A 57,671-nucleotide genomic window follows, 5' to 3' on the forward strand; every position below is an offset into this window, starting at 1 on the left:
CGTCGCTTCCGAGACCGCTGCCGTGGCGCCGCTGCCGTCGTTCCATGGGGCCGAGGGCTTCGACTGCGGCGTGTTACTCGGCCGGGAGGCGGCAGTCGGGCTGGTCCACCATGGGCGGGAAGCGTGCGCGTCCGCGCGGCCGGTGGAGACGATCAAGGCCGTCCGCGCGTTGCCGGTACGGCACAGCTAATCGGGCGAGGAGTGGCGTGAGCGACAACCTTCAGCAGGTGGCCAAGGCCCGCGTGGCATCCGTGATCGGGCTGGCCCAGGAGCTGATCCGGCGCCCCAGTCGGGCCGGGATCGACGGCTACGGGCCAGTTCTGGGCGTGCTGGAGGACTGGCTCGCCGTCCGCAATTTGCCGCACCGTCGCCTGCGCGACCCGGCGGGTGAGCTGGTTGGGCTGTTGGTGGAGATCCCCGGCGGCCGACCGGGAAAGTGGTGGACGCTTGACGCGTGTGTCGATACCGCCCCCTATGGCGACGAGGCCGCCTGGTCGTTCCCGCCGGCCGCGGGTGACGTGGTGGACGGCTGGCTGCGGGGCCGGGGTGCGGCGGACTCCAAGCTGGCCGCCGCGGTGTTCTGCCACATTGCCGCCGACCTCGCCCCCCGGGCCGCCGAGTTCAGCGGCGGGCTTGCCGTGCTCCTGGACGTCGACGAGCACACCGGTGTTTTCGGCGGTGCGCGCGCCTATCTCGCCGACGAGGCCGCGCATCGTCCAGCCGGGGTGATGATCGGCTACCCGGGCCTGGAGGAGGTCGTGGTCGGTGGCCGGGGCCTGTGGCGGGCCACGGTGACCGTGTACGCGCCCTCCGGGCACTCGGGTTCCAGCAGGACCGTGGTCGGCGCGATCTCGCGGGCGGCGCATCTCGTGCAGCTCCTGGACGCGGCCGATCTGCCCGGTGTGGCTGGCGGCGGCGGGTTCCCGCTGCCTCCGAAGGTTTCGGTCACCGCGTTTCACGGCGGCGAGGGCTTCTCCGTCATTCCGGACCGGGTCGACCTCAACGTCGATGTGCGCACCACCCCGGGTTTCGACGCGCATGACGCGGAGACCCTCGTCCGCAAGACTGTCGCCGAACTTGACGCGGAGCTGCCCGCCCCGGCTCCCACCGAGGTCGCCCCCGTCGCTGTGTGGCCGCCTTTCCGCCTGGCTGAGGACGAGCAGCCCGCCGGAGCCCTGCTGAACGCTGCTGCGGCTGCCGGGCTGACGGTGCGGGCGAAGACCGCGGGCCCGTCGAACATCGGCAACCTGCTGGCCGGGGAGGGCATCCCGGCGACCGCCGGCTTCGGGGTGCCGTATGAAGGGCTGCACGGCATCGACGAACGTGCCCACCTCGACGAACTCCCCTCGGTGTATGCCGTCTACCACCAGAGCGTCCTTGACCTTCTCCAGGCGGGCTGACATCCCAAGCGCGTCCCAGGTTTCTCCCAGATCCACTCCCAGCAAGTCCCCATCTCCGTCTCTGGGAACGTGCCCTCGTCCGCGGTGACATAGAGGCAGCACCACCTCTACATCCACCGAGACAAGGGAGGCCGGTCATGGCCGAGCAGACCCCCGTCACCGCCAAGCCCAAGCCCGCTGCCAAGGGCACCCCCGTGACGCCGCCGAGGAGCACTGGCGGCTTCGCGCCGCAGGTCAGCACCTACCCGGTGCCGGCCCTCACCCTGGGCCGGCAGACGTTCAACGACTCGGACAAGGACAACTACTTCGAGGGCTGACGCCCAGGACAGCACCGGGCAGCCCCGGGGGCCGGTCGCTACGGCGGGCGGCCCCCGGGCGCGTCTGAAGGGGAGGCGAGCAGATGGAACGGGAGTGGATGACCGGCGGCACCGCCGCCGTGAGCGGAACGGGAATCGAGGGGCTCGAAGGTGTGCGCCGCCCGCCGGCTGCGCGTGTGCGTTCGGCCGGGGAAGGGCAGGCCGTGGTCGCGGTCGTCGGCGACTGCCCGGTCGCCGAGCAGGACCTCCGCAGCGCCCTTCCGGCCGTGCGGGCGGGCCGGTGGGCCGAACTGAGCCGGTGGCCCGGCTCGTACTGGGTGCTCGCCGCCTGCGGGCGGCAGCGGTTCGTGTGCGGTGACCTCGCCGGAATCCGGACCCTCTACTACACGCCGCACCGGGAGGGGACGGCGTGGGCGACCGCGCCCGGCCTTCTCCCCGCATCGCTCGTGCCGGACCTGCCGCACTTGGCGGCACGGCTGGCGGCGGGCGAGCACCACTGGCCGCACCGCAGCCTGTACGAGCGGGTCCGGCAGGTACCCGGCGGATCCGGGATGCTCCTCACCCCCGGTGTGCCCCCGCAGCTCGTCGACGTTCGTCGCGCCGAGTCCGTCGCGGAACTCGGTCAGGGCGCCGAGCGGTTCGGCCGCGCGCTCACTGATGCCGTGGGGTACCGGGTCCGCGCGGCCGGCTCGGTGGTGGGGGCGGATCTGTCCGGCGGGCTCGACTCCTCCGCGGCCGTCGTCCTCGCCGCCGAGGTCGGCGACGTGCACGCGGTGACATACACCGACGGCTACACCAGCGCCGAAGACGCCTCGTACGCCGCCCGCGTCGCCGAGCACACCGGCGTCACGCACACCATCGCTGCGGGCGGTCTGCCGCAGCTGCCCTTCGGCTTCGGCTCGGGGCAGCCCACCGGTGGCGAGCCGGTGCTGGGGGCGGCCATGTACGCCATGGACAGCGCGTACCTTCAGCCGGTGCGGGGGCTGCCGCTGCACCTGACCGGGCACGGCGGGGACATCGTGCTGGACGCCTCCAGTGCTTGCTGGGTGCGGCTGGTGCAGGACGGCGGGTGGCGTGAGGCCCGCCGTCAGGTCGTGGCGTTCGCCCGGCTGCGCAATACCGCCCCGGGCCCTTACTGGAAGGCACTCAAACAGGCCGCTGAACTGGGACGTGCCGGCTCGCTGGGACGTGCCGCCGACGCCCTGGAACGCGGGCCCGTGACTGCGGATCCGGCTGTGGCGGGCTGGTCATGGTGTCGTCTGGGAGCCGGGGCGTCGTGGCTGACCGGGGAGGGCCGGCAGCAGGTCGCCGTGCAGTTGCGGCAGGCCGCCGGTGAACGGCAGCCGGAGATGGCGGACGAATTCGAGCAGTGGAGCGCCCTGCGGTCGGTCGGCGCCTCCGCCCGTGGCTGGACCCCGTACGCCGAAGCCCTCGGTGTGACACTGGCGTACCCGTACCTGGACAACGAGGTAGTGCGGGCCGCGTTCGCCATCCCGGCGCTCGCCCGCCGCGGGGTGGTCACGTACAAGCCGCTGCTACGCGCCGCGTTACCGCAGTTGCCCCAGTGGCTGACCGAGCGGCGCTCGAAGGGCTCCTTCACCGCCCAGCGCATCGCCGGACTCGCCCGCCACCGGGAGCGCCTCGACGAGTTGATCGCGGCCAGTCCGTTCGTCGGCGCGGGGCTCATCGACCATGCGGCGGTGAGCGCGGCGCTCGCGCAGGCCGCCCGCGGTCAGAACGCCACGGTCATCGCCGACCTGCACCGGCTCCTCGTCACGTGCTGGTGGCTCTCCGGCGAGCAGGCTGGCCGGAAGGTGGCGGCATGCTGACCCTCGCGTCACACGTCCATCACGCCACCGGCCCGGACGGTACGGCGGTGCTCGACACCCGGCGCGGCTCATGGCTCATGCTCGACCCGGACGCCTCGCAGGTCTGGCGCGCGATCACCGTTCGCGGCGGCACCGATGGGCTCGCGGACGAGATCGCCGTCCCCACCGGCCAGGACCCGCAGGTCGTCGCCGAGCACATCACCACGTTCGTCGCCGAGCTGGTGGCCGCCGGGGTACTCGTCGACACCGCACAACCGGCCCCGCAGAAGAAAAGGAGGTGGTGGCGGTGACGGTCATGGTCCCCGGCGCCCGGCCCACCACGACCCGATACGACCGCATCGTCGCAGCCGCGGCCCTCGCGCTCTCTCTGGCGCTGGGCCGGCTGCCGCTGCGCCGGCAGATCGCCGCCGTACGTCTGCTGCGCGGCCTGCCCCACGCGGGCCTGGCCCGCCTCGAAGCCCTGAACGCCGCGGTCCTCGCGGTGGCCCCGGTGTGGTGGCGGGGCCGTATCGCCTGCATGGAGGTCAGCCGCGCCACGGTTATCGCTGCCGCGCTGACCGGCCGTCAGGCGCACTGGGTGCTTGGCGCTCGGTTCCTGCCCGACGGTGCGCACGCCTGGGCCGAAGTCCCCGAAGGCGCGGTCGGCCGGGACACGGGCGACGCCGTCGACCGGCCCTGGATGCCCGCCCTCACCGTGCCGTAGTAGGCGTCACCGCGGCCGTGGCCCGGTGTGACTGAGGATTCCAGTCCGCAGGTTGACAGTTCAGGCGGCTGAACCCACTGCCCTGGCTGCGCGAAGGTGCTGTGACCTGCACAGACCACGTGGGTACCGTACTGTCGTGGCCCGCGGCGGTGCCGAACCACGCCGGAGCCAATCCGCTACGATCTGCTGATGCCCTGTGTCTTCTGCGGCGGTTCTCCCGTCACCAAGGAACACGTTTTCCCTCAGTGGCTGAACCAGTATCTTCCGCCAGGGCCACAACGGACCGAACAGGCCCGCTACGGGGCGGGCGCCTTCGACGTGACCAGGCAGAGCGTGGGCCTGGACTTCACGGTCAGGAAGGTGTGTGCCCCGTGCAACAGCGGCTGGATGTCGGAGCTTGAAGGCTCCTCTAAGGAGGCTCTCGAACCACGGATCATCCGGCAGGACCTCGATCTCATATCCCTCCGGCAACAACGCAAGATCGCGCTCTGGGCCACAAAGACAGCGATGATGGCCGACCAGGTTCAACTGGAGCCCCTCCTGCCGTCCCATCAGCTCCGGAGAATGCGGACTCACCAAGCGATTCCTGGTGGAACGCGCGTCTGGCTCGGGTCCTGCCCCGAACGCAACCCCACCGTCACCAGTCAGACCGTGAGGATTGACCTCTCAGGCGTATCCCGCGAACGTCGTGATACAGCACGCACCTGAGTTCCGCGCCTCCGTCGCCCGGATCTGGCCCCCCGTTCCAGCGATCTACCTTTTCCGCCACCTGTCCAGCCACGAGACGGCGAAGCCTTCGAATTACTCGCCGACGCGTTTCGCGAGAGTCTCTACCTCCACACACCCGAGCAGGCGGCCGAGCATGGGCTCAAGGAATCCTAAGATCGAACTGCACAGCCGCGCCCTGGGTCAGGGAGCCTCCCGCCCAGACGAACCACCCGAACGAGTGAAAAGCAAACTGTGAGGGCTGACGGCTGGCCGGGTGACCGGGGGCGATTCGGAACACCCCGAACAATTCCGTTGCCCGGCTTGATACGTGGCCCCTTGATGGGGGCGTGAATTCTTTCGCATCTATACCACCGGCCGCCGGCGCGGGCCAGCCGCCCGTGATGCGCTTGGCCTCCGATCGTCACCTGAAGGCGAGCGTCACCCTGTCCACGTGGGCGATAGCGCGCCGCCTGCCCCGTACCCTCGCCGCGGCGGCGCGCCTCGCATGGCGCACCGACCGCCGCGCCGCCCTGGCGCTGCTCGGCTGCCAGATCGGTGCCGCCGCCCTGACTGCGACCGCCCTCGCAGCCACCACCCGCGTGCTGGCCGCGGTGTTCACCGGCGACGACATCGCCGCCGGGCTGCGCGAGAACCTGACCGCCGTGCTGGTCCTCGCCCTTGCCGGCTGCGGCCGCTATCTCCTCGACGGGGGCGCCCGCGCCGCCGCGGCCCAGCTCGCCCCTGCAGCCGTACGCGAAGCCGACCTCCAGGTCATCACCGCAGCGACGGGTGCCGAGTTGGTCGCGTACGAGGACCCCGACTTCGAGGACGCTCTCGCCGCCGCCTCGGACGGAGCGGAGATGACCGGCGCCCTCATCGTCGACTCCCAGGTGCTGACCTCCGCCGCAGCCCAACTGGCCGCCGCCGCCACGGTTGTCACCTTCTTGCACCCGGTGCTCCTGCCGCTGCTGGTCCTGGCCGTCGTCCCGTGCGCCTGGGGCGCCGTACGGGGTGCACGGATCGAACACGCCGCGCACCATCGCAACCTGGGGGACTCCCGTCTGCGCAGCGTGTTCCGCTCCTACACCACCGAGCGGAAAACCGCCGACGAGGTCCGCGCCGGCACCATGGCCGGCTTCCTGACCCGGCAGTACCGCATCGTCTCCGGACGCCTGGAGGCCGAACAGCTCGCGGCCACCCGGCAGGCCCTGGTCGCGCAGGGCATCGGTGACGCTCTCACGGCCGCCGGAATGCTCGCGACCTGGGGGGCGCTCGTGCTCCTGGTGACGGCCGGCCGCATGGAACTCGCAGCCGCGGGAACCGCCGCCCTGGCGGTGCGGGCCTCCGGCGCGGCCCTCACTACCACGGTCAGGGCCGGGGCCCGGCTGTTCCGCACGTCGCTGTCCTTGGACGACTGGACGCGGTTTTTGACCGTGGCCCAGGCGTGGACCGCCCGACGAGGCAGCACCGCCGTCGCCGACGACGGCCCGAACGTGATCACCGCCCACGGCGTTTCCTTCACCTACCCCGGCGCCACCCGGCCGGCCCTCGACGGCATCGACCTGGACCTCAAGCGCGGCGAAGTCATCGCCCTCGTGGGCGAGAACGGCGCCGGCAAGAGCACCCTCGCCCGCATCCTCACCGGCCTGTTCCTCCCCACCACCGGCACCGTGCGCTGGGACGGCCTGGACCTGGCAGACGCCGAACCCGCTGCTGTGCTGTCCAAGGTCGCGCTCGTCCCGCAGGACTACACCCGCTGGCCCCTGGCCGCCCGGGAGAACATCACCCTCGGCCAGCCCCGCCCCGACGGCGACGCCGCCGTGCACGCCGCCGCCGAAGCCGCCGGCGCCGACACCGTCATCGCCGACCTGCCGAACGGCCTGAACACGTCCCTGGCGCGCTCCTGGTGGGGAGGACACGACCTCTCCGGCGGACAGTGGCAGCGCATCGCCGTCGCCCGAGCCTTCCACCGCAACGCACCCGTCCTGGTGATGGACGAACCGACTGCCGCGCTCGACGCGCGCGCAGAGCACCGCATCTACACCCGGCTCAAGGCGCTGGCCGCCGGCCGGACCACTGTGTTCATTACCCACCGGCTTGCCAACGTGCGTCTCGCCGACCGCATCATCGTCCTCGACCACGGCCGCATCGCCGAGACGGGCACTTTCGACGAACTCGTAAGCCAGGGAGGCACGTCGATCTTCTTCGAGCTGCTCAAGCTCCAGGAAGATCGATGACCCCGCACTCCGTTGCTCTCCAGCGAGTACCGCTGGCACACCGGCCCGGCGCACCCTGGCCGGCCACCAGGAGCAGTGCGCCGTACGCGACTTCCGTAAACGCCTCGCTACGACCCTGACCGATCCGGTCTGGACGAGATTGGTCAGTTACGAAGGCTTCCCGTCGCGGCTCAACGAGATCACGCTCCCCCGCTGGGTTTGGGCAGGCGCAGGTTGGCGCAGAGGAAGTCCAGCCGGGCGGCGGCGGAGTCGGGGGGAACGAACACCGGTTCGTAGCCGGCGTCGTAGTAGCCCTGCACGATCAGCTCGTGGACACGGCGGATCTCGCGGTCCTTGGCCCAGACGATGTCGTCGGGATCCTCGAAGGTGTCGAGCGGGTCGAGCACGAAGACCGCGTCGTATCGGTAGCGTCGCGTGGCGTCTTCCAACTGCGGGGTCGGCCGCAACCCGAAGAACCCCTCCCAGCCGTAGCCGTCCGGGATTCCCCGGTTGTAGAAGCGAATCCCGTGTTCGTGCGCGGTGTACTCGGCGATGAAGGCGTCGAGGACTTCCAGGGAGTAGGCCCGGCGGTCCTCTTTGAGCAGGTGACGGCCGAGCTTTTCCCGGTGCCTGCGGTAGATCTCCCGACCGGGTTCTTCGGTCATGCAGGGGACTCCGGCGACGTGGACCGCCTCAAGAAGGTCGTCCTTGCCGGACGACGGGCCGCCGGTGATGACGTAGCGGCGTGGCTGGCCGCTAGCCGCCGCGCGGAGGGCGGCGGCGAGGGCCGGGTTGGTGGTGGTCAAGGCTGTAGTCCGTTCTCTTCGTCGGGGGTGGCTTCGGACGGCTCGGGGCGGGTGAGGAGCCCGTCGAACCAGGCGTCTGCCAGCGCGGTCTCGCTGTGCAGGACGGCGACGAACTGTTCGCGGCCCCCTCCGCTGGCGGCGGCCTCGGTCAGCCGGGACTCCTGTGCCTCGGTCAGGGCAGGGGTCCAACCGGCCAGCGCGACCAGTTCGTCCACGGAGGACTCCGGACCTGGGGCGAACGCGGTGCTGTAGCTGATCGCTTCGGCGCGGGCCGCGGCCCACCGCCACGCGGCGGTCGTCGTCGTGTGCAAGAGGGTCGCCCGGTCGGCCCGGAGACTGATCAGCCGCTCGACGGCGAGCAGTTCGGCGCGGGCAGCGTAGATCGCCGACCAGAGTCTGCTGAGTTGCTCCTCCTGCTCTGCCACTTCCCAGGCGAACGGGTCGGCCTGCACCGGCTGCCGCCCGGCGGTGGGGGCGAGTCGGGGCGCGATCATCGGGGAACGGACGAACCGGTCGGCGTCGGCCAGCAACTCCCAGGCGATCTTCTCGATCAGTTTGGGCTCGACGCGCTTGCGGAAGTGGTGGACCTCGTGCCCGGCCTCCTTTGCCGCCAGTTCGCGGCGAACGGTCAGGCTCTGGCCCGGTTCGGCCGGGGGTAGCGCGAACAGTGCCCGTGCCGCCGCGGCGTAGCGGGCGTCGGGGAACCGCGCGAGCAGGCCGCGCAGGGCCCCGTCGAGGGCCGTGGTGCGACTGGCCTCGTCGGCGGGGTCGACGGCCCTGGCGACGATCCCGCGCAGGCCGAGCAGAGTCGCGTCCACGGTGGCGGGGGTGACCGGCAACCCGCGCCGCAGCAGTCGCCCGACCGCGGTGACCACCTCGTTCTCCGCTGGGCTTTTTCTGGGCATGTACCGAGTGAAGCATGATGCCCAGAAAAAGCCCAATACCGGCGCCGGTGGCGGAGGGGGTGGTTCGGTCGTAGCGTCGGATGGGGGACTACGGCATCGGAGGAGTACGAAGATGCTGGAGAACAAGGCGAGCAACAAGCGCTACGTCGTCGGAGCCGTCCTCGTGGTGATCGGCGCGGTGGCCGTGGTCTGGAGTCTCTGGTTGCCCTGGTACAACGGCCGGGACGGGCGGCACTACGCGTTCGGGAGCATCTTCGACGGGATCTCGGAGACCCGGGCGCAGCTCTTCGGGTCGATCTTCTCGCCGATCGCGATCGGCGCGTTGCTGGCCCTCTACGGGGCGAGAACGCGCTCGCGCGGCTTCGTCATCCTGGCCGCGCTGCTGGTGCTGGCCGTCACCGGGCTGTGGATGTTCCGGCAGAACCAGGCGGTCGAGGCGGTCGGCGGTCTGGACGTCAACACCGACGGCACCGGTCTGGACGTCGGGAGTGCCCTCGTCGTCTTCGGGGCGGCGTTGATGCTGATCGGTGTGGGCGTCTGGGGCAGGCAGCGCCGCCGGCCCCTCACCCGCCCCGCGGAGGACGCCCCGTCCGAGCCCAACCTCCGTACGGTCTTCGCCAATGGCGGCTCGCGGAAGGACGAGGAGGGTGCCACCCCGGATCACCCCTCCGACCGGCCCGAGGAGCCGCCCCGCGCCGCCTAGGGAGCGGGTGGTTTCGGCGCGGTGTGTACGAGAAGACCGCCGCCTCCTGGGAAGCGGCGGTCTTCCTCGTACCGTTCGGTTGGGCTCTACTCCGCCCTGCCCCCCGGCTGGAAGTGGACGCGTTCCCTCACGACCGGGTATCCGGCCTTGGCGAAGTTCGCGGCCATCGGGAAGTTGCCCCGGTCCGTCGCGCCGCTGATGAACTCCGCGCCGTGGCCGGCGAGGACGTGCGTGCATTCGGCGAGAAGGTCGTAGGCGTAGCCGTGGCCGCGGTGTTCGGGGACGACTCCGATGAAGCCGACCGTCGGGCCGGAGGGGTTGTGGGCGGGGATGTGGATGCCCGCCAGGTCGCCGTCCGGGGTGTGCGCGGTCTGCCACCACTCCCGCGGGGAGGGGCACCAGTGGAAGAAGTCGAGCTCCTCCTGCGCGGCCTGGTCGAGGCCGCCCTCCTTGATGGCCCTGAGCGCGTGGGCGTCCAGGGTGGCGGAGTGGATGCGGCGCAGGGCGTCGAAGAACACCGCGTCGTCGGGTTCGGGGGAGAACCGCAGGCGGCCGGGGCGTTCGGGGAGGCCGTCGGCCGGGGTCCAGCGGTAGATGAAGCGTTCGACGAGGAGTTCGTACCCGGCGGCGCGCGCGGCGGCGAAGCGGGTGTCGGCGGCGGCGCGCAGCGCGGGGTCGTCGCGCCAGTCGCCGGGCAGGTTGACCTCGAGTTCGACCTGCCAGGGCGCGGTGCGCAGGAGCAGGGCCCCCGCCTCCTCCTCGCCCTCGGCCACGTCGAACCAGTTGACGTTGATCGGCTCCGCGTCGTCGGGGCCGCCCCACCATGCGCCGCGGGCGACGACCTCGCCGTCGCGCAGGGCGACGCGCTTCCATTCCGTACGGAAACGGGTGTGCCGGTGGCTTTCGCGGGCGTGGAGGGGGTCGGGCAGTGCGTCGAAGAGCTGGGCGTCGCTCGCGGAGAGCGCGCGGATGACCGGATCGGTCATGGATTCCTCCGGGTTACGGCTGCTTGGCGCGCTCCCCGGTCAGAATCTACGAACCACGCCGGGGCTGCGGACGAGGAGAGCGCTCGAAAGGTGTGAACTGCACGGCACTCGCCTCCTTCCGTCCGTCTCAGGGCGTGACGTCACACGGTAAGTGATCACCCGCCGATCTGTCGACGGGTTTTCCCGGCCGTCCCGCACGTGGCCTCCCCGGCGGCTGCCGGCGGGCAGGTCACGTGCCGGACACGCAGCCCGGTCAGGCGACGGCGGTGGCTTCGAGTTCGACCAGCAGGGGCGGGACGGCCAGGCGGGTCACGCCGAGCATCGTCGTCGCCGGGGCCGCCTGCGCGGCGGCCAGGCGGGCGGCCAGCGCGCCGTAGTGCTGGAAGAGGAGGTCGACGTCGGTGGTGCAGACGTTGAGCCGTACGAGGTTCGCCAGGGACATGTCCGCGGCGGCGAGGACCGCTTCCAGGTTGTCGAGGCTGAGCGCGAGCTGTGCGGCCATGTCGCCGTCGTGCCGGGGGCGGCCGTCGGGGCCCATGGCGGCCTGGCCGGAGACGAAGAGGGTGCGGGTGTGGCCGGAGACGAGTTCGCCCTGGTTGAAGCCCATCTCCGTCGACCAGGTGACCGGGTTTATCGCTGTGCGTTCCATGGGCGGCAGCCTCGCAGCGAATGACGACATCCTGTGTCGTATATCCTGCTAGATTTTTTCGCATGCGCGCCGATCGTCTGGTCTCGCTGGTCCTGCTGCTGCGCCAGCGCGGCCGGCTGTCCGCGGCCACGCTCGCCCGCGAGCTGGAGGTCTCCACCCGCACCGTGCTGCGCGACATCGACGCGCTGTCCGCAGCCGGCGTGCCGGTCCACTCCGAGCGCGGCCGGCACGGCGGGTTCGCGCTGCTGCCCGGGTTCCGTACGGAGCTGACCGGGCTGAACCACGACGAGGCCCTCGCCCTGCTGATCGCCGGATCGCGGCGCGGCGCGCAGGCGTTCGGGCTCGGCTCCGCGCTCGCGTCGGCGATGCTCAAGGTGGTCGACGCGCTGCCGCCCGGCTACCGCGACACCGCCGCCGGCGTGGCCGAACGGCTCCTCGTCGACCCCGAGACCGACCTCCTCGCGCGCCCGCTCACCGCCGAGGACGTACCCGACGACGTGCTGGCCGCCCTCCGCGGCGCCGTGTTCGCCGGGCGGAAGCTTCGGATCCGCTACGCGCCCGAAGGGCGGGCCGCGGCGTGGCGCACGGTGGACCCGATCGGCCTGGTGACCGTACGGGACAAGGGTTACCTGCTCGCCACCCGGGCCGGCGCCGACCGCACCTACCGCCTCTCGCGGGTACGCGCCGCGGAGGAACTCCCCGAACCGGCGCAGCGCCCCGAGCGCGTCGACCTCGACCGGGCCTGGCAGGAGCGCAGCGCCCGGTTCCGCACCGGCGGCGAGCAGGTCGCCGCGGTGGTACGGGTCACGCCGCGGCGCCGCGAGGAGCTGGTGGGCACCGCGCTCGCCGTACTCGCCGAGGAGGTGGAGCCCGACGGCCGGCTGCGGCTGGAGGCGGCGTTCCAGGACGCGCGGCACGCCGAGTGGGCGGTGTGGCAACTCGCCACGGACGCGGAGGCGGTGGCGCCGGAGTGGCTGCGCACGGCCCTGCGCGACCGCGCCGCGGCCCTCGCCGCCCGCTACTCCGGCGGGTCGGCTACGGCGGCGGCGGGGTCAGGCTGATCCGGAACTCCCGGTCCGCGGCGTCGGAGCAGGGCGCCTGCACGATCTCGGCGCCGGCCGCGGTCTCTTCGTCGCGCAGCCCCAGGCACTCGCCCGTGCCCAGGCGGATGCGGAAGTGCGTCGCGCCCCGCCGGCCGCCCGCCTCGACGTGGAAGCGCTGGGCCGGATCGTCGTCGGCGCACGCCTCGCGAGGCTCGACCAAGCCGCGTCCGCGCCCCTCGCGCATGGCGGTCAGACACCCGATGCCGTGCTTCGGGTGGTGCCACTGGATCTGCACCGCGCCGTCACCGACGGGTTCGAGGTAGACCCGGGGCTGGACGGACTGCGCGCACGGCTGCTGGGCCGCCACCGCGCTGCGGTAGCGGCCCGAGCGGTCCGTGCCCTCCGTGACGCAGAGGCTCGGCGTACGGGCCGGATGGATCTGCGCCCAACTGCCCACCGCCTTGATGTCCAGCCCCGGCACCGGGTCGCCGCCGATCGTCGTGCGCGGCGGGTCGGGTTCCGCGTCGTCCGGCAGCAGCGCCTGGACGCCCAGCGTGCCGCCGGCGCCGATCCCGGCCGCCGCCAGCAGCCCGGCCGCCCACCGCCATCGCCACCGCCACCGCGAGGCGGTCGCGGGAGGCGGCGCGGCGCGGTCGCCGTTCCCGGACGGGGCCGGGTGCGGGCCCGGGGACGGGGCCGGCTGCGGGTGCGACCGCGGTTGCGGCGCCGCGGGCGCCGGCTCGGCGGCGGGGGCCGCGTGTTCGTGGGTGGCGATACGGCGGCGGGCCTCCAGCCACGCGGCGACGTCCTGCTCGGCGAGGCCGCAGGCGCGGGTGAAGGCGTCGACGAAGCGTTCCCGCGGCAGCGTGGCGCGGCCGAGGGTGGTGGCGATCGTGCTGGCCGGGAGGGAGTCGGCGTGCGTGGTGGCCTTGGCCTCCAGCTCGCGGTACGTCAGCCCGGACCACGTACGCAACGCCCGCAGCGCCGCGACGTACTCGGCCCGCGTACGAAGCTCTGCCGGCTGCGGCGCCGGCGACTGCGACGATCCCGGTAAGCCGCCGTCCCTGTCGCTCATGACCCCAGCATGGCGGCACCGGCGGCTGCCCGGCGACCTTGAAACCGGCCTTGTTCGCGCGCGTTCGGAACAGGTGAGCACCGTTCCGAACGCACCCGAACGCCCGGGTGCCTTGTCAACGTCGCGGTGCGGCGCACATTCTCGGTTCAGTGCGAGCGGCTGGTCGCAGGCACACCGGCGGCGCGTGCGACAGGGGGGATGCGGTCCGGGACCCCGGACGGGGGTCGGGGTCCCGGACCGACGGGTCGTGGCACGCCTCGGGGGACGGCTCGCTGAACGGCTCGCGGAACGGGAGGATCAGCCCGGTGTGCGACCGTGCGTCCAGCGGGCCCGCTCCGCACCGCCGTGCGCGGCCGGCACGCCGGCGGCTCCCGCGCCCGCGGTTCCCGCGCCGACTGCTCCCGCGCCGACTGCTCCCGCGCCGACTGCTCCCGCGCCGGCGACGCGCTCGCGGCCCCATGCGGCCAGCGGCCCCAGCGCGGCGTTCAGCCGCGTGCCGGAATCCGTCAGCGAGTACTCGACGCGGGGCGGCACCTCCTCGTACGCCGTCCGCCGGACGATCCCGTCCGCCTCCATCTCGCGCAGGTGCGACGCGAGGACCTTCTCCGTGATCCCCGGCAGCAGCCGGCGCAACTCGCCGAAGCGGCGGTCCTGCCGGTCGTCCAGCGCCCAGAGGATCAGCACCTTCCACTTGCCGCCGATGATCTCCATCGCGGCGTCGATGCCGCAGACGTGGCCGTCCGGTGCACCGGGCCGGTTCAGCGTGGTCATGCGTACCCCTCCCACTCCCGCACCCCGCCGAGGTGCTCGCTCACCTCAGGGTAACCACCCACTCCGAAGTGCGTACTTGATCGTCTACGGGCCTGTGACCAGCATGGTCGCCATGACACCGCACACCGAGCACACCAAAGACACAGCCCCCGTGACCCTCCTCGGCCTCGGCGCCATGGGCACCGCGCTGGCCCGCGCCTGGCTCGCCGCCGGCCACCCGACGACCGTCTGGAACCGCACGCCCGCCCGCGCCGAGGCCCTGGCCGCCGAGGGCGCCCGTACGGCGGACACCGCCGCCGCGGCGGTCGCGGCGGGCGGCCCGGTCGTCGTCTGCCTGCTGGACGACGCGTCGGTCGGGGAGGTCCTGGGCGGCACGGACCTCGCCGGCAGGGACGTGGTCAACCTGACGACGTGCACGCCGGAGCAGGCCCGCGCCCGCGCCGCGTGGGCGGGCGAGCGCGGCGCCCGCTACCTGGACGGCGGGATCATGGCCGTACCGCCGATGATCGGCGTCCCGGAGAGCGGCGCCTACGTGTTCTACAGCGGCCCGCGCGCGCTGTTCGACCGCCACCGGGAGGTGCTCGCGGTCCCGGCCGGCACCACCTACGCCGGCGAGGACCCGGGCTACGCGGCGCTTCAGGACATGGCTCTGCTCAGCGCCATGTACGGCATGTTCGCCGGCGTCACGCACGCCTTCGCGCTGGTACGCAAGGAGGACGTGGACCCGGCGGCGTTCGCCGGGCTGCTGGCCGGCTGGCTCACCGCGATGGCCCCCGCGGCGCACGGGATCGCCGCCGAACTCACCGGAGGTGCGGACCCGCAGGAGGAGGTCTCCGCCCTGGCCATGCAGGTGGCGGGCATCCCCACGTTCCTCGACACCGCCCGCCAGCAGGGCGTCAGCGCCGAGCTGCTGACCCCGTACTTCGAGCTGATGCGCCGCTGCCTGGCGGAGCAGCGCGCGGCGCGGGACCCGAAGGGCATGGTCGACCTCCTGCGGCGCTGACGGCACGGGCGCGCGGGAGCCGCGCGGGTGGTCAGCGGCGGGCGGTGCCCTTCTCGGCGTCCAGGGCGTAGACGCAGCGGTCCTTGCTGCAGGCGTAGACGACGCCGCCCGCGACGACCGGGGAGCCGGTGATCTCGCCGTCCGTGGCGAGTTTCCAGCGGAGCTGGCCGCCGACCGCGTCGACCGCGTAGATGCAGTGGTCCGCGGAGCCGAAGTGGACGCGGCCGTCCGCGGCGACCGGGGCGCCGATCAGGTCGCCCCGGGTGGCGAAGCGCCACATCGGGGTGCCGGCGACGGCGTCGAGGGTGTAGAGGGCGGAGCCACTGCCGACGTGCACGTGGCCGTCCGCGACGAGGACGGGCTCGATGGACTGGCGGGCCTCCGTGGCGATGCGCCAGCGCTCGCGGCCGTCGGCGGCGTCGAGGGCGTAGACCGTGCCCAGGTGGTCGGCGACGAAGACGCCGCCGCCGGTGAGGGCCGCGCCGGGGGCGAACGCGGGCGGGCTCAGGATCACCGCCGGGGCCTCGAACGTCCAGCGCAGCGTGCCGTACGCCGCGTCCAGCGCCAGGACCCGCTTGCCCGCCGCGGCGAACACCGTGGGGCCCGCCGCCACGTCGTCGGCCGGGAGCAGCCGCACCGGGACGCCGCCGCAGGCGGCGGCGTCGCCGATCGGGTACGACCAGCGCTCTGCGCCGGATCTGATGTCCAGGGCGCGCAGCCGGCCCTCACCCCAGACGTAGACCGTGCCGTGGTGGGCCACCGGCCCGGCCTCCTGCGTCTCGAACTCCGTCTGCGCGCCGCTCAGCTCCCACAGCGGCTCGCCGGTCGCCGCCTGCCGGGCCCGCATGCCGCCGCCGCTGGTGCCGGTGACGACGGTGCCGGCGGCGACCTGAAGCGAGTACACGAAGCCCCCGGCGGCCTGGCGCCAGCGCTCGCGGCCGTCCGCGGCGTCGAGCGCGTACAGGCTCGGGCCGTCCGAGGCGTGGATGAGGCCCTCGGACAGGGCCATGGACCAGGCGACCTCGCGGGTCTTGAACTGCCGCCGGCCGCTGGTCACGTCCAGGGCGTGGACCTCGAAGGAGGTGACGTAGAGCAGGTTTCCGGAGACGACGGGCTTGCCCCAGACGTCGTTGGACATCCGGAACCGCCAGGGCCGCCACCGCGCCGGCTCCTGCCCCGCGGCCTCCGCGGGAGCGGCGGGGCGGTGGCCGGAGTGCGGGTCGTGCGCCGGCTGCGCGCCGTGCGCCGCGCCGCCGCGGGGGCGGGCCCAGCCCAGGTCGAGCCCGCCGTCCGCGGCGGCGCGGGCGCGCGCGGCGCGGGCGTCGACGACGCGGGGGCCGGGGCCGATGGGCACGGGGGCGCCGGCCAGTTGGACCTCGGCGCCGGCGTGCGCCGGCGCGGCGGGGGCGGCGGCGGCCGGCTGGGCGGGCACGTGCTCCGGTGCCGCCGCGGAGTGCGGCGCCGGGGCGCCACCGGGCGCGGCATGGGCGGGCCCCGCACCGCCGCCGTGGCGTGCGCCGGACCCGGGCGGCCCGGCGTGCCGCCCGGGGGCGGAGTGCGGTGCGGACTGCGGTACGGAACGGGGCGCCGGGTGCGGCGGGGACTGCGGTACGGCCCCCGCCCCGGGACCCGCGGACGGCGCCTCCGGCGGCGGCCCCGGCGGGTGCGGGGGCCGCGGCGGCATCGACCGGCGCGACGCGGAGGACCCCCGCGACCCCCCGACCCGCCCCGACCCGCCGTGCCCGGGTCCGCCCAGCGTGGCCGCGGCACCGCGGCGCGCCTCGATCATCCGGATCGCCGTACGCGGCAGCCACGCCGAGGCCGTACCGCTGTCGTCGCCCGCGGCGCCGAACAGGTGCGGCGCCAGGTCGGACTGGAGCGCCTCCGGCGTGGGCCGGTGGTCGGCCGTCATCTGCATGCACGCCTCGATGAGCGGGCGCAGCTCACCCGGCAGCCCCTCCAGGTCGGGCCCCTCGCGCAGCAGCATGAACACGGTCTCGACGGGGTTCGCGCCGTGGAACGGCGCGTGCCCGGTGGCCGCGAAGACGAGGGTGGAGCCGAGCGAGAAGACGTCGCTGGCGCCCGTCACGCTGCGCGAGTCGCGGGCCTGCTCCGGCGACATGTAGGCGGGCGTGCCGACGGCGACGTTGGTCATGGTCAGCCGGGTGTTGGAGACGCCGGACGCGATGCCGAAGTCGATCACGCGCGGCCCGTCCTCCAGGACCAGGACGTTGGACGGCTTGAGGTCGCGGTGGACGAGCCCGGCGCCGTGGATGGACTGCAGCGCCTCCGCGACCCCCGCGGCCACCCACCGCACGGCCTGCGGCGGCAGCGGCCCGCAGTCGTTGACGATCTCCTCCAGCGAGGGCGCGGGCATGTACGCGGTGGCGAGCCACGGCACCGCGGCCCGCGGGTCGGCGTCGACGACGGGGGCGGTGTAGAAGCCGCTGACGGCCCGGGCGGCCTCGACCTCGCGGGTGAAGCGCACGCGGAAGAGCTGGTCCTCGGCCAGTTCGGTGCGGACAGTCTTGATCGCTACGCGGCGGCCGGAGGCCGACCGCGCGAGGTAGACGAGCCCCATCCCGCCGGCGCCCAGCCTGCCGAGCACCTCGAAAGGACCGATCCGCCTCGGGTCGTGCTGCGCAAGCTGCTCGACCACGTAACCATCCACCTCCCCGTCGGGGGCTCCCGGAACCGGGCCCCCCTGCAGCCTCTCACCGCAGGCGTACGGCCGTCAGTCCCGAAAGTACGCCTGCCGATTCTCCACTCCGGAACGCGCCGGGGCTAACCCGGGGGGCGGCTCCGGGCACCGCCGCCCCTGGAACCGCCGGGTCCGGCGGGGCGCCGCGGGCCGCGCGGCCCGCGGGGCGGGGGAGAGCACCGGGTCAGGTCCCGTCGGCGCTGGTGGCGGGGGTGTCCGCGGCTGCGGCACCGCCCGCGTCGCCGGGCTCGTCAGCCTCGCCGGATTCACCGTCCATCACCGCGAACGCCGCCCCCTGGTTGTCCGCGACCACCGCGAACGTCGCCCCCGGGATCTCCTGCCGGTCCACCAGTACCCGCCCGCCCCCGCGCCGCACCGTCCCGAGCGCGTCGCCGACGTCCCCGACCCGGAAGTAGACGAGGAAGTGCGGCGGCATCTCCGCCGGCAGCATGTCGCCGACCAGCGCCCGCCCCGCCACCTCCCGGCCGGAGCCCGGCAGCGCCCACGCCTTGAAGTCGCCCGCGTCGAACGGGGGATCGGCCAGCTCGTAGCCGAAGACGGCCGGATAGAAGGCGTCGGCCGCGTCGGCGTTCCGCACGTAGACCTCGGTCCAGCAGAAGGCGCCCGGCACGTCGGTCGCGCCGAAGCCCCGCCGCGTACCGCCCTGCCAGAGTGCGAACACCGCGCCGTCCGGGTCCGCGGCGACCGCCTTGCGGCCGGCCCCCGAGGCCGCCTCCGGCTCGGTGAGCACGGTGCCGCCGGCCCGCCGGATCTTCTCCACGGTGCCGGCGAGGTCGGGGGTGGCCAGGTGGACGCCCCATGCCGTGGGCATCCGGCCGTCCTGCTTCGCGACGAGCGCGGCGACCGGCCTGCCGTCGAGGAGCGCCCGGGAGTGCCGGGGGAAGCCGGGGCCGGTGTCCGTACCCGCGCCGCCCTCCGTGAACGTCCAGCCGAAGAGCTGACCGTAGAAGCGCTCACCGGCGCGCAGGTCGGGCAGGGTGGCGTCGGCCCAGCAGGGTGAGCCCTCGGCGAATGCGTCCATGGCCGTCGTCGTCCTTCCATGGGACGTTGGTGGGGGCTGGCGTGACGGGGGACAGGCGTGACGGGGACGGTGCGATGGCTCGCATCGCCAACGTAATCGGAACGTGCGTCGGGTGGTGCGAAAGTACCCTGAACATCGGGTCAATTCTGTTCGAGAGTGGCAATTCGCGCACTTCCGACGGTCTGGCCTCCCCGTTTGCCCTCGTCAGATCGCGGTTCGATCACGCGTCGGTAAGCTGACGACATGACAGGTCAAGTTCGGACGGTCGACGGCCGTGTCGCCGGCCGGCGCGGCCAGGCGACCCGCACCAAGTTGCTCGCATGCCTCGGAGAGATGCTCGACTCCTCACCGTACCGGGATGTGAAAGTGATCGACGTCGCCCGCAGGGCGGGCACGTCACCCGCGACCTTCTACCAGTATTTCCCGGACGTCGAGGGTGCAGTCCTGGAGCTCGCGGAGGAGACGGCCAGGGAGGGCGCCGGCCTGACCGAGCTGGTGGCCGGCCGCTCGTGGGCCGGCAAGTCCGGGGCCCTGGCCGCGGAGGAGCTGGTCGACGGGTTCCTCGGGTACTGGCGGCGGAACGACGCGATCCTGCGGGTCGTCGACCTCGGTGCCGCGGAGGGCGACAAGCGGTTCTACAAGCTCCGGATGAAGATCCTCAACTCCGTCACCCGGTCCCTCACCCAGTCGATCAGGGAGCTGCAGGAGAAGGGCAAGGTCGACGAGACCGTGCACCCGGCGGCGGTCGCCGGGTCGCTGGTGGTGATGCTCGCCGGGGTGGCGGCGCACCAGAAGGCGTTCCAGACGTGGGGCGTGAAGCAGGCGGACCTGAAGCCGTCACTGGCGCTGCTCGTGCACCTCGGGGTGACGGGGCGGAAGCCGCCGAAGCAGGTGTGAGCGCGCAGCGTAGCCGCTGCTGAATCGTTAGTGCAGCGAGCCGTGCAAGCCGCCGGACGGCGGCCCCCGCCGCACTACGCTCACCCGCATGTCTCATGACCGTGTCCATGCAGAACCCGGCCGGCCGGACGGCCGGGACGACCGCCCGGTGCTCGTCGTCGGCGGCGGCCCCGCCGGGCTCGCGACCGCTGCGGCTCTGCGCGCGGCCGGGATCCGGGCGGTGGTCCTGGAGCGCGGCGCCCGGGTCGGCGACTCGTGGCGCCGGCACTACGACGCGCTGCGGCTGCACACGCCGCGGGGGATGTCGGGGCTGCCGGGCGCGCCGATCCCGCGCCGCTACGGGCGGTGGGTGGGGCGCGACCAGTTCGCGCGCCACCTGGAGGAGTTCGCGGAGAGCCACGAGCTGGAGATCGTGCACAACGTGGAGGTGGCGCGGATCGACCGCGCGGCCGGCTCGTCGTCCGGCGGGTCGTCCGGGCCGTCCTCCGGCGCGGGCCCGGGCTGGCAGGTGGCCGCGACCGGCGGCCGGGTCCTCGACGCCCGCCGCGTCGTCGTCGCCACCGGCTACTGCCGCACGCCGTACGTGCCGGACTGGGCGGGGCGCGACTCGTACCGCGGCGAACTGCTGCACGCCGCGTACTACCGCAACCCCGCCCCGTACGAGGGCAAGGACGTCCTTGTCGTGGGCGCGGGCAACACGGGCGCGGAGATAGCCGTGGACCTGGCGGACGGCGGCGCGAAGCGCGTGCGGCTGGCGGTGCGGACGCTGCCGCACCTCGTACGCAGGCCGGCGGCGGGCTGGTGCGCGGTGACGGCCCGGCGCCTGAGCGGCGTCCTGCCGGCCCGCGCGGTGGACCGGCTGGCCGGCCGGGTGAGCCGCATCGGGGTCCCGGACCTCGGCGCGTACGGCCTGCCCCGCCCGGCGAGCGGCCTCTGCACCCGGCTGCGGGAGGGAGCGGTCCCGGTCGTGGACACGGGCCTGGTCGCGGCCGTCCGCGACCGCCGGGTCCTGCCGGTGCCGGCGGTGGCGGCGCTGGACGCCGCGGGCGTGATCCTGGCGGACGGCGACCGCGCGGAACCGGACGCGGTGATCGCGGCGACGGGCTGGCGGCGCGGCCTGGAGGAACTGGTCGGCCACCTCGACGTCCTGGACGGCCGGGGCCTGCCGCGCACCCGGGGGTGGCGGTCGCCGGCGGGGGCGCAGGGTCTGCACTTCGTGGGGTACGCGCCGCCGTTGAGCGGAAGCCTGCGGGAAATCGGCCTGGAGGCCGGAAAGTTGGCGAAGGAAGTGGCGAGAACCGGAGGCTGAGCCGTCCGGGAGCGGCGCGGCGTGGGAAAAGGAGGACGGTGCCCGTCCGACGACTTCCCCTGAAGGTCATCGGCCGGGCACCGTATGGGCCGCTCACCTGACCGGTGTAGATAGCGGCCGACCGCTCGGCCCGGCAGTTCCCCCTGCTGCGGGCCTGATACGAGGATGGCAGGGGCGGGTCAACGTTTGATTAACGCCCACGTCAAGGTTTCGTTCAGCGCGCCCCGGGGGTGCCGGCCCCTGGTCAAGGGCCGTGCGGGGCGGGACGGATGGGGCGTACGGGACGCTGCCGCAAGGGCGCCGCGGGCATAGTGGCGAGTCATCGCCAGCATTGCGCGGGGACGCCCGGATTCCTTGACCCGCGTCCGGCCGCCGGAATACTTTCGCGGCTGCCGTGACACTGCGAAACGGGGGGCTGGGAGGGCTGACTGTCGTGGGCCAAGGGAAGGCGAGCCCGTGTGAGGCCGCCGCGGAAGGGCGGTTACGGGCGCCGGGAGATCCCGGCGGAATCCCGCTGCTGACCGATCGCGAGCGGCAGACGCTCTATCTCGTCGGTACGGGCGCGGGGAACCGCCTCATCGCCCGCCGGCTCGGAATATCGGAACGGACGGTGCGCGCGCATCTCAGCAACGCCGTACGGAAGATCGAGGTCCGCTCGCGCTCGGAGGCCGCGGTCTTCGCGTTCGCCTATCTGGACCTCGTCGACATCCCGGCCCCGCGGGAGCCCCGGGAACCGCCGCGACCGCGCACCGCGGGCGGCACCCGGTCACCGGCGAACTCCGGCCGCCGGTGACCGGGCCGCGGGGACTGCCCCGTACGCCCCGTACGCCGCCCGCCGCCCGCCCGCGGTGAGGGGGCGCCGTCCGATGGCCTCGAAACCGCTGCGCCCGCCGCCGGACCACCCGGGGCTGACGCTCACCGTCTACCACGTCACGCGGTCCGGCCGCCGCGGCCCCGCGCGCCGTACCCGCTACCTGCCCTCGGACCCGGAACCGGTGCCGCTGCCCCGGCGCTGGCCGCCGTGCCGCTGCCCGCGCTGCCGGGGCACGGCCCGTACCTGAGAGGGGACTCGGGGCGCAGATCCCGGGGCTTCGCGGATCAGCCGCCCTCCGCCGTACCGGCGAGGCAGGCCCCCACCAGCCACCCCCGCCGCACCGCCTGCGCCCCGCCCTGGAACCGGCTCTGCGCGCCGAGGCACTCCAGCAGTTCCGCCACCCGCCTGCTGTACGTCCGCGGGGACATGTGCAGGTTGCGGCAGGCGACCGTGTCGGGCGTGCCGCGCGACAACTCGGCGAGCACCGGCACCAGGTGCGGCGGCGGTGGTGCGGGGAGCCGCCGCGCGGGCCGGGGGGCGAACAGCTCGTCCGGGAACGCGTCGACGAGGCGGAGACCGTGTGCCTGCGAATCTTTCCGGGGAGTCGAGTCGCTCATGCCGTACAGCGAAACGGACGGCCATGGACACGCCGTTGACGGTGCGTCGAGGGTCGTCAATCCGCTGGTGACCGCGCCCGCCCGGCTGTCGCGAAAGGGCCGGTGGCGGGGGATGTCGCGGGTGCGGCAGACTGGGTGCGCGGGACGGGACAGGGGGTGGCGATGTCCGACGGTGAGCGCGCCGGGTTATCCGGCGACGGCCCGGCGGAGGGCGCGCCGGTGCGCTTCGCCCTGCTGGGACCGGTGCGGGTCACCCGCGCAGGACAGCCCCTGGGCATGGGCTCACCGCAGCAGCGGGCCGTGCTCGCCGTGCTGTTGCTGCGGGGCGGCCGGCACGTGGCCGTGGAAGAGCTGGTCGACGCGGTGTGGGGCGAGGACCCGCCGCGCGACGCGACGGGCACGATACGCACCTACGTCTCCCGCCTGCGCCGCGCCCTCGGCCCCGACGCCGACCTGCTGCGCGGCGAGGCGGGGGGCTACGCCGTACACCTGCACCCGGGCGCCGAACTGGACGTCCAGACGGCCACCCGCCTCGCGGCCGAGGCGGACGCCGCCCACACGGCGGGCGACCCCGAGCGGGCCGGGGAGCTGCGCCGCGGCGCGCTGGACCTGTGGGACGGCGAACCGCTCGCCGGCCTGCCCGGCCCGTACGCCGAGAGGCAGCGCACGCGGCTGGCCGAGTGGCGGCTGTCGCTGCTGGAGGCGCAGTTGGCGCTGGACGTCGAGGTGGGCCGGCGCGCGGAGGCGATCTCGGAGCTGACGGCGCTGACGGCGGCGCACCCGCTGCGGGAGCGGTTCCGGGAGCTGCTGATGCTGGCGCTCTACCGGAGCGGCCGGCAGGCGGAGGCGCTCGCCGTCTACACCGACACGCGGCGCCAGCTCACCGACGAACTGGGCGTCGAACCGGGCCCGGAGCTGGCGGCGCTCCAGCAGCGGATCCTGCGCGGCACGGACCAGCCGGCCCCCGCATCGGTCACGGCCTCGGTGGCCCCGGCCCAACTGCCCGCCACGCTGCCGGACTTCACCGGCCGCGGCCACGTGGTGGAGGAGCTGGGCAAACAACTCGTGCAGGCGCCGCACATGGTGATGGCGGTCTCGTCGGTCTCGGGCATCGGCGGCGTGGGCAAGACGACGCTGGCCGTACACGTCGCGCACGCGGCCCGGGAGTCCTTCCCGGACGGCCAGTTGTACGTCGACCTGCAGGGCTGGGGCCCGTCACCGGCCGATCCGGCGGGCGTCCTCGGCTCGTTCCTGCGCGCCCTCAACGTCCCGGACGCCGACATCCCCGAAACCCTCACGGAACGCGCCGCGCTGTACCGCTCGGTCCTGGCGGGCCGCCGCGTCCTGGCCCTGCTCGACAACGCCCGCGACGCCGCCCAGGTACGCCCCCTGCTTCCGGGGACGGAGGGCTGCGCGGCGCTGATCACTTCCCGCGCCCGCATGGCCCACCTCGTCGGCGCCCACCACGTCGACCTGGACGTGATGAACCCGGACGAGGCCCTGCTGCTCTTCACCCGCATCGTCGGCGCCGACCGGGTGGAGCCCCACCGCGGCGCGGCCATGGACGTGGTCGCGGCCTGCGGCTTCCTCCCCCTGGCGATCCGCATCGCCGCCTCGCGGCTGGCGGCCCGGCGGACATGGACGGTCGCGGTGCTGGCGCGGAAGCTGTCGGACGAACACCGGCGTCTGGACGAGCTCCAGGTCGGGGATCTGGCGGTGAAGGCGACGTTCGAGCTGGGCTACGGCCAGTTGGAACCGGAACAGGCGCGTGCCTTCCGGCTGCTGGGACTGGTCGACGGCCCGGACGTGTCGCTGAGCGCGGCGGCGGCGGTCCTGGACCGTACGGAGGACGACGCCGAGGAACTCCTGGAAGACCTGGTGGACACCAGCCTCCTGGAATCCGCAGCCCCGGGCCGCTACCGCTACCACGACCTGTTGCGCCTGTTCGCGCGCACGTGTGCGGAGCGGGAGGAACCGCCGGGGGAGCGGGGAGCGGCACAGTCCCGCCTGCTGGACTTCTACCTGGCGACGGCGGCACGGGTCTACGAACTGGACCGCCCAGGTGACAACCTCACCTCGCACCTCGCCCCCGTGGAGTACCGGGGCCTGAGCTTCGCCGACCGGCACACCGCGCAGGACTGGCGCCTGGGGGAGGCGGACTGCCTGCTGGCCACCGCGCGCCAGCTCGCCAGCGAACGCACTCTCGCCCGGGCCGTCGACCTGCTGATGGTGACCGCCGACCTGGCCGAGTCGGGCACGTACTCGCACCAGTTCGCGCGGGTCGCCGGGCACCTGCTGACGGCCGCCCAGCGCTCGGGCGACCCCCGCAGCGAGGGCCGGGCGCACGACGTGCTCTCCGCCTCGCACATCTACTCCGGCCGCTTCGAACAGGCCGACAAGCACGCCGCGGAGGCCATGCGGCTGGCGCACGCCAGCGGAGACCCGGTCATCTGCGGCCACGCCGCCTCCGACCGTGGCATCATCGCCGACCTCCAGGGCCGCTCCGCCGACGCCGCGACCCACCTGGAGGACGCGCTCGTCGCCTACCGCACCGACGGGAACCTGTCGGGCGAGGCGACCGCGCTGAGCAACCTCTCACGGATGCACGGCGATGCCGGGCGGTCGACACTCGCCCTCGACCTCGCGAAGCAGGCACTTGCCATTCACCACAAACTGGGCCCTAGCTTCCGGATGGCCAACTGCCTGTACGCACTCGGCATCGCCCTCACCGTGGCCGGGCGAGCGGACGACGCGCTCACGGAACTCGACGCGGCGCGGAAGCTCTTCCTCGAGAACCGGATGCACCTCTGGTACGGCATGACCCACTTCCGGATGGCCGAGGCACACCTGACCGTAGAGCGGCCCGCCGAAGCCGCCAGGTACGCCGAGCAGGCGCTCTCCCAGCTCCGCGGCATGGGCGGGGACTGGCACCGGGGCAGCGTGCTGACCGTGCTCGGCCGGGCCCTGGACGAACTCGGGCAGGCGGACCGGGCGCGGGCGTGCCTGGCCGAGGCCCGTGACCTTCAGAAATCGGGCTCGACGCAGGCCCCGCAGGGCTGAGGCTTCGGGCCTCCCAGTCAGTCCGCCTGACAGACTGCGGCGCTCTGCGCGGTGGCGCTGCCTCGACGGCCGCCGGTGTCGCTCCCACCCTCGTGCGCTGCTGGCAGCGGCGGGACCTCATGCCTGTTGAGCCTGTGTCGATCCGGACTCACGCAGAGCACGGGCCTCGGACAGACACGCCTGTGCCCGGTCGGGTTGTCCGAGTTCGCCGAGGGCCCGGCCGAGCACCGTGAGCGCACTGCCGCGGTGCCAGTCGCCGCCGATGCCCCGGAACCGAGACAGGGCCTTCTCGGCGTACGCGGCGGACTCGGCCGGTGCGCGCACAGCGAGGTGGACCTGCGCGATCCGGAAGTAGGCCAGGCCCTCCCAGAGCTCCATGCGGTTCTCGCGGAAGAGCATCGCGGCCGCGTCCAGTTGGGTGAGTGCTTCGAGATGTCTGTCCGCTGTGTTGAGCACGACGCCCAGGGAGTACCTGCTACTCGCCAGGCGGAGCGGAGCCTTGGCCTGGTCGTCGAGCCTCACGGTCTGCTCCGCCAGCTCGATCGCTCTGGTCGTCGAGCCCGTTTCGCCGTGGATGCGGGCGAGGTTGCGCAGTGCGCAGGACTCCCCGTCCAGGTTCCGGTCCTCCCGGTAGGCGACGAGGGCCTGTTCGAGGCAGTCTGTTGCTTCCTCCTGACGTCCCAGGAGGGAAGCGGTGACACCGCGGTCGTTCGCGGCCTCGCCGGTCACCCAGATGTCACCGCAGGCATCGGCGAGGCGATGGGCGTCGGTGGCGTGCTCGTACGACAGCTCGAACCGCCCCGTGAACTGGCGGGCCGACGACAGGACGACGTGGGCACGGGCCTGGCTGCGAACGTCACCCGACTGCTCCGCCGCCTGGAGCACAGCGGTGGCCAGGGGGACGAACCGTGGCGAGTAGAGGCCGGACTCCGCGAGGTCCTTGGCGGTGAGCAACAGGTCTACGGTGCGAGGGAGCGAGTCGCCGTGGGCGAACTGACGGACGGCGGCGAGTAGGCACTCCGCCTCACTGAAGAGCCAGTTCTGTGCCGCCTCGCGGCTCTCGAAGTCCAGGCCGGCGCGGGTTACGGGACTCAGGTGCCGGATCAGGGTGTCGCCGGGGCGGCCGAGTTCGTAGACGCGGGCGGCCGTGGCCAGGTAGAAGTCCAGCAGGCGGGACTGTGCCGCGTCGCGGTCCGCCGACGGTTCTTCGCGGTCGGCGCAGGTGCGGGCGAAGAGGCGCAGGAGGTCGTGGTAGCGGTAGCGGCCGGGGGCTGCGGATTCGAGGAGGCTGGTGTCCACCAGGTCTTCGAGGAGTTCCTCCGTGTCGTCTTCCGTGCGGTCCAGGACCGCCGCCGCCGCGCTCAGAGACACGTCCGGGCCGTCGATCAGGCCCAGGAGGCGGAAGGCGCGGGCCTGTTCCGGTTCCAACTGGCCGTAGCCCAGCTCGAAGGTGGCCTTGACCGCCAGGTCCCCGACGCGGAGTTCATCGAGGCGCCGGTGTTCGTCGGACAGCTTCCGCGCCAGCACCGCGACCGTCCAGGTCCGCCGGGCCGCCAGCCGCGAGGCGGCGATGCGTATGGCCAGGGGCAGGAAGCCGCAGGCGGCGACCACGTCCATGGCCGCGTCGCGTTCCGGGGTGACGCGGTGGGCGCCGACGATGCGGGTGAAGAGCAGCAGTGCCTCGTCCGGGGCCATGACGTCCAGGTCGACGTGGTGGGCTCCGGCCAGGTCCGTCATGCGGGCGCGGGAGGTGATCACCGCGGCGCAGCCTTCGGTGCCGGGGAGCAGGGGGCGTACCTGGGCGGCGTCGCGGGCGTTGTCGAGTAAGGCCAGGACGCGGCGGCCGGCGAGCATCGACCGGAAGAGGGCGGCGCGTTCCTCCAGCGGCTCGGGGATCTCCGCGTCCGGGGTGCCCAGGGAGCGCAGGAACGAGCCGAGGACGGCAGCGGGCTCGGCCGGGGACGCACCCGCGCCCTGCAGGTCCGCGTAGAGCTGGCCGTCGGGGAACGACTCCCGTACGGCGTGCCCGACGTGCACGGCAAGGGTGGTCTTGCCGACGCCGCCGATCCCGGAGACCGAGGACACCGCCATCACCATGCCGGACGTCTGCTCCAACTGCTTGCCCAGCTCGTCGACGAACGCGTCCCGCCCGGTGAAGTCCGCCAACCTCGCCGGCAACTGAGCAGGCGACAGCCGCGGGGTCGTGGTGGCCACCGGTGCCACGGGCTGTTCACCTCCCCGGAGGATCCGCTGCTGCAGGTCCGCCAACTTCGGGCCGGGCTCGACGCCCAGCTCATCGATCAGAAGACGCCGGCTGTCCGTGTAGACCGCCAGTGCCTCCGCCTGCCGGCCGCTGCGGGACAACGAGAGCATCAGCAGCTCCCGGAACCGCTCCCGCAGCGGATACGCCGCCGTCAACGCCGTCAGCTCCGAGATCGCGTCGGCGTAGTCGTGCGCCTCGATGTCGAGCGCCAGCCGGCGCTCCAGCAGCGACAGCCGCCACTCGGTGAGCCGCGCGCGCTCGGTCTCCGCGAACGCCCCGGGCAGCCCGGCGAGCGGTTCGCCGTCCCAGAGGGCAAGGGCCTCGCGGAGCAGCGCACGGGTGCTTGCGGCGTCCCCGCGCTGGGTCGCCGAGTCGGCGTGGGCGACGGCCTGTTCGGCGACCGCCGCGTCCGATACGGCGCCGGCTCCCGGCCGCAGGACGTAGCCGCCTGCCTGGCCGGTGATGAGGTCCGCGTCCGGCCCGAGGGCTTTGCGCAGCCGCGAGACGTAGGTCCGTACCGTCCCCACGGCGTCGCGCGGAGGGTCCTCGCCCCAGATCGCGTCGACCAACTCGTGCGTGGTGGCGTGGTGACCGGAGCCGATCAGCAGCGCGGCAAGGACGGTGCGCTGCTGGGGCGGTCCGACGTTGATCGGCGTGGCGCCGCGCCAGGCGGCCAACGGTCCGAGCAGGCCGAAGTACAGTAACTCGCCGCCCCCGTCGCGCGTCGCCATCACCTCCCGACGCCCGGCCATACCTCACCCCCTCCGGTACACCCCGCCTCGATCGACAGTCTGTCGTGGAGTACGGCGCTGTGTCAGCAGCGCCGGGGTGTACGTCCTGATGTCGACGGACGGTGTGGCTGGGAGAAGGCAAGTCGGGCTCCGAGTCAGAGGAAGGCCCGGCCGCAGCAGTCCCCATCTTGCTGCCGCGACCGGGCCGTTTCGGCCCCCCCTCGGGCCGTTCAGTGATGTCAATCAGGGCCTGTGCTTGTCGAGAGGCTTGAAGATGTCCTCGTCGTCATCCTTCGACGGGTCATCCGGCAGCGTCGGCTCATCGACGTCGATCGGCTCGATCTTGCGCGGCGGAAGGGTCTTGCGCCTTTCCCGCTCCACCTCGGACTCTGTCGACTTCTTCTCCGGCATGGTGCTCCCCCAGTCTCTGCTTTGGGCGTTCCGCAGCCGCCCGCCCGGCGACTCCCCCGCGGATCGCCGGACGGGCCTTGCGTGGCCCCTCCGCCGGATCGTGCCGGTGAGTGACCTCGCGTGACCCGCCATTCCCCCGACGTGACGAGCCACTGACAAAGAGCATGACGGCTGGCGATAAACGTTCGATGAATGACTTCGTAGAGGAGACGTTCAGGCAGTCGTGGCGGGTTCCAGGAGAGCACGTACGTCTGCGGCTTCCGGCGAGTTCGTCTTCTCGTGCAGCACCGCCGCCTCGCTCCAGCACGCTTGCGCTCGTCCCTGCTGTCCGATCTGCTGAAGGCTTCGGCCGAGGGCAGTGAGCACCTGGGCGCGGTGCCAGTCGCCGCCGATGCCGTGAAGCCTCGTGAGCGCCTGCTCGGCGAGGGTCGCCGCCTGGGTGGGCTGCTCGGCCGCGAGGTGTGCTTCAGCCATACGGAACTGGGTCATGCCGTACCAGAGGTGCATCCTGTTCTCGCGGAAGAGCTTCAGGGCCGCGTCCAGTTGAGCGAGCGCGTGGTCCGGTCGGCCCGCGCCGGTGAGGATGATGCCCAGCGCGTACATGCAGTTGGCCATGCGGAAGCTGGGGCCCAGCTTGTGGTGGATGGCGAGAGCCTGCTCCGCGAGGTCGACGGCGAGTGCCGGCCGCCCGGCGTCGCTGTGCATGCGCGACAGATTGCTGAGTGCGCTTGCTTCGCCCGACAGGTTCCCGTCGGCGCGGTACGCGGCGAGGGCGTCCTCTAGGTAGACGGCGGCGTCGGCGGAGCGCCCCTGGAGGTCGGCGATGATGCCCCGGTCGGAGGCCGCATGGCCGCAGATGACCGGATCCCCACTTGCGCGTGCCAGGCCCATCGCCGCGGCCGCGTGCTTGTCCGCCTGTTCGAACCGGCCGGAGTCGATGTGCGAGGCAGCCAGCACATCGTGTGCCCGGCCTTCGCTGCGGGAATCGCCCAAGTGCCGGGCAGCCACGAGGAGGTGACCGGCGATCTGCGCGAACTGGTACGAATACGTTCCCGACTCGGCCAGGTCGACAGTGACCATCAGCAGGTCGACGGCGCGTGCGAGGGTGCCCTCGCCGGAAAGCTGCCGGGCGGTGGCCATTAGGCAGTCCGCCTCGGCCAGGCGCCAGTCCTGCGCACTATGCCGGTCGGCAAAGTGCAGGCCCTGATACGCCACCGGCGCCAGGTGCGAGGTGAGGGTGTCACCGGGGCGGTCCAGTTCGTACACCCGCGCCGCCGTCGCCAGGTAGAAGTCCAGCAACCGCGACAGCGCCGCCTCGCGCTCGCTCGCCGGCTCCTCGCGCTCCGCGCAGTCGCGGGCGAACAGCCTGACCAGATCATGGAAGCGGTAGCGGCCCGGGGCCGCGGACTCCACGAGGCTGGCGTCGACCAGGTCTTCCAGAAGCGCTTCCGCCTTCTCCGCCGTGCGGTCGACGATTGCCGCAGCGGAGGTGACCGAGATGTCCGGGCCGTCGGCCAGGCCCAGGAGGCGGAAGGCGCGGGCCTGTTCCGGTTCCAACTGGCCGTAGCCCAGCTCGAACGTGGCCTTCACCGCCAGGTCGCCCACGCGCAGCTCGTCCAGGCGGCGGTGTTCGTCCGACAGCTTCCGCGCCAGCACCGACACCGTCCACGTCCGGCGGGCCGCGAGCCGGGAGGCCGCGATGCGGATGGCCAGGGGGAGGAAGCCGCAGGCGGCGACCACGTCCATGGCCGCGTCGCGTTCCGGGGTCACGCGTTCTGCGCCGACGATGCGGGTGAAGAGCAGCAGCGCCTCGTCCGGGGCCATCACGTCCAGGTCGACGTGGTGGGCGCCCGCCAGGTCCGTCATCCGCGTGCGGGACGTGATCAGGGCCGCGCAGCCCTCCGTGCCGGGGAGGAGGGGGCGGATCTGGGCGGCGTCGCGGGCGTTGTCGAGGAGGGTCAGTATGCGGCGGCCGGCGAGGACCGAGCGGTACAGGGCCGCGCGTTCGTCGACCGGTTCCGGGATGTCCGCGTCCGGGGTGCCGAGGGCGCGGAGGAACGCGCCGAGGACCGCGGCCGGTTCCGCCGGGGACGGGCCCGAGCCCTGGAGGTCCGCGTAGAGCTGGCCGTCGGGGAACGACTCGCGGGCGGCGTGTGCGACGTGCACCGCGAGCGTCGTCTTGCCGACCCCGCCGATGCCCGACACCGACGACACCGCCATCACCGTGTCCGGCGCGTTCGCCAGCTCCTTGCCCAGCTCCTCCACGACCCCCACGCGCCCCGTGAAGTCCGAGACGGTTGCGGGCAGTTGCGCCGGGCGTACGACCCGGAACGGGGCGTCGCCCGCCAGGGGTTCCGCCTTCGGCGCGGCCAGTTCCTCGTCGGCCTGGAGGATGCGCTGCTGGAGGTCGGAGAGCTCCGGGCGCGGGTCGACGCCCAGCTCGTCCTGGAGGAGGCGGCGGGTGTCCGCGTACACGGCCAACGCCTCGGCCTGCCGGCCGCTGCGGTACAGCGCGAGCATCAGCAGCTCGCGGAACCGTTCCCGCAGCGGGTGGCCCGCGGTCAGCGCCGTCAGTTCCGAGACGGCCTCCGCGTGCTTGGCGGCGTCGAGGTCCAGCTCGATGCGGTGTTCCAGCAGGCTCAGGCGCAGCTCTTCGAGGCGGTCGCGGTGCCAGTCGGCGTACGGGCCGGGCACGCCGGCCAGCGGTTCGCCGGTGAACTGCGCGACCGCGCCCGCGTACAGCTCGCGGGCCTGCGCGAAGTCACCCGCCGTGGCGGCGGATTCCGCGGAGCTGGCCAGCTTCTCCGCGGTGGCGACGTCGACCTCGGTGCCGTGGGCCCGGATCGCGTAGCCGCCGGCCTCGCTGACGAGCGCGTCGGCGCCGAGGGTGCGGCGCAGCCGGGACGCGTACGTCCGCAGCGCGGACACCGCGCGCGGCGGGGGCTCCTCGCCCCAGATGCCGTCGACCAGTTCCTGGGCCGTGGCGGTACGGCCGCCGCGCAGCAGCAGCGCCGCGAGCATCGCCCGCTGCTGCGGCGTGCCGACCGGGAGGGACTCCTCGCCGCGCCACGCACGAACGGGACCGAGCACGGCGAAGCGCAGCGCACTCGTCTCGTCAGTGTGGGCCATGGCCGCCCCCTCCCCGGTCCCGGTGATTCCAGATAGCCAAGTCTGCCCTGCCGGGGGTGTTTTAGTCAGCAGCGACAGCGCTGTGGCCGGGCCAATGGCCCAGTAAGTGGACGTTTTTCGGCCTTCAGGAGCACACCCCGCGCAGCAGCGCATCGTGTGATCCTCGCCGTGCGCCCCCGTCCACGTACGGCGGGTGAGCTGACGCCTCGTCAGGAGGGTGGTGCGGTCGGTCCGCGCCGACCACCTTGGCGAAGACGATCACGGTGGACGACCACATAGGCCAAACCTGTCGTGTACGGCAGTTCGGCTGGATTCTATATGCCCGGAAGAGGCGTTGCCCGTGCGGGCACGTCCGGAACAGGGGTGTCCGAAACCCGGGGGCGTGGCGGGGGCCCTGTAGTAGGGCCCACCGCCCTGTGCCCGGGTGCCGGAGCACCTTCTGCCAAGCGCCCCGGCTCCCCGCGTCAACACCCCGTCTCAGCCCTCGTGTCAGCCCTTGTCTCAGCCCTCCGCCTCAGCGCCCCAGCCAGATCGGGTTCGTCATCGCCACCATCGCCCCCGGCAGGCCGCTCGCCCCGCCGTCCGCCGCCGGGTGGCGGACCTCCGCGCGGACGAACGCCGCGTACGACGGCGTCGTCGGAGCCGGGGAGTGCTCACACCGGCCGGTTCTGTTGCTCGGTGTACTGCCTGACCACGGAGAGCGGGGTGCCACCCACCGTCCCGGCGAAGTAGGACCGACCATAGTTTACTGGCCCGCCAGTAGTGGCGGGCCAGGTCGGGGAACTCCTGGCGCAGGCGGCGCGAGGGGACGCCCTTGAGGGAGTTCACGAGCTTGGTGACGGTGACCTTGGGCGGGAAGTTCACCAGGAGGTGTACGTGGTTGTCCTCGCCGTTGAACTCCACCAGCTCGCACTCGAAGTCCGCGCACACCGACCGCATGATCTTCTCCATGTGTACCAGATAAATATCCGTGAACACCTTGTGTCGGAACTTGGTCACAAAGACCAAGTGGACATCATCACGAAAGCACAGTGCCGACCAGCTCTGATCTTCTGCGACTCTCCCGTAACCCAAATATGTATCGTGACCGTCATGCAGCTTCGGTACAGCTTCCGCCTGTACCCGGACACCGGCCAACGCGTCGCATTGGCGAGGGCGTTCGGGTGCGCCCGTGTCGTCTTCAACGACGCGGTGCGCGCTCGCGAGGACGCCCGTGCGGCGGGGGGAGCCTTCCCGAAGGCGGGTGAGCTCTCGAAGAAGCTGATCACTGCCGCGAAGCAGAGCCCGGCACGGTCTTGGCTGGGCGAGGTCTCCTCGGTCGTCCTCCAGCAGTCCTTGCGGGACGCCGAGACGGCCTACCGCAACTTCTTCGCCTCCCTCAAGGGCACCCGCAAGGGCCCGAAGCTGGGCCCGCCCCGCTTCAAGTCCCGCAAGGATAAGCGGCAGTCGATCCGGTTCACCGCGAACGCCCGCTGGTCCCTCACCGACCGTCGTCAGCTGAGTCTGCCCAAGATCGGGGCGGTGAAGGTCAAGTGGTCGCGCACCCTGCCGACCACTCCCGCCACCGTCACCGTGATCAAGGACGCGGCGGGCAGGTACTTCGCCTCCTTCGTCATCGACACCGACCCCGCCGCCGACGCTGCCCGCATGCCCGACACGGACCACACCATCGGCATCGACCTGGGCCTGACCCATTTCGCGGTCCTGTCCACCGGCGAGAAGATCGACTCTCCCAGGTTCCTGCGCCGGGCGGAGAAGAAGCTCAAAAGGGCCCAGCGGGAGTTGTCCCGCAAGAAGAAGGGAAGCAAGAACCGGGACAAGGCCCGCCTGAAGGTCGCCCGCGCCCACGCGAAAGTGACCGACGCCCGCCACGAGTTCCACCATCAGCTCTCCACCCGCCTGATCCGCGAGAACCAAGCAATCGGCGTGGAAGACCTGGCGGTCACCGCCCTGGCGCGCACCAAAATGGCCAAGTCCGTCCACGACGCGGGCTGGTCGAAGTTCATCAGCATGCTCGAATACAAAGCGGCCCGGTACGGCCGCACCCTAATCAAGATCGGCCGGTTCGAACCGACCTCCCAGACCTGCTCGGCCTGCGGACACCGAGACGGACCCAAACCACTCCACGTCCGGGAATGGACCTGCTCGGCCTGCGGCACGGTCCACGACCGGGACGTCAACGCGGCGACCAACGTGAAGAAGGCCGCCGGACTCGGCGGTGACAGCCTGCGGAGCGTAGATAAGACCGGACCTGATCCGGCACCACGTGAAGAAACAGGAAGCCACGGATTCCCGACCGAACCCCGTGCCGCGTAGCGGCACTGCAACGATCGAGAAGGCCAGAATCCCCGCCCTCGAGGGCAGGGTTGCAAGTCAAACGGGTCCTATACGCGCGCGGAAAGGGAACACTGCGGGACGCGTGGGTCGTGGGGCTACGGGCGGGACGGCCCGTACGGCCGGGACCCGCCGTCAGCGCCCGCGCACCCGCCCGCCGCGGCGCACGGCGCCCGCCGCGGCGCCGACCAGGCGCAGCACGTGGCCGCCCAAGGCGTAGACCAGGACCAGGGCGCCGACGAGGAGCAACGGCCGTCCCCAGCCGACGTCGCCGTCCCCGTCCGTGGTCCCGGAGCCGCCGGACGTGGTGGTGCTCCCCGTGCCCGCCGAGAACCCGCCCGAGAACGTCCCCGTCCCCACGGTCGCGCCCATCGTCGACCCCGCGTTCATGCCGGGGTCGACGTAGCGCCCGGCCGCGCTGCTCGCGCTGCCGATGCCGCCGCCCGACGTCTGCGCCACCGCGGTCCCGGGCAGCAGGAACACGCACGACGCGAGGGCGCACCCCGTCCCTGACGCGAGCATCCTCAGCCGATGCCGTCGAACGCGCATGACGAACCTCCCGGATCAGGGCGGGGGAATCGCTGCCGTGGGTTCTTTCCAGCGTACGGCTCCCGCCGGATACTGCGCGAATGCGTATCTCCATGACGATCTTCCTCACCGACGAGACCGTCCGTCCCCCGGCCCTCGCGCGTGCGCTGGAGGAACGCGGCTTCCACGGGCTCTACCTGCCCGAGCACACGCACATCCCCGTCAGCCGCGACACCCCCTATCCGGCGGGTGAACCGCTGCCCCGCGAGTACGGGCGCACCCTCGACCCCTTCGTCGCCCTCGGCCAGGCCGCCGCCGTCACCGAGCGGCTGGCGCTCGGCACCGGCATCACGCTCGTGGCCCAGCACGACCCGATCGTGCTGGCGAAGCAGGTCGCGACGCTCGACTTCCTCTCCGGCGGCCGGTTCACCCTGGGCGTCGGCTTCGGCTGGAACGTCGAGGAGGCCGACGACCACGGCGTCGACTGGCGCGGCCGGCGGGAGCTGGGGCGGCGGCGGATGGGGCTGATGAACGCCCTCTGGGCGCCGGAGCCCACGGCGTACGACGCGGCGGAGGACCCGGCCGGCGCGGGTGACACGGCCGCCACGGCCGGCGGCGGCGGCGCGGTCCGTACCGCCGTACGGGCCTCCGAGGCGCACCCGAAGCCCGTCCAGGCACCCCGCGCGCGCAAGGGCGCGCCCCCGCTCCACGGGCCGCGCACCCTCCTCGGCGGCCGGCCGGGGCCGAACCTCTTCGCGCACGTCGCCGAGTACGCCGACGGCTGGATGCCCATCGGCGGCGGCGGGCTCGCCGACAGCGTCCCGCGGCTGCGGCAGGTGTGGGAGGACGCCGGGCGGGACCCGGCGGCGCTGGAGGTGGTGCCGTACGCCGTGCGGCCGAGCGAGGGCAAGCTCGCGTACTTCGCCGAGCAGGGCGTACGGGAGACCGTCGTCCAACTCCCGCCCGCCGGTGAGACGGAGGTGCTGCGCCAGCTCGACGCATACGCCCGCTTCCTCTGATCCGGCCGCAACCCCGCCCGCCGCGCCCGCCACCGCGGCCCCACCGCGGCCCACCCGCGACCACCGTCGCCGCCCCGCGGTCGGCCACGGTGTCCGACCTGCCTCGTATGCTCGAATGATGAAGCCGCCGCCCGTCCCCGCCCCCACCGCCAACGCCATGCGCCGCGCGCTCAGGCGCGCCCGCGACGGCGTCGCCCTCGACGTGTCCGAGGTCGCCGTGCTGCTCCAGGCCCGCGGCGACGACCTGACCGACCTCTCCGCCTCCGCCGCCCGGGTGCGGGACGCGGGACTGGCGGCGGCCGGCCGGCCCGGCGTCATCACGTACTCGCGCAGCGTCTTCCTGCCGCTGACCCGGCTGTGCCGCGACCGCTGTCACTACTGCACGTTCGTCACCGTTCCCGGCCGGCTCCGGCGCGACGGCCACGGGATGTTCATGTCCCCCGACGAGGTGCTGGACGTCGCCCGCCGCGGCGCCGCGCTCGGCTGCAAGGAGGCGCTGTTCACGCTCGGGGACCGGCCCGAGGACCGCTGGCCCGAGGCGCGCGAGTGGCTGGAGGCGCACGGGTACGACGACACGCAGGCGTACGTCCGCGCGATGGCCGTCCGCGTGCTGGAGGAGACCGGTCTCCTGCCCCACCTCAACCCGGGCGTCGTCACCTGGGCGGGCTTCCAGCGGCTCAAGCCGGTGGCCGCGTCCATGGGGATGATGCTGGAGACCACCGCCGAGCGGCTGTGGAGCGAGCCCGGCGGGCCGCATTTCGGCTCGCCCGACAAGGAGCCCGCCGTCCGCCTGCGGGTGCTTCAGGACGCGGGGCGCTCCTCCGTGCCGTTCACCAGCGGGCTGCTCATCGGCATCGGCGAGACGCCGGCCGAGCGCGCCGAGTCGCTGTTCGCGCTGCGCCGGGTGCAGCGGGCGTACCAGGGGCTGCAGGAGGTCATCGTGCAGAACTTCCGCGCCAAGCCGGACACGGCGATGCGCGGCATGCCGGACGCCGAGCTGGACGACCTCGCCGCCACCGTCGCCGTCACCCGGCTCATCCTGGGCCCGGCGATCGGGGTGCAGGCGCCGCCGAACCTCGTGGACGCGGAGTACGGCAAGCTCATCGCGGCCGGCATCGACGACTGGGGCGGGGTCTCGCCGCTGACGCCGGACCACGTCAACCCGGAGCGGCCCTGGCCGCGGCTGGACGAGCTGGCGGAGCGGTCGGCGGCGGCCGGGTTCGAGCTGAGGGAACGGCTCGCGGTCTACCCGGAGTTCGTGCGGCGCGGCGAGCCGTGGCTCGACCCGCGGATCCTGCCGCACGTCACCGCCCTGGCCGACCCGGAGACGGGCCTCGCGCGGGACGTACGCCCGCGGGGGCTGCCGTGGCAGGAGCCGGACGGCGGCCTCGCCGCCGGCGGCCGTACGGACCTGCACCGCACCATCGACACCGAGGGCCGCACGGGCGACCGGCGCGCCGACTTCGACGCGGTGTACGGCGACTGGGAGGCCCTGCGCGAGACGGCCCGGGAGCTGGCGCCCGACACCGCGCCCGACACCGCGCCGGACGCCGCGCCGGCCGCCGCGACCGCCCCCGACCGCCTCGACCCCGACGTACGCGCCGCCCTCGCCCGCGCCGCCGACGACCCCACCCGGCTCACCGACGCCCAGGCCATGGCCCTGCTGCACGCCGACGGCCCCGCCCTCGACGCCCTCTGCGGCATCGCCGACGACCTCCGCCGCGCCACGGTCGGCGACGACGTCACGTACATCGTCACGCGGAACATCAACTTCACCAATGTCTGCTACACCGGCTGCCGCTTCTGCGCCTTCGCCCAGCGCCGCACCGACGCCGACGCCTACACCCTCTCCCTCGACCAGGTCGCCGACCGCGCGGAACAGGCTTGGGACGTGGGCGCCGTCGAGGTCTGCATGCAGGGCGGCATCCACCCCGACCTGCCGGGCACGGCGTACTTCGACATCGCCCGCGCGGTCAGGGAGCGCGTGCCCGGCATCCACGTGCACGCGTTCTCGCCCATGGAGGTCATGAACGGCGCCGCCCGCACCGGCATGTCCGTGCGCGACTGGCTGACCGCCGCCAAGGAGGCCGGCCTCGGCTCGATCCCGGGCACGGCCGCCGAGATCCTCGACGACGAGGTGCGCTGGATCCTCACCAAGGGCAAGCTGCCCGCGGCCGACTGGATCGAGGTCGTCACCACGGCGCACGACCTGGGGCTCAGGTCGTCGTCCACGATGATGTACGGGCACGTGGACCAGCCCCGCCACTGGCTGGGCCACCTGCGGCTGCTCGCGGAGCTGCAGCAGCGCACGGGCGGCTTCACGGAGTTCGTCACGCTGCCGTTCATCCACACCAACGCCCCGGTGTACCTGGCGGGCATCGCCCGGCCGGGGCCCACGATGCGCGACAACCGCGCGGTCACCGCCATGGCCCGGCTGCTGCTCCACCCGCACATTACGAACATCCAGACGAGCTGGGTCAAGCTCGGTGCGGACGGCGCGGCGCAGATGCTCCGCTCCGGCGCCAACGACCTCGGCGGCACGCTGATGGAGGAGACGATCTCGCGGATGGCGGGCTCGTCCTACGGGTCGTACCGCTCGGTGAAGGACCTCGTCGCCATCGCCGCCGCCGCGGGCCGCCCGGCCCGGCCGCGGACGACGACGTACGGGGAGGTGCCGGCGGAGCGGCGGCGGGCGGCGGAGGCGGCGGACGGCCGGCTGCCGGAACTGCTGCCGGTGCTGGGGCAGTAGCGGGCGGTACGGACCGGGGGCGCCCGGCGCGTACGGAAGGGGGCGTCCGGCCCCGTACGGAACGGGCCGCCCGGCCCGTACGGAACCCGGTGGCGGGCCTGCCCCGCCGCTCCCGAGGCTCTAAGCTCGCCCCGGGGGAGGTGGCGCCGTGCCCGAAGTGCGTCCGTCCATGCAGGACTTGATCCGCGACCGCCGCAGGACCGGCTTCGTCGGCCGGCAGCGTGAGATCGCCGCGTACCGGGACAACTTCCGCTGTCCCCCGGAGGATCCCGCGCACCGCTTCCTCTTCCACTTCCACGGCGTCGCCGGCGTCGGCAAGACGTCGCTGCTGCGCCGGCTGCTGCAACTCGCGGGGGAGCAGGGGGCGCTGACCGCGCAGGTCGACGAGGCGGCGGGCAGCGTGCCCGAGGCGATGGAGGCGATCAGCACCCAACTCGCCCGCCAGGGACACCCGCTGAAGGGCTTCGACCGGCTCTTGCAGCGCTACCGCCAGCGGCGCCACGAGGCGGACTCCGTCGTCGCCACCTTCGACGGCGCCCAGGGCCCGCCCGGCGCGGTCGGCGGCCTCGGCGCGGTGGCCCCCGGCCTGCCGGGCCCGGCAGGCCCGGTGGATGCGGCAGGACCCGTCCCCGTGGCCCAGGCGCCCGCGGCCGCCTCGCCCGCCGCCGCGTCGACCGCCGCCGGCATCGCCGCCACGGCGGGGCTGGCCGGCCTCGGCCTCGTCCCCGGACTCGGCGCCGTCGCGGGCGCGATGGACCCGCAGCAGGTCGCGCAGAGCCTCGACCGCTGGCGCGCCGCGCTCTCCACCCGGCTGCGCAGCCACGACGACGTGCAGCTCGTCCTCTCCCCGCTCCAGACCCTCACCCCCGCCTTCCTGGACGACCTGCGCGCCGTCGGCACCGCCGTGCCGTGGATCGCGCTCTTCTTCGACACGTACGAGAGGACCGGGCCGGTCCTCGACGCCTGGCTGTGCGACGTCATGACCAGCGACCGCTACGGCACGCTGCCCGCCAACGTCGTGGTGACCCGCGCCGGGCAGCAGCGGCTCGACCCCGCGCGCTGGCCGGCCGGCGACTTCGCGGCGGAACTGGAGCTGGAGCTCTTCACCGAGGAGGAGGCCCGCGGGCTCATCGCCGCCAGGGGCATCGCCGACACCCGGGTCGTGGACGAGATCCTGCACCTGTCCGGACGGCTGCCGGTGCTCACCTCGATGCTCGCCGAGACGCCGCCGGCCCGCCCGGGCGGCGGCGGGGATCCGAGCCGCACGGCGGTGGAGCGGTTCTTGAAGTGGGTGGCGGACCCGGTGCAGAAGTCCGCGGCGCAGGCCGCCGCGCTGCCGCCGGCGCTGGACGAGGACGTGTTCCGCGTCGCCGTCGAGCCGGCGGCCGGCGGGCTGTACGGGTGGCTGCGCGCGCTGCCGTTCGTCAGCGACGAGGCGGGCCGGGTGCAGTACCACGACGTGGTGCGCTCGGCGATGCTGCGGGTGCAGCGCACCCGGTCGCCGCAGCGGTGGCGCGAACAGCACCGCGCGCTCGCGGCGGCGCACGCAGGCTGGTGCGCGGAGCTGGAGGCGAGCCTCCCGGAGGGGAGCAACCGGGCGGAGGACCGCTGGATGGACGAGCGGTGGTTCGGCCACCGCCGCAACGAGACGTACCACCTGCTGTGCGCCGACCCCCAGGGCGCCCTGCCGCGCGCCCGCCGCGACGCGCTGCAGACCGCCGACGTCGGCCCGGCCGAGACCCGGCGGTGGGCGCAGACGCTGGAGCAGGCCGGCACGGACGCGGACAGCGAGCCCGTACGGGACTGGGGCCGGCGGCTGCTGGCGGCGCTGGGGGAGGACGCGCGCGACATCGCCGGGGTGTGCACGTTCCTGCTGCGGGAGGCGGAGCTGACGGAGCCGGAGCGGGTGCTCGCGTACACGCTGCGCGGGCGGGAGCGCCGCAACGGCGACGACGTCGACGCCAGCGTCGTGGACTTCGACCGGGCGCTGGCGCTCGACCCGGACTTCACCCGCGCGTACGCGGGCCGCGGCCAGGCGTACGTCCACCTCAACCGCCACCTGGAGGCGGACGCCGACTTCACGCACTGCGTCGCGCACGACCCCGACCGCGCCTGGGCGCTGACCCAGCGCGGCCGGGCGCGGCTCTACCTGGAGCGCTTCGACGACGCGAAGGCCGACCTGAACCAGGCGATCGAGCTGAGCCCCTCCCCGGTGACCTGGGCGATGCGCGGCGAGACGCACCGCCTCACCGGCGCCCTGGAACAGGCGATCACCGACTTCGACCGGGCCGTCGAGGCGGCGGACGGCGCCTACGCGTACGCCATCGCCAGCCGCGGCCAGTGCCACGCCGAGCTGGGCCGGGCCGAGGAGGCGCTCGCGGATCTGGACCGGGCGCTGGAGGTCGATCCGCAGTGGGCGTGGTGCTGGGTCGAACGCGGCCTGCTGCACCAGAACGCCCAACGCCACGAGGCGGCCATCGCCGACTACACCCGCGCGCTGGAGCTGGCGCCGGCATACGACTGGGCGTACGCCAACCGCGCGCTGTGCTACCGGCACATGGAGCGGTTCGACGAGGCGCTGGCGGACCTGGACCGGGCGCTGGAGCTGGATCCGCAGTGGGCCGAGCGCTGGGCGGAGCGCGGGGAGTTGCACCGCCTCCAGGGGCACCTGGAGCAGGCGCTCGCGGACTTCGACCGCGCCGTGGAGATCAGGGGCGACTACGCCTGGGCGATCGCCAGCCGGGGCCAGTGCCTGGTGACGCTGGACCGCTTCGACGAGGCGCTGGCCGAGTTCGACCGCGCGCTGGCGGCCGACCCGGACCTGGCGTGGGTGCTGGAGGAGCGCGGCGCCCTCAACCGGATACTCGACCGCTTCGACGACTCGCTCGCGGACTACGCGCGCGCCCTGGAGATCGACACCACACGCAGATGGGCGCGGCTCGGCCGGGCCCGCACCCTCGGCCACCTCGGCAGGACGGCGGAGGCCCACGCCGAGATCGACGTGATCCTCGCGGACCGGCCGGACCACGACGCCGCGCTGCGCTGGCGGGGCCGGCTGCTCGCGCTGGAGGGGCGGCACGAGGAGGCGCTCGGCGCACTCGACGCGGTGCTCGCGGCGGATCCCGGCCACGACGCGGCGCACTCGGACAGGGCCGAGACGCTGATGGAACTCGGGCGGTACGAGGAGGCCGTTCCGCACGTCGCGACGGCGCTGGCGGCGGATCCGGAGGACGGCTTCTACCAGTTCGACGACGCCCTGCTGGCGCGGCTGACGCGGGGCCCGCAGCCGTCTGAGCGCTGGGCGGCGGTGGAGGCGGCGATGCAGGCGGGCGGCGTCACCGACCCGGACCGGGCCGGAGCCCGGCTGGTGTGCCGGGCCGCCGCAGGGGACTGGGCCGCGGCGGACGGGGCGCTGGCGGAGCTGGTGGCCGGGGCGACGTACTGGCTGCTGCTCGCGGACCTGCGCAACATGCTCGGCGTGCTCGCCGCGGCCCCGGAAACGTCGGCGGCCGACCGCGCCCGGATCGAGGAGTATCGGCGGGTACTCGGCGATTTGCTCCGCGCACTGCCCGGCGCTTGACGCACATTCCCCTTCTGGCCTCTCGGTTTCCCTCGATTACAGTGCTGGGCCGGAACATGTGACGACAGAGCGCGATCCGGCAGAGCGAAACCGAACGAGCGAGACCGAACGAGCGAGACCGAACGAGCGAGACCGAACGAGCGAGACCGAACGAGCGAGACCTGACCGAACGTCCGGACTGAGGTGGCCAGTGACGACCGCACGCCGCACCTGGGGCCGCGCCGAGCAGCAGGACTTCCGCAGCAGAGTGCGCGGCTGCCTGCTCGGCGGCGCGATAGGCGACGCCCTCGGCGCCGGCGTCGCGGACGACTCCCTGGCGGAGATACGGGCCGCGCACGGACCCCCGGGCGCCGCCGACTTCGCCCCGGCGTACGGCCGCCGCGGCGCGGTCACCGACGGCACCCAGATGACCCTGTTCACCGTCGACGGCCTCATCCGCGCCCAGGTGCGCCGCGACGGCGGCAAGTGGCACCCGCCGACCGACGTGCACGCCGCGTACCGCCGCTGGTACGCCACGCAGAAGGACTGGGGCCCCGACGAGCGCAAGGCCGAGGACGGCTGGCTCGCCCGCGAGGAGTGGCTGTACGCGCAGCGCGGCGCGCCCCGCTCCTGCCTGCGCGGCCTGGCCGACGACCGCATGGGCACCCTGCAGCAGCCCCGCAACCCCGAGGCGAAGGACCCGGGCGCCGTGGTGCGCTCCGCGCCGTTCGGGCTGCTGGTGGGCTGGGAGCCGCAGTTGGTCTTCCAGCTCGCCGCCGAGTGCGCCACGCAGACCCACGGCCACCCGACCGGCTATCTGGCGGCGGGCGCGTACGCGGTCGTGGTGCACGGCCTCGCCCGCGGGGACGCGCCGGAGGCGGCGGTGGCGCGGGCGCTGGAGATCCTCGCCGCCCGCCCCGGCCACGAGGAGACCACGGCCGCCGTCCGGGGCGCGCTCGACGCCCGCGAGGGCCCGGCCCCCGGCCCGGAGCAGGTGGAGCGGCTCGGCACCGGCGAGAGCGCCGCGGAGGCCGTCGCCCTCGCCCTGTACTGCGCCCTGGCCGCCACCGACGTACGCCACGGCCTGCTCCTCGCCGTCAACCACGGCGGCGCCTCCGACACCGCCGGCTCCCTCTGCGGCAGCCTCCTCGGCGCGCAGCACGGTGAGACGGCGCTGCCCCCGGCGTGGGTGGCGGAGGTCGAGGGCCGCGGCACGATCCTGCAACTGGCGGACGACTTCGCGCTGGAGATGACGCTGGGCCCGGCGCTCCACGGCGAGACGGCGCCCAACGAGGCGTGGCTGCAGCGCTATCCGCGCTGACCCCGCGCCGTCCGCTCCCCTGCGGCCGGCCGGACAGGGCCGAGCCCTCTCGGCCGGGACGGCGGACCAGTCGAGAGGGCCTTCAGCGATGTGGTGGGGGGATTCCGGCTACGTCACGCAGCCACCGCGGTCACGCCGTACGGAAAGCGCCGCCGGCCGCCTCGGCCACGAAGGCGGCCCACGAGTCGGGGGTGAAGTCCAGGACCGGCCCGTCCGGGACCTTGGAGTCGCGCACCGAGACCAGCCCGGGAGCGGTCGAACGCACCTCGATGCACTCGCCGTTGCCCGCGGAATAGGTCGATTTGGTCCATGCGCCGGTGGCGCCGAGTTCGATTGCCATGTTCTCTCCGGTGTGGTGAAGGACTCAACTTGTTCCGTGCCCGTTCCGGGCCGGAGTGTTGTCGACGCCCCGGCCCGACGCCGAGACGCTACCGCTCACCCACCCGCCGGTCAGGGGGCTTTCACTCGACCGGATGGCGAAAAGGCCGCTGCTCTTCCGGCGCGTCCCGGTACGGGTGTACCGTGCCTCCGTTTCGGGATACCCGGACCCGCGCGCGATTATCAGCGGGCGTACTTCTTCGCCGCATCCACGATGAATTTACGGGTCTGTTCTGCATTGAGCGCCTGTGCCCGCAAATGCTCGTACATCATGCTGTAGTTGTGGACGTCGTCGCTCTTCTCCAGGTAGAGATCGCTGGTGACGCCCTCCAGATAGATCACGCTGGAGTCGGACTCCTCGGGGAACTCCAGGATCGCGTACTGCCCCGTCACCCCCGGGTGCGCGCCCGTCTCGAACGGCAGCACCTGCACGGTGACGTGCGGCAGCTCCGACACCTCGATCAGGTGGTCCAACTGCTCGCGCATGATGTGCTCGTTGCCCACCACGCGCCGCAGCGCGGCCTCGTCGAACACCGCCCACAGCCGCAGCGGCTGCTCCGCCTCCTTTATCCGGTCCTGCCGCCGCATCCGCACGTTCACCCGCTTCTCGACGTCCGCCGCGGTCACCTCCGGCGAACTGCCCGCGATGACGGCCTCCGCGTACGCGCGCGTCTGCAGCAGCCCGGGCACGACCAGCGACTGATAGATGCGCAGCGAGGCCGCGGCGGTCTCCAGGCCGATGTAGACGCTGTACGGCACGTCCCCGAAGGCATTCCACCAGCCCTGCTGGCGGGACTCCTTCGCCATCTGCATCAGCGAGTTGACGATCCGCTCGTCCTCCACCTCGTACACCCCGCACAGGTCGCGCACGTCCCGCTGGCTGATGCTGCGCCGGCCGTTCTCCAGCCGGCTGATCTTCGACTGCGAGACCAGCAGCCGGTCCGCGACCTGTTCCGCGGTCATGTTCTTCTGTTCGCGCAGTCTGCGCAGCTCCTGGCCGAGGCGGCGGCGCCTGACGGTGGGGTTGACGTTGGACGCCAAGGGGGTTGCACCTCCGGGGGCGTAATCCGCGTACGGACGTATCTCATTACTGGGTGCAGCCTGCCACCGACGGAGCGTGTGCCGCTGCGATCGTCGGGAAATCGCCGCAGCGGGGAAAGGTTTGGCCCACAATGTGCGCTGCACCGGCGCGCGGGCGGTTTCCGGGGCCGGCCCCAGGCACGGCAGGGCCCCGTCCGGGCCGAGTGGTCTCGGCCGGACGGGGCCCTGCACTGCGGCTCCCGTTCCCGGACCGGGGCACCGCGCGCCGCGCCTCGCCCGTACGCACGGGTGCGTACGGGCTCGGCGTCGCTCGCGGCCCTCCGGCGGGCTCAGCGCACCGCGGCCGTCCGGATCATCCCCGCGCGGCGGGACCCCGCGGGAACTCCGGCAGGCTGCGCGACAGCCGGCGGACGAGCCGCTGGACGGCTGCCTCCGGGAGTGCGCCGCGGCTGAGCGGTGACGCCGTTCTGCACGTCCATCACGGCGTGCGCCACCAGACCGCCCATCGGGTCGTGCCTGATCAGATCCCGGAGCCGGGAGCGCGCGGAGCGCCCCTCGTTCCCGGGGTAGAGATGCTTGCCGAGTCCGACCGCGTGGGCCAGCGCGGCGAGCGCCGCGGTCCGCGGGTCCGGCGGGACGCCGGTGCGGATCGCGCTGTCCAGCCGGGCACGTATCTCCCGGCTGATGGCGGTGTCCGTTGCCTGATATCGAGTAGTCGGTAGGACCCCGCACATCTGGCTCTCCACGGCATGCACCATGCCGCAGCGCTCCAGATGAGCGAGATACGTCTGGCGCAACCCCAGGCGTGGCCCACCTATCCAGTTGACCGCGCGCACGGGACTGCCCCGGCGACGCAGCAGCTCGAGCGCTGTGTCCAAAGTGGGGTCCCCGGTCGGACGCGGAAGTATCACGGCGATACGATCCCCGTCCGGGGCTATTCGCCCGGCCAGAGCGAGCTCGACGAGCTGTGCTCCTGCCAGGCCGAGGTCGAGCGACTGCGGCTGTGCAGTGGTACCCGTGGCCGGGTCCAGTGCCAGCAGCAGAAGCTCCTCCGGAAGTGTTCTGCGGCTCCTGCCCATCCATGCCTCCCCGCGTGGATGAATGACAGGGTGACGCCTCTCACATTGGTCTGTCGAGAGTGCGTGGGCACTTTGATCGGGAACCTGTAGGTATGTCGTTCTCGTCTCTCAGATGCGGGCGAGAGACGGCGGCGTCCCCGTAGGGTGGGTTTCCACGCCAGGGTTGACGCGGTTGTGCGGTTGTGACGCAGGAGGAGGAAGTCGGTGGCGGTCGAGTCCCCCGGGAGGTCCGAGGAGCAGCAACCGTCGGGGTCGGCGACCGTGGACGGACGGGAACCTCGCGGTTCGCGTGACTCGGGCGGCGGACGTGACCCGCGCCTGGCGTTCACGTCTCCCTCGGACAACGCCTCCGCCCCCGCGTCGGTTCCCGCTCAGCCGGACGCGGAGCAGGCGGAGCGCCGGGGTGACGCGGACCCAACTGGGCCCGGGACGGCGGCGGATGGGGCGACGGGAGCCGAGTCGGCGGAAGCGGAGTCGGCGGGTGCCGAGTCGGGGGGAGCCGAGTCGGAGGCCGCCCGTACGCCGCGGGCCGGCGGTAAGAAGCCCGGTCCGGCTGCCGCGCCCCGGCGGAAGGCGGGGGACGCGCCTGCGGCGCGGGGCGGCGCGGGAAGCCGGGGCGGCGCGGGAAGCGCCGAGGACCGCCCGGACACCGAGGCGGGATCCCGACCGGAGTCGGCGGGCACGCCGGGCACGTCGGCCGGCGCGGAGCCGCCGGCGGACGCGAACGGCTCCGGCGGGAAGAAGCGCGCGCGGCCGAAGGCGAAGGACGAGGGCGACGCGGACAGCGCGGACGCGAAGGGGGCGACCGGGAAGGGCGAGGCGCCCGGCCCGGCGCGCACCGGATCCCGCCCGAAGGGCGGCGCCGCGGGGAAGGCCGAGGGCGACGGCGGCAAGTCGGGCGCACCGGCCGGAGCCGAGCGGCCCGCGGCCGGCGAAGGCACGGACGCGGCCGGCTCCGGCCGGAAGGGCGCCACGGCCTCTGCCGCCAAGTCCGCGCCCGCTCCCGGCCGCTCACGTCCGAAGCCCGGCGGACCGGCCAAGGGAGACGAGGCCGGTAAGGCCGGCCCGTCGGCCGACGCCGAGCAGCCGAAGGACGACGGCGGCTCCGGCGCGAAGACGGCGCCCCGGCCGAAGCGCAAGGACGCACCGGCGCCGCGAAGCGAGGCCGCCGCGCCCAAGCCTGCCGCGCGGCCGGAGGCCGCGGACGGGCCCGGGCTGCGGCGCGCCGCCGGGGCAAAGGGCGGCACGACGCCTGGTGCAGCCACGTCTGCCGGTGACCTGGGCACCGACTCCGCGCCGGGTTCCTCCCGGCCGGAGGCCGGGGTCCCGGCCGGTGCCGGGTCGGCGGCTCGCGGCGGCGGTTCGGGCGCGCGGTCCGCGTCCCGACCGGGGGCCGAGAGCGGTTCTGCGGGGGACGATTCCCGGCAGCCGGGCAGGTCGGCCGGTACGGAGTCGCCTGCGGCCCGCGGCGGTTCCGGTGCGGGGAAGGCGTCCGGGCCGAAGGCCGAGGCCGCCTCCGGAACGACGAGCGACACAGCGGGCAGCCGCGGCAACGCGGGCGGCCCGGCCGGCGGCGGCGCGACCGCGCGCGGCGATGCCCCGGAGGGTGCCGGCTCCGGTCCGAAGCGCGGGGCGGCGGCTGCCGCCGAGTCCGCGGCCGATCCGGGTCGGTCCCGCCCGAAGTCCGGCGGACGGGCTGATGCCGAATCGCCGGCGGATGGCAGCGGTCCCGCCGCGGAGGAGACGTCCCGGCCGAAGCCCGCGGATGCGCCTGCGGCGACAGGGGACGCTGACGCGACAGGCGGTGCGGGTTCCGCAGCGTCCAAGTCGGCGGTCGGCGCCGCGGACGTGGCTGCGGCGCGGGGCGGGGCACAGGACCGTACGGCGACCGGCGCGCCCGAATCTGCCGCCGGTGACCCGGGGACCGACTCCGCGACGGGCTCCCCCCGGCCGGAGACCAGGGCTCGGGCCGACACGGCGACTGCCGCGTTCAGGGTCGGGGCCGTCGCTCCCGACGCGGGCGGCGGTTCTGACGCAGGGCCCGCGAAGCGGACCGAGGACTGCCCCCGGGCCGGGGGCGCGTCCGGCGCGAGCGCCTCCGTGCCCGGGGCTCGGGCCGAGGAGGGCTCTGAGGGGGCTCTGGGCGTCTCTCGCGGGACGCGTGAAGGCTCGGGTGGGTCCGGGGGCTCTGCGGCGGCTGAGGCGCGCGTGGAGGGCGATTCCGCCCCCGGCCGTGCCCGGGAGCGCGAGGGTGACGCCTCCCGCGGCTCCGGCACCTCCGCGAGCGCCCCGGCTACGGGATCCCGCGGCTCGGGCACCTCCGAGGACGCCGCCGGGGAAGCCGCTCCCAAGGACTCCGCCACCGCCAGCTTCCGGCTCGTCGCCGAGGCCGACGCCGCCAGGGTCGAAGGCGACGACCGGCTGCGTGCCGCGGTCGCCGCCTGGGTGACGAAGGCCGACTCCCCGGCGCCCGCCGTCGAGGACGAGCCCGATGACGCCGTGCCCGCCGCGCCCGGTGACGTCGAAGACGAGTCCGCCGAAGACGAGTCCGTGGAAGACGGGCCCGCCGACGCCGTGCCCGGCGCGGACGACGACGACGCCTCCGACACCCCGCCCGCCGGGAAGCTCGCCGGGCCGCCCGGCAGCACCTTCGTGCCGCTCAAGATCGACTCCGATCTGCCCGCCAAGCCGGCCGCCCCGCCGCCGCCCCCCGCCGCGCCCCCGGCGATCCCCGCGCCTCCGTCGATCCCCGCCCCCGCGGCGGCCCCCGACGCGGCAGCGGCCCCCGACTCCGCGCCGCCCAAGCCCTCCGGCCGCCCCGCGGCCCCGCCCAAGCCCCCCGCCGCGCCGCCCAAGCCCCCCGGCGGGCCCGACGCGCCGCCCGGGTGGGAGCGCACGCAGCAGCAGCCCCTCCCGCCGTACGAGGAGAAGCGGCCGCTCGACCTGCTCGCCGAGCTGACCAACACCCCGCCGCCGCCCGAGACCCTCGCCCGTACCGTCGTACGGCGCGTGAAGATCTGGACGCCGCTGGTCATCCTGCTCGCGATCGTCCTCGGCGTGGTCCAGATGCTCCGCCCGCTGCCCGCCCCGACGCTCACCCTCACCGCACCCGCCAGCTACGCCTTCGAGGGCGGTACGCCCGAGATGCCCTGGCCCAGCGAGGGGCAGGCGTCGATGGACGTCGCGGGGCTCGGCAGCCTCGGTTCGTACGGGAAGCAGAAGCCCGTGCCGATCGGCAGCGTCGCCAAGGTCATGACCGCGTACATCATCCTGCGCGACCACCCCATGAAGCCCGGCGGCAAGGGCGCGAGCATCCCGGTCGACGACACCGCCGTCGACGAGGCCGCCCTCAGCGCCGAGGGCGAGACGACCGTCGAGCTGGACCCGGACTCCGAGCTCAGCCAGAAGGAGGCCCTGCAGGCCCTCCTCATCGCCTCCGCCAACAACGTCGCCCGCTTGCTCGCCCGCTGGCACTCGGACGGCGACATGCAGGCGTTCGTGGACGAGATGAACAAGACCGCCGAGGAACTCGGCATGGACGGCACCACCTACACCGACCCCAGCGGCCTGAAGGACACCACCGTCTCCACCGCCGAGGACCAGGTGATCCTGGGCAAGGCGGCGATGAAGGACCCGCTGCTCAAGCAGATCGTCGCGATGCCGGTCTACACCGACAGCCGCGGCGACGAGCACGACAACAGCAACAAGATGGTTCCGCTGCACGGCATCGGCATCAAGGTCGGCTCGACCACCAAGGCCGGCGGAAACTTCCTCTTCGCCACCGAGAAGAAGGTGGCGGGGCAGCAGCAGTTGATCGTCGGCGCGGTCCTCGGGCAGTACGCGGTGCCGCAGCTTCCGACCGCCATGGAGTTCGGCCGCCAACTGATGGCGGAGGGCGAGAAGACGCTCACGGACATGACCGTCGTGAAGAAGGGCGACGTCGTCGGCGAGGTCGACGACGGGCTCGGGGGTACGACGCCGGTGGTGGCGACCGAGGACGTCGTCGCGCCGGGCTGGGGCGGGCTGAAGGTGGGCCTGGAGATCGGCACGGACCGCTCCGGAGAGGTGCCGCACGAAGGTGCGAAGGGCGACCCGGTCGGGGTATTGACGATGGGCTCTGGCCAGGGGGAAGTGCGGGTGCCGGTGGCGCTGGCGGAGGACATGGCGGAGCCTGGCACAGGGGCGAAGCTCAGCAGGCTCGGTTAGCGTCCGGGAGCGTCGTACGCCCGTGCTAGCGTCGCTGGCACCGCCCCCGGGGACGCCAAGGGAAGACGGGGAGTCGTCGCAGTGACCACCGTGCAGCCGGACCGTGAAGCCGCGGCCGGCGGCCGATCAGCAGCAGGAGCCGCCGCGCGCGGGTCCGGGTCCGCGTCCGCGGAATCCGGCGACCCGGCGACCCTCGCGCGCTCCGCGGGCACCGCCCGGAAGCGCGCCCCGGGCGCGGCGGAGCCGGGCGAGGACGGCGACGGTGCTGACGTGAACCGGCGCGGAGACGACGCCACCGCCGCGACCACCGACGTCCCAGGCGTCACGGACTTCACCGACGGCGGCGGCACCGGCCGTACGGAAGCCGCCGGCGCCACCGCCGCCGCCCGCGTCCCGTTCGCCGAGCGGCTGCGCTTCACGCCGCCCGACCGGCTCCGGCCGCACCTGCGCTGGCTCGCCCAGCGCCCCGTGCTCACCACCCTCGTGACCGCCGGCGTCCTGCACATCCTGTGGCTGCTGCTCCTCGCCAACGAGGGCGGCGACCTGGCGGCGCAGGACGCCTGGGCCGAGTTCGCCGGCCGGCATCCCTCCACGGCGTACAACTTCGCCTGGTACGGGGGCATGCACCCGGTCTCGTACAGCGTCGTCTCGCCGTATCTGATGGCCGTGCTCGGCGTGCGCACGACCATGATGCTCGCCGGCACGCTGTCCGCCGGCGTGCTGGCGCTGATCCTGGCCCGCAGCCGGCATGTGCGGCGCCCGCTGGTGCCGTCGCTGTGGGGCGCCGTGGCGCTCCTGGGCAACGCGGCGTCCGGCCGCGTGACGTTCGCGCTCGGGCTGCTCTTCGCGCTGGTCGCGATCGCGCTGGTCTTCCGCGGCGACCGCGACGACGAGGAGGACAAGCACGGCGCGGCCGGCGCGGACGGTGCGGGCGCGGCGGCGGGGAAGGCCCGGCGGCGCGTGGGCGGCTGGCGGGGGACCGCGGTCGTGCTGTCCAGCATGCTGGCGACGGCGGCGAGCCCCGTGGCCGGGATGTTCGTCGGGCTGGTCGCGGTGGCGCTGTTCCTGCAGAAGCGGCGCGTCGAGGCGTACCTGCTGGGGGCGACGCCTCCGGTGGTCGTCGCGCTGTCGAGCTGGCTCTTCCCGTTCCAGGGGACGCAGCCGATGCCGTGGATCTCCGCGGTGGCGCCGATGATCTGCTGCGCCCTGATCTGGCTGCTGACGCCGGAGTCGTGGCGTACGGTCCGGATCTGCGCGGTGATCTACTTCTTCGGCACGCTCGCCGCGTGGATCATCCCGTCGCCGATCGGCAGCAACATCGAGCGGCTGGCGCTGATCTTCGCCGGCACGGTGCTGCTGGTCGTCGCGCAGACGGGGGCGCGGCCGAGGGCGCCGAGGGTGATGCGGTCCGTGGCGGCGGTGTATCTGGCGTTCGGGGCCATCACGGTGTGGGTGGTCGTCAAGCCCGTCGTCGACCTCGTGCTCACCAGCCCGACCGCGGCCTGGACGCGCGAGCTGGCGCCGCTGGTGGACCAGTTGCGGCAGGTGGACGCGGAGGCGGGCCGGGTCGAGGTCGTGCCCGTACGCAGCCACCGGGAGGCCTCCGCGCTGCAGCCGTACGTGAGCCTGGCGCGCGGCTGGAACCGGCAGGCGGACCTGGACCGGCACGAGATCTTCTACGACGGCAGCCTGACCCCGAAGACGTACCACGCCTGGCTGAAGAACTGGGCGGTGCGGTACGTGGTCCTGCCGGTGGAGGACCGGCCGGACACCGGGGCGCACGAGGAGGCGAAGATCGTCGCCAAGGGGCAGCCGTACCTGACGGAGATCTGGGCGGACGCGAACTGGCGGCTGTTCCGGGTGAACGACCCCACGCCGCTGGTCGAGGCGCCCGCGGAGGTGCGGCGGGCGGACGAGGGCGAGCTGGTCATCGACGTGAAGTACGCGGGGCCCGTGCTGGTGCGGGTGCCGTTCTCGCCGTGGCTCGGGCTCGTCGACGAGGACGGCGAGGGCGTCGAGGCGCCGGAGGTGCTGGAGGGCGACGGGTCGGACGAGGCGGACGTCGACGGGGTCCGGGAGTGGTCGGAGAGCGGGCAGCTCTACGTCAACCTGGAGGGCTGCGTGACGAAGGCCGGCGAGTGGACCCGCCTGCACGCCCCCCGCCCCGGCACGTACCGCATCTCGGCCCCGTACCAACTCCCCCGCGGGACGCACTGCCCGGACTAGGCGGCGCGCCGAGGCACGGGCCCGGGTCAGTGGCGGCCGGTGTGGTGGCGGGTGGCCGCGGAGCAGCGGCGGTCGCGTGCGGGAGGTCTCGTGGGCGGGCCGCAGCGTCTCGGGGCCGGCGTGCGTCGGTAGCGCCTGGTTGTGCAACGGCGCGAGTTCCACGAGCTACATGCCATCGGCGACCACCTCCTCGGCCCGCGCCGCTTCCCCGCGCGCCGGACCGTGACCCCAGTGTGCCGGGGGAGCGGGGGGGCGGGCCGATTCCGTGGAAAACGGGCGTGTTCGGGTGGGGCCGGTGGTAGGGGACGGGCGGCGGGGTGCCGTGTGGGTGAATCGCGCACGGAATCGCGGCTGGATTGCGGACGGGGTTGCGGACGGGATGACGGACCAGATTGCGGACGGGATCTGACCGGAAGTCGTCCTACGGTCGGTCCGTTCGGGCCGGCGGCAGTGAGGAGAGACGGCGGATGGGTACGCGGACGATGACGTGGGCGCAGGCCAGCGCGCGACGGCTGGCGCGCAGCGGGCTGGCGGTGCCGTCGGAGCGGAGGGCGTCGGAGGGTGCCGCGGGCGCGCCCGGCGCCGCGGGCGGCGGCCCCGCGGACGGCGGGCCCTCGAACAGCGGGGCGGCCGCCGGCCTGCCCGCCGGGACCCCCGCCGCCGTCCTCCGCGCCCTCTGCGGCGCCCAGGCCCAGGTGCTCTCCGCCGCCGAGTCGTCCGTCGGCATGCGCATCGACGGCGCCACCCGCGCCGACGTGCGCCGCGCGCTCTGGGACGACCGCACCGTCGTCAAGACCTTCGGCCCCCGCGGCACCGTCCACCTGCTCCCCGCCGCCGACCTGCCCCTGTGGACCGGTGCCCTCGGCGCGCTGCCGAGCGGCTCCGGCAACGGCGGCAGCGCACTCGGCGGCACCCTCGGCCTGCTCACCCCCGACCAGGCCGAGGCCGTCGTCGCCGCCGCGGCCGACGCCCTCGCCGACGCGGAGCTCACCGTCGACGAGCTGACCGACGCCATCGCCGCGCGCGCCGGGTCCTGGGCGGCGGACCCGGTGATGGAGGCGTTCCAGACGAAGTGGCCGCGCTGGCGGGCCGCCACGGCGCTCGCCGCGCACCGCGGCGCCCTGTGCTTCGGCCCGAACAAGGGCCGGAAGGTGACGTACACGAGCCCGCAGCGCTGGCTGCCGGGCTTCGCCCCCGCGGCCCCCGACGAGGCGCTCGGCACGCTCGTACGCCGCTACCTCCACTCCTACGGCCCGGCCACCCCGCAGGACTTCGCCCGCTGGCTCGCTGCCCCGGCGGGCTGGGCCCGGACCCTCTTCGCCGCCCGGGCGGAGGCGGGCGAGATCGAGCCGGTGGAGCTGGCGGGGGTGCCGTCGTGGGTGGTGGCGGGAGACCACGCGGAGGCGCCGGCCGGGCCGGCGCGCGGGGTGCGGCTGCTGCCGTACTTCGACGCGTACGCCATCGCCTGCCGCCCCCGCGAACTCCTCTTCCCCGGGCGGGCCTACGAGCGCGCCCTCGCCGGCGGCCAGGCGGGCAACTTCCCGGTGCTGCTGATCGACGGCGAGGTCGCGGGCGTGTGGCACCAGCGCCGCTCGGGCCGCCGGATCGCCGTCACCGTCGAACCGCTCGACGCGCTCGCGGCGCCGCGCAGGCGGGCGCTGGAGGAGGAGGTGGCACGGCTGGGGCAGATCATGGAGGGCCGCGCCGAGCTGACGGTGGGCCGGGTGGCGGTGGGCGCGCACGCGTAGCGGCCGTCCGGTGCGGTGTGCGGCAGCACGTGCGGTCGGTGCGGGTCGCCGGCACCGGTGCACCAGGGCTGGGCAGGTGCGTGTGTCCCGGATGAGTCCCTGCGGAAGGGCCCGGCGCGCGGGCCCCGCCCGGGCCGCGGGCCGTGAGCCCGGCGCCCGGCCCGCGGCCCGGGCACGACCCTCGGCAGACCGCTGCCCCGGCATGCCCGGGCGTCCCCGGGCGCCCGGCCCGTGCGATCCGTGCCCCGTGCGCCCGGGCCGCGCCGTTGGTACGACGAGCCCCTGTCACCGTGCGGCCCCGTGCCCTCCCGTACCGGCCCCCGTCCCCGCCTCCCCCGGCGGGAGTCAGCTCCGGACCGCCGCTCCGATCAGCTCCCGCTGGCCGGGCGCCAGGCTGCGCAGCCTGCGGCTGTCCGACAGGCCCAGCTTCGTCATCAGCTTCGCCGTCTGCGCCGGCCCCACCCCCGGCAGCGCCAGCAGGAAGTCCTTCGCCAGCATGTCCCCGGCCAGGGCGTCCCGCGCCGCGCGCTCCAGCGCCTGTACGCAGTCGACCTCCCCGTTCTTGATCGCCCGGACGAGAGCGGTCCGGGCTCGCTGGGCCTCAAGTGCCTGGTCCAAGGCGCGCGCACACTCCACCGGACTGCGCTGTCCCGGAATCCTCTTCATCGGCCCCATGCGCACTACTCCCCTCTAGCTTCTGCGACTTGAGGAGAACAGTAGCCGGAGTATCCGGATTTGATCCGCCATTTGAGTGTGTGCCGCTAAAGTCAGTTGTGCTGAAAAGAGGGTGACTTGGGCGTTTAGTCGCGATGTCGGACGGTCTGCTGTACGTATGCACGGCTCCGCCGAATGGCTGACCTGCGCGTCCGGTACGCCCCGGCCGGACCACCTCCGCCGCAGCCCCGCCCGTGCGCGGCCTCCCCCCGACGCGTTCCGCCCGGGTGACCCCGCGCCCGCCGCCCGCACCCCCGCGGGGCCCTCGCGGGACGCCGGCGGACGCCCGCGAACACCTGAGCCCCCCGCGGGCGGGCCCCGCACCGCCACCTGAATTCACCCGAAAGGAAAATCCGGCCCCCCGCGCCCCCGCCGCCCGGCGAGGGCGGGCGCACGTGTTCAATGGAGGGTGCGGCGTCGCTCCGCCACGGACGCCCGGAGGGAGCAAGCACATGGACACGGACACCGCAGCCGGCAGCCGGACCGACCTGGTCGAGGGCCTGATGGCCCGCTTCCCGCACGTGCCCAGGGAAGCCGTGATCAAGGAGGACCTGCTGCGGGGCGGGATGGCCTTCGACGACTCCGCGCTCAGCGGCGCGGGCGAGGACGGCTCCGGCGAGGTGAAGCCGAAGTCGTACTTCATCTTCTCCTTCGACCACGGCACGCTCCCCGAGCTGGGTGCCGCCGCCCTCAACCGCCCGCCGGAGGAGGTCGTCCTCACCGGCGGCCCGTACGACCTGCGCCGCACCGTCGTCTCCGTACGGGTCAACCCGGCGTCCCCGTACCGCGTCAAGCCCGGCGACGACGGCGCCCTCGGCCTCTACCTCGACGGCGTCCGCATCGCCGACGTCGGCCTGCCGCCGATGCCGGACTACTACCGGCACAAGCTCGCCAACGGGAAGTCGGTCATGGAGGTCGCGCCCACCATCCAGTGGGGCTACCTGATCTACCTCACGGTCTTCCGCGTCTGCCAGTACTTCGGCGCCAAGGAGGAGTGCCAGTACTGCGACATCAACCACAACTGGCGCCAGCACAAGGCGGCGGGCCGCCCGTACACGGGCGTGAAGCCGGTGGAGGAGGTGCTGGAGGCGCTGGAGATCATCGACCGGTACGACACCGCGAAGACCTCCACCGCGTACACCCTCACCGGCGGCGCCGTCACCCGCCACATCGGCGGCAAGGACGAGGCCGACTTCTACGGCCAGTACGCCAAGGCCATCGAGGAGCGCTTCCCGGGCCGCTGGATCGGCAAGGTCGTCGCCCAGGCGCTGCCGAAGGCCGACGTGCAGCGCTTCCGCGACTACGGCGCGCAGATCTACCACCCCAACTTCGAGGTGTGGGACCGGCGGCTGTTCGAGCTGTACTGCCCCGGCAAGGAGCGCTACGTCGGCCGCGACGAGTGGCACCGCCGCATCCTCGACTCCGCGGAGGTCTTCGGCCCCGCGAACGTCATCCCCAACTTCGTCGCGGGCGTGGAGATGGCCGAGCCGTTCGGCTTCACGACGGTCGACGAGGCCATCGCGTCGACGCGCGAGGGGCTGGACTTCTTCATGTCGCACGGGGTCGTGCCGCGGTTCACCACCTGGTGCCCGGAGCCGACGACGCCTCTGGGCAAGGCCAACCCCCAGGGCGCGCCGCTGGAGTACCACATCCGGCTGCTGGAGACGTACCAGGACGCGCTGGACACCCACGGGCTGTCGTCCCCGCCCGGATACGGGCCGCCGGGACCGGGGCGCGCGGTGTTCTCGGTCAGCTCCTTCATGGACTCGATGCCGCTGCCCGACGACGCGGCGGAGGCGGCCGTCCCGGCCCGCGCCTGACCGCCCTGGCCTGACCGCCCCGGCCCGGGCGCCGTGGGATGCTGGGCGCCATGACCGACGAGGGGAACGACGCGCGGGCGTCGGTGCGGAACACCTACGACGCGGTGGCCGAGTCGTACCTCGACACCATCGGCGGTGAGCTGGCGTACAAGCCGCTGGACCGGGCGCTGCTCGCGGCGCTCTTGGAGCAGGCCGAGGACGGCGCGCCGGTCGCGGACCTGGGCTGCGGGCCCGGGCACGTCACTGGGTGGCTCGCGGCGCACGGGGCGCGGGCGGTCGGGATCGACCTGTCGCCGGGCATGGTCGCGCTCGCCCGGCGCGAGCACCCGGCGGCGGAGTTCCGCGTGGGCGACCTGCTGCGGCTGCCCGCCGCGGACGGCGAGTTCGGCGCGGCGGTCGCGCTGTACTCGGTGATCCACCTCGAACCCGGCGAGCTGGCGCCCGCGTTCGCCGAGGCGCGGCGCGTGCTGCGGCCGGGCGGGCGGCTGCTGGTCGCGTTCCACGTGGGCACCGAGGTGCGGCACCTGGACGACTGGTGGGGGCACCCGGTGGACGTGGACTTCCGCTTCCTGGAGCCGGCGGCGGTCACCGCCCTGCTCGGGGCGGCCGGCTTCGACGTCGAGGCGACGCTGGAGCGGGCCCACCATCCCGAGGAACCCGAGACGACGCGCGCGTACATCCTCGCCCGCCTGCCGGAGGAGTAGCCGCCGGCGCTTGTCCTGATGTCGGGGCTTGTCCTGACGTCGGCGTCAACGTCTAACGTCGGCCGTATGCGCATCGGGGAACTCGCCGAGAGAGCCGGGGTCAGCACGCGGACCCTGCGCTACTACGAGTCGCGCGGGCTGCTGCCCGCCGCCGACC

Annotated in this window: 44 protein-coding genes and 1 pseudogene (2 of these 45 cut by a window edge); 27 read left to right on the forward strand and 18 right to left on the reverse strand. The window is 73.7% G+C overall.

The features are described 5' to 3' along the window. The 8 genes from O7599_RS23890 to O7599_RS23925 all read left to right on the forward strand — a co-directional run. Window positions 1-190, forward strand: partial view of an XRE family transcriptional regulator gene (locus O7599_RS23890; RefSeq protein ID WP_281617658.1) — the final stretch only. The gene continues 593 nt to the left of window position 1, outside the view; 190 of the gene's 783 nt are visible here — the last part of the coding sequence; its start codon lies beyond the left edge, outside the window; its stop codon occupies window positions 188-190. A gap of 16 nt (window positions 191-206) precedes the next feature. Next, complete coding sequence (locus tag O7599_RS23895) at window positions 207-1,400, forward strand: M20/M25/M40 family metallo-hydrolase (RefSeq protein WP_281617659.1); 1,194 nt, start codon at window positions 207-209, stop codon at window positions 1,398-1,400. Window positions 1,401-1,537: 137 nt separating this feature from the next. Further along, window positions 1,538-1,717, forward strand: a complete 180-nt coding sequence (locus O7599_RS23900; RefSeq protein ID WP_281617660.1) for a hypothetical protein — start codon at window positions 1,538-1,540, stop codon at window positions 1,715-1,717. An 83-nt stretch (window positions 1,718-1,800) separates the two neighbouring features. Beyond that, window positions 1,801-3,546 carry an asparagine synthase-related protein gene (locus O7599_RS23905; RefSeq protein WP_281617661.1) on the forward strand — a complete coding sequence of 582 codons (1,746 nt, stop codon included), beginning with the start codon at window positions 1,801-1,803 and terminating at the stop codon, window positions 3,544-3,546. Continuing rightward, window positions 3,540-3,836 (forward strand): PqqD family protein, encoded by a 297-nt coding sequence (locus O7599_RS23910; protein WP_281617662.1) that lies wholly within the window; start codon window positions 3,540-3,542, stop codon window positions 3,834-3,836. Before O7599_RS23905 ends, O7599_RS23910 begins: the two co-directional genes overlap by 7 nt. A gap of 5 nt (window positions 3,837-3,841) precedes the next feature. Continuing rightward, the gene (locus tag O7599_RS23915; protein WP_281623491.1) at window positions 3,842-4,249 is read left to right on the forward strand and encodes a lasso peptide biosynthesis B2 protein; all 408 of its coding nucleotides are present in this window, start codon (window positions 3,842-3,844) and stop codon (window positions 4,247-4,249) included. Window positions 4,250-4,438: 189 nt separating this feature from the next. After that, window positions 4,439-4,957 carry a hypothetical protein gene (locus tag O7599_RS23920; protein ID WP_281617663.1) on the forward strand — a complete coding sequence of 173 codons (519 nt, stop codon included), beginning with the start codon at window positions 4,439-4,441 and terminating at the stop codon, window positions 4,955-4,957. 401 nt (window positions 4,958-5,358) lie between these two features. Further along, window positions 5,359-7,194 (forward strand): ATP-binding cassette domain-containing protein, encoded by a 1,836-nt coding sequence (locus O7599_RS23925; protein WP_281617664.1) that lies wholly within the window; start codon window positions 5,359-5,361, stop codon window positions 7,192-7,194. A 179-nt stretch (window positions 7,195-7,373) separates the two neighbouring features. Here the strand turns inward: O7599_RS23925 and O7599_RS23930 are convergent, their stop codons facing one another. Next, on the reverse strand, window positions 7,374-7,979 hold the full coding sequence (locus O7599_RS23930; RefSeq protein WP_281617665.1) for an ATP-binding protein: 606 nt from the start codon (window positions 7,977-7,979) through the stop codon (window positions 7,374-7,376). Further along, complete coding sequence (locus O7599_RS23935; protein ID WP_281617666.1) at window positions 7,976-8,884, reverse strand: hypothetical protein; 909 nt, start codon at window positions 8,882-8,884, stop codon at window positions 7,976-7,978. The genes O7599_RS23930 and O7599_RS23935 overlap by 4 nt, the downstream gene beginning before the upstream one ends. A gap of 112 nt (window positions 8,885-8,996) precedes the next feature. On the opposite strand from O7599_RS23935, the gene O7599_RS23940 reads away from it, so the two are divergent. Beyond that, window positions 8,997-9,587 (forward strand): hypothetical protein, encoded by a 591-nt coding sequence (locus O7599_RS23940; RefSeq protein ID WP_281617667.1) that lies wholly within the window; start codon window positions 8,997-8,999, stop codon window positions 9,585-9,587. A gap of 86 nt (window positions 9,588-9,673) precedes the next feature. Here the strand turns inward: O7599_RS23940 and O7599_RS23945 are convergent, their stop codons facing one another. Next, a complete protein-coding gene (locus O7599_RS23945) occupies window positions 9,674-10,573 on the reverse strand; it encodes a GNAT family N-acetyltransferase (protein WP_281617668.1) in 900 nt (299 codons plus the stop codon). Between the two features lie 253 nt (window positions 10,574-10,826). After that, window positions 10,827-11,222 (reverse strand): RidA family protein, encoded by a 396-nt coding sequence (locus O7599_RS23950; RefSeq protein ID WP_281617669.1) that lies wholly within the window; start codon window positions 11,220-11,222, stop codon window positions 10,827-10,829. Between the two features lie 62 nt (window positions 11,223-11,284). On the opposite strand from O7599_RS23950, the gene O7599_RS23955 reads away from it, so the two are divergent. Beyond that, window positions 11,285-12,283, forward strand: a complete 999-nt coding sequence (locus O7599_RS23955) for a WYL domain-containing protein (RefSeq protein WP_281617670.1) — start codon at window positions 11,285-11,287, stop codon at window positions 12,281-12,283. On the opposite strand, the gene O7599_RS23960 is transcribed toward O7599_RS23955, so the two are convergent. Both O7599_RS23960 and O7599_RS23965 read right to left on the reverse strand, forming a co-directional pair. Further along, window positions 12,258-13,340 (reverse strand): XRE family transcriptional regulator, encoded by a 1,083-nt coding sequence (locus O7599_RS23960; RefSeq protein ID WP_281617671.1) that lies wholly within the window; start codon window positions 13,338-13,340, stop codon window positions 12,258-12,260. The genes O7599_RS23955 and O7599_RS23960 overlap by 26 nt on opposite strands. Window positions 13,341-13,637: 297 nt before the next feature. Next, window positions 13,638-14,111 carry a helix-turn-helix domain-containing protein gene (locus tag O7599_RS23965; protein WP_281617672.1) on the reverse strand — a complete coding sequence of 158 codons (474 nt, stop codon included), beginning with the start codon at window positions 14,109-14,111 and terminating at the stop codon, window positions 13,638-13,640. 112 nt (window positions 14,112-14,223) lie between these two features. Here O7599_RS23965 and O7599_RS23970 point away from each other — a divergent pair, with 112 nt between their 5' ends. Next, window positions 14,224-15,114: an NAD(P)-binding domain-containing protein gene (locus tag O7599_RS23970; RefSeq protein ID WP_281617673.1), complete on the forward strand. Its 891-nt coding sequence runs from the start codon at window positions 14,224-14,226 to the stop codon at window positions 15,112-15,114. A 31-nt stretch (window positions 15,115-15,145) separates the two neighbouring features. Here the strand turns inward: O7599_RS23970 and O7599_RS23975 are convergent, their stop codons facing one another. Both O7599_RS23975 and O7599_RS23980 read right to left on the reverse strand, forming a co-directional pair. Beyond that, window positions 15,146-17,773 carry a serine/threonine-protein kinase gene (locus tag O7599_RS23975; RefSeq protein ID WP_281617674.1) on the reverse strand — a complete coding sequence of 876 codons (2,628 nt, stop codon included), beginning with the start codon at window positions 17,771-17,773 and terminating at the stop codon, window positions 15,146-15,148. Between the two features lie 226 nt (window positions 17,774-17,999). Then, a complete protein-coding gene (locus O7599_RS23980; RefSeq protein WP_281617675.1) occupies window positions 18,000-18,857 on the reverse strand; it encodes a VOC family protein in 858 nt (285 codons plus the stop codon). 243 nt (window positions 18,858-19,100) lie between these two features. On the opposite strand from O7599_RS23980, the gene O7599_RS23985 reads away from it, so the two are divergent. The 4 genes from O7599_RS23985 (at window position 19,101) to O7599_RS24000 (ending at window position 22,124) form a co-directional block, all read left to right on the forward strand. Further along, the gene (locus tag O7599_RS23985) at window positions 19,101-19,754 is read left to right on the forward strand and encodes a TetR family transcriptional regulator (RefSeq protein ID WP_281617676.1); all 654 of its coding nucleotides are present in this window, start codon (window positions 19,101-19,103) and stop codon (window positions 19,752-19,754) included. 88 nt (window positions 19,755-19,842) lie between these two features. Beyond that, window positions 19,843-21,063, forward strand: coding sequence for an NAD(P)/FAD-dependent oxidoreductase (locus O7599_RS23990; protein ID WP_281617677.1), 1,221 nt, complete (start codon window positions 19,843-19,845; stop codon window positions 21,061-21,063). Window positions 21,064-21,496: 433 nt separating this feature from the next. Further along, window positions 21,497-21,856: a helix-turn-helix transcriptional regulator gene (locus O7599_RS23995; protein ID WP_281617678.1), complete on the forward strand. Its 360-nt coding sequence runs from the start codon at window positions 21,497-21,499 to the stop codon at window positions 21,854-21,856. A 73-nt stretch (window positions 21,857-21,929) separates the two neighbouring features. Further along, complete coding sequence (locus tag O7599_RS24000; RefSeq protein ID WP_281617679.1) at window positions 21,930-22,124, forward strand: hypothetical protein; 195 nt, start codon at window positions 21,930-21,932, stop codon at window positions 22,122-22,124. A gap of 37 nt (window positions 22,125-22,161) precedes the next feature. On the opposite strand, the gene O7599_RS24005 is transcribed toward O7599_RS24000, so the two are convergent. Next, window positions 22,162-22,494, reverse strand: a complete 333-nt coding sequence (locus tag O7599_RS24005) for a hypothetical protein (RefSeq protein WP_281617680.1) — start codon at window positions 22,492-22,494, stop codon at window positions 22,162-22,164. Between the two features lie 162 nt (window positions 22,495-22,656). Between O7599_RS24005 and O7599_RS24010 the strand changes: the two genes are divergently transcribed. After that, window positions 22,657-25,554, forward strand: coding sequence for a BTAD domain-containing putative transcriptional regulator (locus O7599_RS24010; protein ID WP_281617681.1), 2,898 nt, complete (start codon window positions 22,657-22,659; stop codon window positions 25,552-25,554). Window positions 25,555-25,671: 117 nt separating this feature from the next. On the opposite strand, the gene O7599_RS24015 is transcribed toward O7599_RS24010, so the two are convergent. The 4 genes and pseudogenes from O7599_RS24015 to tnpA all read right to left on the reverse strand — a co-directional run bounded on the left by O7599_RS24015 (window position 25,672) and on the right by tnpA (window position 33,107). Next, entirely contained in the window at window positions 25,672-28,569 is a 2,898-nt protein-coding gene (locus O7599_RS24015) for an AfsR/SARP family transcriptional regulator (RefSeq protein WP_281617682.1), read from the reverse strand. A gap of 222 nt (window positions 28,570-28,791) precedes the next feature. Then, window positions 28,792-28,959: a hypothetical protein gene (locus O7599_RS24020; protein WP_281617683.1), complete on the reverse strand. Its 168-nt coding sequence runs from the start codon at window positions 28,957-28,959 to the stop codon at window positions 28,792-28,794. A gap of 213 nt (window positions 28,960-29,172) precedes the next feature. After that, on the reverse strand, window positions 29,173-32,088 hold the full coding sequence (locus tag O7599_RS24025; RefSeq protein WP_281617684.1) for a BTAD domain-containing putative transcriptional regulator: 2,916 nt from the start codon (window positions 32,086-32,088) through the stop codon (window positions 29,173-29,175). 653 nt (window positions 32,089-32,741) lie between these two features. Further along, a pseudogene (gene tnpA / locus O7599_RS24030) lies at window positions 32,742-33,107 on the reverse strand (IS200/IS605 family transposase). Between the two features lie 73 nt (window positions 33,108-33,180). On the opposite strand from tnpA, the gene O7599_RS24035 reads away from it, so the two are divergent. After that, complete coding sequence (locus O7599_RS24035; protein WP_281617685.1) at window positions 33,181-34,404, forward strand: RNA-guided endonuclease TnpB family protein; 1,224 nt, start codon at window positions 33,181-33,183, stop codon at window positions 34,402-34,404. A 153-nt stretch (window positions 34,405-34,557) separates the two neighbouring features. On the opposite strand, the gene O7599_RS24040 is transcribed toward O7599_RS24035, so the two are convergent. Beyond that, on the reverse strand, window positions 34,558-34,971 hold the full coding sequence (locus tag O7599_RS24040; protein WP_281617686.1) for a hypothetical protein: 414 nt from the start codon (window positions 34,969-34,971) through the stop codon (window positions 34,558-34,560). Window positions 34,972-35,051: 80 nt separating this feature from the next. Between O7599_RS24040 and O7599_RS24045 the strand changes: the two genes are divergently transcribed. The 4 genes from O7599_RS24045 to O7599_RS24060 all read left to right on the forward strand — a co-directional run bounded on the left by O7599_RS24045 (window position 35,052) and on the right by O7599_RS24060 (window position 43,598). After that, window positions 35,052-35,969 (forward strand): LLM class flavin-dependent oxidoreductase, encoded by a 918-nt coding sequence (locus O7599_RS24045; RefSeq protein ID WP_281617687.1) that lies wholly within the window; start codon window positions 35,052-35,054, stop codon window positions 35,967-35,969. Window positions 35,970-36,084: 115 nt separating this feature from the next. Next, window positions 36,085-38,718, forward strand: coding sequence for a bifunctional FO biosynthesis protein CofGH (locus tag O7599_RS24050; protein WP_281617688.1), 2,634 nt, complete (start codon window positions 36,085-36,087; stop codon window positions 38,716-38,718). Window positions 38,719-38,866: 148 nt separating this feature from the next. Beyond that, on the forward strand, window positions 38,867-42,298 hold the full coding sequence (locus O7599_RS24055; protein ID WP_281617689.1) for a tetratricopeptide repeat protein: 3,432 nt from the start codon (window positions 38,867-38,869) through the stop codon (window positions 42,296-42,298). A 190-nt stretch (window positions 42,299-42,488) separates the two neighbouring features. After that, window positions 42,489-43,598, forward strand: coding sequence for an ADP-ribosylglycohydrolase family protein (locus tag O7599_RS24060; protein ID WP_281617690.1), 1,110 nt, complete (start codon window positions 42,489-42,491; stop codon window positions 43,596-43,598). A 130-nt stretch (window positions 43,599-43,728) separates the two neighbouring features. Here O7599_RS24060 and O7599_RS24065 read toward each other — a convergent pair whose 3' ends face one another. From O7599_RS24065 to O7599_RS24075, 3 genes are all read right to left on the reverse strand, one after another. Further along, the gene (locus tag O7599_RS24065; RefSeq protein WP_281617691.1) at window positions 43,729-43,938 is read right to left on the reverse strand and encodes a DUF397 domain-containing protein; all 210 of its coding nucleotides are present in this window, start codon (window positions 43,936-43,938) and stop codon (window positions 43,729-43,731) included. Window positions 43,939-44,159: 221 nt separating this feature from the next. After that, window positions 44,160-45,017, reverse strand: a complete 858-nt coding sequence (locus O7599_RS24070) for a helix-turn-helix transcriptional regulator (RefSeq protein WP_281617692.1) — start codon at window positions 45,015-45,017, stop codon at window positions 44,160-44,162. A 329-nt stretch (window positions 45,018-45,346) separates the two neighbouring features. Further along, window positions 45,347-46,096, reverse strand: coding sequence for a GPP34 family phosphoprotein (locus O7599_RS24075; RefSeq protein ID WP_281617693.1), 750 nt, complete (start codon window positions 46,094-46,096; stop codon window positions 45,347-45,349). 2,208 nt (window positions 46,097-48,304) lie between these two features. On the opposite strand from O7599_RS24075, the gene O7599_RS24080 reads away from it, so the two are divergent. The 3 genes from O7599_RS24080 to O7599_RS24090 all read left to right on the forward strand — a co-directional run bounded on the left by O7599_RS24080 (window position 48,305) and on the right by O7599_RS24090 (window position 54,276). Further along, a complete protein-coding gene (locus O7599_RS24080; protein ID WP_281617694.1) occupies window positions 48,305-50,302 on the forward strand; it encodes a D-alanyl-D-alanine carboxypeptidase in 1,998 nt (665 codons plus the stop codon). 81 nt (window positions 50,303-50,383) lie between these two features. Continuing rightward, window positions 50,384-52,528 carry an MFS transporter gene (locus tag O7599_RS24085; protein ID WP_281617695.1) on the forward strand — a complete coding sequence of 715 codons (2,145 nt, stop codon included), beginning with the start codon at window positions 50,384-50,386 and terminating at the stop codon, window positions 52,526-52,528. Window positions 52,529-52,995: 467 nt separating this feature from the next. After that, on the forward strand, window positions 52,996-54,276 hold the full coding sequence (locus O7599_RS24090) for a winged helix DNA-binding domain-containing protein (RefSeq protein WP_281617696.1): 1,281 nt from the start codon (window positions 52,996-52,998) through the stop codon (window positions 54,274-54,276). 345 nt (window positions 54,277-54,621) lie between these two features. Here O7599_RS24090 and mihF read toward each other — a convergent pair whose 3' ends face one another. Continuing rightward, window positions 54,622-54,951 (reverse strand): integration host factor, actinobacterial type, encoded by a 330-nt coding sequence (mihF, locus tag O7599_RS24095; protein WP_281617697.1) that lies wholly within the window; start codon window positions 54,949-54,951, stop codon window positions 54,622-54,624. A 491-nt stretch (window positions 54,952-55,442) separates the two neighbouring features. On the opposite strand from mihF, the gene O7599_RS24100 reads away from it, so the two are divergent. The 3 genes from O7599_RS24100 to O7599_RS24110 all read left to right on the forward strand — a co-directional run. Next, window positions 55,443-56,810, forward strand: a complete 1,368-nt coding sequence (locus tag O7599_RS24100; RefSeq protein WP_281617698.1) for a radical SAM protein — start codon at window positions 55,443-55,445, stop codon at window positions 56,808-56,810. Window positions 56,811-56,860: 50 nt separating this feature from the next. Further along, complete coding sequence (locus O7599_RS24105; protein WP_281617699.1) at window positions 56,861-57,514, forward strand: class I SAM-dependent methyltransferase; 654 nt, start codon at window positions 56,861-56,863, stop codon at window positions 57,512-57,514. Between the two features lie 66 nt (window positions 57,515-57,580). Further along, window positions 57,581-57,671, forward strand: the 5' end (the start) of a protein-coding gene (locus O7599_RS24110; RefSeq protein ID WP_281617700.1) for a MerR family transcriptional regulator. Its footprint extends 320 nt past the window's final position; the window shows 91 of its 411 coding nt (coding positions 1-91); it begins with the start codon at window positions 57,581-57,583; its stop codon lies off the right edge, out of view.

The sequence above is a fragment of the Streptomyces sp. WMMC500 genome, from assembly GCF_027497195.1.
Lineage (GTDB): Bacteria > Actinomycetota > Actinomycetes > Streptomycetales > Streptomycetaceae > Streptomyces.

Excerpts from the sequence above, each read along its gene's own strand:
- O7599_RS23955 (WP_281617670.1), top strand. The coding sequence starts at position 11,285 with ATGCGCGCCGATCGTCTGGTCTCGCTGGTCCTGCTGCTGCGCCAGCGC.
- O7599_RS23970 (WP_281617673.1), top strand. The coding sequence starts at position 14,224 with ATGACACCGCACACCGAGCACACCAAAGACACAGCCCCCGTGACCCTC.
- O7599_RS23935 (WP_281617666.1), bottom strand. The coding sequence starts at position 8,884 with ATGCCCAGAAAAAGCCCAGCGGAGAACGAGGTGGTCACCGCGGTCGGG.
- O7599_RS24000 (WP_281617679.1), top strand. The coding sequence starts at position 21,930 with ATGGCCTCGAAACCGCTGCGCCCGCCGCCGGACCACCCGGGGCTGACG.
- O7599_RS24025 (WP_281617684.1), bottom strand. The coding sequence starts at position 32,088 with ATGGCCCACACTGACGAGACGAGTGCGCTGCGCTTCGCCGTGCTCGGT.
- O7599_RS23965 (WP_281617672.1), bottom strand. The coding sequence starts at position 14,111 with ATGACCACGCTGAACCGGCCCGGTGCACCGGACGGCCACGTCTGCGGC.
- O7599_RS24020 (WP_281617683.1), bottom strand. The coding sequence starts at position 28,959 with ATGCCGGAGAAGAAGTCGACAGAGTCCGAGGTGGAGCGGGAAAGGCGC.
- O7599_RS23985 (WP_281617676.1), top strand. The coding sequence starts at position 19,101 with ATGACAGGTCAAGTTCGGACGGTCGACGGCCGTGTCGCCGGCCGGCGC.
- O7599_RS23945 (WP_281617668.1), bottom strand. The coding sequence starts at position 10,573 with ATGACCGATCCGGTCATCCGCGCGCTCTCCGCGAGCGACGCCCAGCTC.
- O7599_RS24075 (WP_281617693.1), bottom strand. The coding sequence starts at position 46,096 with ATGGGCAGGAGCCGCAGAACACTTCCGGAGGAGCTTCTGCTGCTGGCA.
- O7599_RS24105 (WP_281617699.1), top strand. The coding sequence starts at position 56,861 with ATGACCGACGAGGGGAACGACGCGCGGGCGTCGGTGCGGAACACCTAC.
- mihF (WP_281617697.1), bottom strand. The coding sequence starts at position 54,951 with ATGGGGCCGATGAAGAGGATTCCGGGACAGCGCAGTCCGGTGGAGTGT.
- O7599_RS23950 (WP_281617669.1), bottom strand. The coding sequence starts at position 11,222 with ATGGAACGCACAGCGATAAACCCGGTCACCTGGTCGACGGAGATGGGC.
- O7599_RS24045 (WP_281617687.1), top strand. The coding sequence starts at position 35,052 with ATGCGTATCTCCATGACGATCTTCCTCACCGACGAGACCGTCCGTCCC.
- O7599_RS24090 (WP_281617696.1), top strand. The coding sequence starts at position 52,996 with ATGGGTACGCGGACGATGACGTGGGCGCAGGCCAGCGCGCGACGGCTG.
- O7599_RS23980 (WP_281617675.1), bottom strand. The coding sequence starts at position 18,857 with ATGGACGCATTCGCCGAGGGCTCACCCTGCTGGGCCGACGCCACCCTG.
- O7599_RS23910 (WP_281617662.1), top strand. The coding sequence starts at position 3,540 with ATGCTGACCCTCGCGTCACACGTCCATCACGCCACCGGCCCGGACGGT.
- O7599_RS23940 (WP_281617667.1), top strand. The coding sequence starts at position 8,997 with ATGCTGGAGAACAAGGCGAGCAACAAGCGCTACGTCGTCGGAGCCGTC.
- O7599_RS23925 (WP_281617664.1), top strand. The coding sequence starts at position 5,359 with ATGCGCTTGGCCTCCGATCGTCACCTGAAGGCGAGCGTCACCCTGTCC.
- O7599_RS23905 (WP_281617661.1), top strand. The coding sequence starts at position 1,801 with ATGGAACGGGAGTGGATGACCGGCGGCACCGCCGCCGTGAGCGGAACG.
- O7599_RS23990 (WP_281617677.1), top strand. The coding sequence starts at position 19,843 with ATGTCTCATGACCGTGTCCATGCAGAACCCGGCCGGCCGGACGGCCGG.
- O7599_RS24050 (WP_281617688.1), top strand. The coding sequence starts at position 36,085 with ATGATGAAGCCGCCGCCCGTCCCCGCCCCCACCGCCAACGCCATGCGC.
- O7599_RS23920 (WP_281617663.1), top strand. The coding sequence starts at position 4,439 with ATGCCCTGTGTCTTCTGCGGCGGTTCTCCCGTCACCAAGGAACACGTT.
- O7599_RS24065 (WP_281617691.1), bottom strand. The coding sequence starts at position 43,938 with ATGGCAATCGAACTCGGCGCCACCGGCGCATGGACCAAATCGACCTAT.
- O7599_RS24015 (WP_281617682.1), bottom strand. The coding sequence starts at position 28,569 with ATGGCCGGGCGTCGGGAGGTGATGGCGACGCGCGACGGGGGCGGCGAG.
- O7599_RS24040 (WP_281617686.1), bottom strand. The coding sequence starts at position 34,971 with ATGCGCGTTCGACGGCATCGGCTGAGGATGCTCGCGTCAGGGACGGGG.
- O7599_RS24035 (WP_281617685.1), top strand. The coding sequence starts at position 33,181 with ATGCAGCTTCGGTACAGCTTCCGCCTGTACCCGGACACCGGCCAACGC.
- O7599_RS24100 (WP_281617698.1), top strand. The coding sequence starts at position 55,443 with ATGGACACGGACACCGCAGCCGGCAGCCGGACCGACCTGGTCGAGGGC.
- O7599_RS23900 (WP_281617660.1), top strand. The coding sequence starts at position 1,538 with ATGGCCGAGCAGACCCCCGTCACCGCCAAGCCCAAGCCCGCTGCCAAG.
- O7599_RS24005 (WP_281617680.1), bottom strand. The coding sequence starts at position 22,494 with ATGAGCGACTCGACTCCCCGGAAAGATTCGCAGGCACACGGTCTCCGC.
- O7599_RS23960 (WP_281617671.1), bottom strand. The coding sequence starts at position 13,340 with ATGAGCGACAGGGACGGCGGCTTACCGGGATCGTCGCAGTCGCCGGCG.
- O7599_RS24010 (WP_281617681.1), top strand. The coding sequence starts at position 22,657 with ATGTCCGACGGTGAGCGCGCCGGGTTATCCGGCGACGGCCCGGCGGAG.
- O7599_RS23915 (WP_281623491.1), top strand. The coding sequence starts at position 3,842 with ATGGTCCCCGGCGCCCGGCCCACCACGACCCGATACGACCGCATCGTC.